This window comes from Clostridium sp. YIM B02551 (genome assembly GCF_022324735.1).
In the GTDB taxonomy this organism is placed as follows: domain Bacteria; phylum Bacillota; class Clostridia; order Clostridiales; family Clostridiaceae; genus Clostridium_T; species Clostridium_T paridis.
In genome coordinates this window covers 115,047-172,308 of the sequence record NZ_JAKGTF010000009.1, presented here as the reverse complement: position 1 = coordinate 172,308, position 57,262 = coordinate 115,047, and the positions used below count along the sequence as shown (strand labels likewise).

At 30.6% G+C, this 57,262-nt stretch carries 69 protein-coding genes (2 of these 69 only partly in view); 54 read left to right on the top strand and 15 right to left on the bottom strand.

The features are described from left to right. Positions 1–752 carry the end of a hypothetical protein gene (locus L1S47_RS12505; RefSeq protein ID WP_238883863.1) on the top strand. Its footprint begins 2,338 nt before the window's first position, so only the last 752 of its 3,090 coding nucleotides appear in the window; its start codon lies beyond the left edge, outside the window; it ends in the stop codon at positions 750–752. Positions 753–809: 57 nt separating this feature from the next. Here L1S47_RS12505 and dcm read toward each other — a convergent pair whose 3' ends face one another. Next, on the bottom strand, positions 810–2,867 hold the full coding sequence (dcm, locus tag L1S47_RS20765) for a DNA (cytosine-5-)-methyltransferase (RefSeq protein WP_373689074.1): 2,058 nt from the start codon (positions 2,865–2,867) through the stop codon (positions 810–812). Continuing rightward, positions 2,851–3,210: a helix-turn-helix domain-containing protein gene (locus L1S47_RS12490; protein ID WP_238883862.1), complete on the bottom strand. Its 360-nt coding sequence runs from the start codon at positions 3,208–3,210 to the stop codon at positions 2,851–2,853. The genes dcm and L1S47_RS12490 overlap by 17 nt, the downstream gene beginning before the upstream one ends. Before the next feature lie 697 nt (positions 3,211–3,907). Between L1S47_RS12490 and L1S47_RS12485 the strand changes: the two genes are divergently transcribed. From L1S47_RS12485 to L1S47_RS12465, 5 genes are all read left to right on the top strand, one after another. Then, positions 3,908–4,114 carry a hypothetical protein gene (locus tag L1S47_RS12485; RefSeq protein WP_238883861.1) on the top strand — a complete coding sequence of 69 codons (207 nt, stop codon included), beginning with the start codon at positions 3,908–3,910 and terminating at the stop codon, positions 4,112–4,114. A gap of 112 nt (positions 4,115–4,226) precedes the next feature. Further along, positions 4,227–4,802 (top strand): TetR/AcrR family transcriptional regulator, encoded by a 576-nt coding sequence (locus L1S47_RS12480; protein ID WP_238883860.1) that lies wholly within the window; start codon positions 4,227–4,229, stop codon positions 4,800–4,802. A 112-nt stretch (positions 4,803–4,914) separates the two neighbouring features. Continuing rightward, positions 4,915–5,706, top strand: a complete 792-nt coding sequence (locus L1S47_RS12475; protein WP_238883859.1) for an EFR1 family ferrodoxin — start codon at positions 4,915–4,917, stop codon at positions 5,704–5,706. A gap of 23 nt (positions 5,707–5,729) precedes the next feature. After that, on the top strand, positions 5,730–6,212 hold the full coding sequence (locus L1S47_RS12470) for a flavodoxin (RefSeq protein ID WP_238883858.1): 483 nt from the start codon (positions 5,730–5,732) through the stop codon (positions 6,210–6,212). 133 nt (positions 6,213–6,345) lie between these two features. Beyond that, positions 6,346–6,543, top strand: a complete 198-nt coding sequence (locus L1S47_RS12465; protein ID WP_238883857.1) for a hypothetical protein — start codon at positions 6,346–6,348, stop codon at positions 6,541–6,543. A 452-nt stretch (positions 6,544–6,995) separates the two neighbouring features. On the opposite strand, the gene L1S47_RS12460 is transcribed toward L1S47_RS12465, so the two are convergent. Together L1S47_RS12460 and L1S47_RS12455 are read right to left on the bottom strand one after the other, a co-directional pair. Next, positions 6,996–7,517, bottom strand: a complete 522-nt coding sequence (locus L1S47_RS12460) for a GNAT family N-acetyltransferase (RefSeq protein ID WP_238883856.1) — start codon at positions 7,515–7,517, stop codon at positions 6,996–6,998. 62 nt (positions 7,518–7,579) lie between these two features. Further along, positions 7,580–8,122, bottom strand: coding sequence for a Type 1 glutamine amidotransferase-like domain-containing protein (locus tag L1S47_RS12455; protein ID WP_373689078.1), 543 nt, complete (start codon positions 8,120–8,122; stop codon positions 7,580–7,582). Between the two features lie 255 nt (positions 8,123–8,377). Between L1S47_RS12455 and L1S47_RS12450 the strand changes: the two genes are divergently transcribed. From L1S47_RS12450 to L1S47_RS12365, 18 genes are all read left to right on the top strand, one after another. Continuing rightward, positions 8,378–8,605 (top strand): hypothetical protein, encoded by a 228-nt coding sequence (locus tag L1S47_RS12450; RefSeq protein ID WP_238883855.1) that lies wholly within the window; start codon positions 8,378–8,380, stop codon positions 8,603–8,605. Beyond that, positions 8,595–8,786, top strand: a complete 192-nt coding sequence (locus L1S47_RS12445) for a helix-turn-helix transcriptional regulator (RefSeq protein ID WP_238883854.1) — start codon at positions 8,595–8,597, stop codon at positions 8,784–8,786. Before L1S47_RS12450 ends, L1S47_RS12445 begins: the two co-directional genes overlap by 11 nt. Positions 8,787–9,062: 276 nt before the next feature. Next, a complete protein-coding gene (gene rpsU / locus L1S47_RS12440; protein ID WP_202768629.1) occupies positions 9,063–9,239 on the top strand; it encodes a 30S ribosomal protein S21 in 177 nt (58 codons plus the stop codon). Positions 9,240–9,416: 177 nt separating this feature from the next. Then, positions 9,417–10,193, top strand: a complete 777-nt coding sequence (locus L1S47_RS12435) for an EFR1 family ferrodoxin (RefSeq protein ID WP_238883853.1) — start codon at positions 9,417–9,419, stop codon at positions 10,191–10,193. Between the two features lie 20 nt (positions 10,194–10,213). Next, complete coding sequence (locus L1S47_RS12430; RefSeq protein ID WP_238883852.1) at positions 10,214–10,657, top strand: MarR family transcriptional regulator; 444 nt, start codon at positions 10,214–10,216, stop codon at positions 10,655–10,657. Between the two features lie 112 nt (positions 10,658–10,769). Continuing rightward, positions 10,770–11,729: an endonuclease/exonuclease/phosphatase family protein gene (locus L1S47_RS12425; RefSeq protein ID WP_238883851.1), complete on the top strand. Its 960-nt coding sequence runs from the start codon at positions 10,770–10,772 to the stop codon at positions 11,727–11,729. Between the two features lie 113 nt (positions 11,730–11,842). Further along, a complete protein-coding gene (locus L1S47_RS12420; protein WP_238883850.1) occupies positions 11,843–12,517 on the top strand; it encodes a response regulator transcription factor in 675 nt (224 codons plus the stop codon). Next, a complete protein-coding gene (locus L1S47_RS12415) occupies positions 12,514–13,548 on the top strand; it encodes a HAMP domain-containing sensor histidine kinase (protein WP_238883849.1) in 1,035 nt (344 codons plus the stop codon). Before L1S47_RS12420 ends, L1S47_RS12415 begins: the two co-directional genes overlap by 4 nt. Positions 13,549–13,605: 57 nt before the next feature. Next, a complete protein-coding gene (locus L1S47_RS12410; RefSeq protein WP_238883848.1) occupies positions 13,606–13,797 on the top strand; it encodes a hypothetical protein in 192 nt (63 codons plus the stop codon). 285 nt (positions 13,798–14,082) lie between these two features. Next, positions 14,083–14,844: an ABC transporter ATP-binding protein gene (locus L1S47_RS12405; protein WP_238883847.1), complete on the top strand. Its 762-nt coding sequence runs from the start codon at positions 14,083–14,085 to the stop codon at positions 14,842–14,844. 29 nt (positions 14,845–14,873) lie between these two features. Further along, positions 14,874–16,802, top strand: a complete 1,929-nt coding sequence (locus L1S47_RS12400; RefSeq protein ID WP_238883846.1) for an FtsX-like permease family protein — start codon at positions 14,874–14,876, stop codon at positions 16,800–16,802. A 219-nt stretch (positions 16,803–17,021) separates the two neighbouring features. Beyond that, positions 17,022–17,768, top strand: a complete 747-nt coding sequence (locus tag L1S47_RS12395; RefSeq protein ID WP_238883845.1) for a biosynthetic peptidoglycan transglycosylase — start codon at positions 17,022–17,024, stop codon at positions 17,766–17,768. Positions 17,769–17,930: 162 nt separating this feature from the next. Further along, positions 17,931–18,476: a DUF1259 domain-containing protein gene (locus tag L1S47_RS12390; RefSeq protein WP_306796796.1), complete on the top strand. Its 546-nt coding sequence runs from the start codon at positions 17,931–17,933 to the stop codon at positions 18,474–18,476. A gap of 122 nt (positions 18,477–18,598) precedes the next feature. Continuing rightward, on the top strand, positions 18,599–19,651 hold the full coding sequence (locus L1S47_RS12385; protein ID WP_238883844.1) for a sugar ABC transporter substrate-binding protein: 1,053 nt from the start codon (positions 18,599–18,601) through the stop codon (positions 19,649–19,651). A 183-nt stretch (positions 19,652–19,834) separates the two neighbouring features. Next, positions 19,835–21,769 carry a Cache 3/Cache 2 fusion domain-containing protein gene (locus tag L1S47_RS12380; protein ID WP_238883843.1) on the top strand — a complete coding sequence of 645 codons (1,935 nt, stop codon included), beginning with the start codon at positions 19,835–19,837 and terminating at the stop codon, positions 21,767–21,769. A 165-nt stretch (positions 21,770–21,934) separates the two neighbouring features. Further along, positions 21,935–22,702 (top strand): SDR family NAD(P)-dependent oxidoreductase, encoded by a 768-nt coding sequence (locus L1S47_RS12375; protein ID WP_202768653.1) that lies wholly within the window; start codon positions 21,935–21,937, stop codon positions 22,700–22,702. A gap of 165 nt (positions 22,703–22,867) precedes the next feature. After that, positions 22,868–23,563, top strand: coding sequence for a leucine-rich repeat protein (locus L1S47_RS12370; protein ID WP_238883842.1), 696 nt, complete (start codon positions 22,868–22,870; stop codon positions 23,561–23,563). A gap of 31 nt (positions 23,564–23,594) precedes the next feature. Beyond that, positions 23,595–24,386, top strand: a complete 792-nt coding sequence (locus L1S47_RS12365; protein ID WP_238883841.1) for a hypothetical protein — start codon at positions 23,595–23,597, stop codon at positions 24,384–24,386. A 39-nt stretch (positions 24,387–24,425) separates the two neighbouring features. Here the strand turns inward: L1S47_RS12365 and L1S47_RS12360 are convergent, their stop codons facing one another. The 3 genes from L1S47_RS12360 to L1S47_RS12350 form a co-directional block, all read right to left on the bottom strand. After that, positions 24,426–25,322: a DUF3344 domain-containing protein gene (locus tag L1S47_RS12360; protein WP_238883840.1), complete on the bottom strand. Its 897-nt coding sequence runs from the start codon at positions 25,320–25,322 to the stop codon at positions 24,426–24,428. A gap of 89 nt (positions 25,323–25,411) precedes the next feature. Then, positions 25,412–26,296 (bottom strand): DUF3344 domain-containing protein, encoded by an 885-nt coding sequence (locus L1S47_RS12355; protein ID WP_238883839.1) that lies wholly within the window; start codon positions 26,294–26,296, stop codon positions 25,412–25,414. 132 nt (positions 26,297–26,428) lie between these two features. After that, the gene (locus tag L1S47_RS12350) at positions 26,429–27,004 is read right to left on the bottom strand and encodes a TetR/AcrR family transcriptional regulator C-terminal domain-containing protein (RefSeq protein WP_238883838.1); all 576 of its coding nucleotides are present in this window, start codon (positions 27,002–27,004) and stop codon (positions 26,429–26,431) included. 151 nt (positions 27,005–27,155) lie between these two features. On the opposite strand from L1S47_RS12350, the gene L1S47_RS12345 reads away from it, so the two are divergent. The 11 genes from L1S47_RS12345 to L1S47_RS12295 all read left to right on the top strand — a co-directional run bounded on the left by L1S47_RS12345 (position 27,156) and on the right by L1S47_RS12295 (position 39,808). After that, positions 27,156–27,827 (top strand): class I SAM-dependent methyltransferase, encoded by a 672-nt coding sequence (locus L1S47_RS12345; protein WP_238883837.1) that lies wholly within the window; start codon positions 27,156–27,158, stop codon positions 27,825–27,827. A 184-nt stretch (positions 27,828–28,011) separates the two neighbouring features. After that, a complete protein-coding gene (locus L1S47_RS12340) occupies positions 28,012–28,599 on the top strand; it encodes a TetR/AcrR family transcriptional regulator (protein WP_238883836.1) in 588 nt (195 codons plus the stop codon). A gap of 15 nt (positions 28,600–28,614) precedes the next feature. After that, positions 28,615–28,851 (top strand): zinc ribbon domain-containing protein, encoded by a 237-nt coding sequence (locus L1S47_RS12335; protein WP_238883835.1) that lies wholly within the window; start codon positions 28,615–28,617, stop codon positions 28,849–28,851. Between the two features lie 228 nt (positions 28,852–29,079). After that, on the top strand, positions 29,080–29,652 hold the full coding sequence (locus L1S47_RS12330) for a TetR/AcrR family transcriptional regulator C-terminal domain-containing protein (RefSeq protein WP_238883834.1): 573 nt from the start codon (positions 29,080–29,082) through the stop codon (positions 29,650–29,652). 228 nt (positions 29,653–29,880) lie between these two features. After that, a complete protein-coding gene (locus L1S47_RS12325; RefSeq protein ID WP_238883833.1) occupies positions 29,881–30,861 on the top strand; it encodes a DUF5692 family protein in 981 nt (326 codons plus the stop codon). A 141-nt stretch (positions 30,862–31,002) separates the two neighbouring features. Then, positions 31,003–32,772, top strand: a complete 1,770-nt coding sequence (locus L1S47_RS12320; RefSeq protein ID WP_238883832.1) for an oleate hydratase — start codon at positions 31,003–31,005, stop codon at positions 32,770–32,772. A gap of 26 nt (positions 32,773–32,798) precedes the next feature. Next, complete coding sequence (gene hypB, locus L1S47_RS12315; RefSeq protein WP_238883831.1) at positions 32,799–33,470, top strand: hydrogenase nickel incorporation protein HypB; 672 nt, start codon at positions 32,799–32,801, stop codon at positions 33,468–33,470. 35 nt (positions 33,471–33,505) lie between these two features. Further along, positions 33,506–36,202: an FAD-dependent oxidoreductase gene (locus L1S47_RS12310; RefSeq protein WP_238883830.1), complete on the top strand. Its 2,697-nt coding sequence runs from the start codon at positions 33,506–33,508 to the stop codon at positions 36,200–36,202. Positions 36,203–36,220: 18 nt separating this feature from the next. Then, on the top strand, positions 36,221–36,562 hold the full coding sequence (gene hypA / locus L1S47_RS12305) for a hydrogenase maturation nickel metallochaperone HypA (protein WP_238883829.1): 342 nt from the start codon (positions 36,221–36,223) through the stop codon (positions 36,560–36,562). Positions 36,563–36,713: 151 nt separating this feature from the next. Next, positions 36,714–37,574: an aldo/keto reductase gene (locus tag L1S47_RS12300; protein WP_238883828.1), complete on the top strand. Its 861-nt coding sequence runs from the start codon at positions 36,714–36,716 to the stop codon at positions 37,572–37,574. A gap of 185 nt (positions 37,575–37,759) precedes the next feature. After that, positions 37,760–39,808 carry a methyl-accepting chemotaxis protein gene (locus tag L1S47_RS12295; RefSeq protein ID WP_238883827.1) on the top strand — a complete coding sequence of 683 codons (2,049 nt, stop codon included), beginning with the start codon at positions 37,760–37,762 and terminating at the stop codon, positions 39,806–39,808. Between the two features lie 64 nt (positions 39,809–39,872). Here the strand turns inward: L1S47_RS12295 and L1S47_RS12290 are convergent, their stop codons facing one another. Together L1S47_RS12290 and L1S47_RS12285 are read right to left on the bottom strand one after the other, a co-directional pair. After that, positions 39,873–40,505 (bottom strand): hypothetical protein, encoded by a 633-nt coding sequence (locus L1S47_RS12290; RefSeq protein ID WP_238883826.1) that lies wholly within the window; start codon positions 40,503–40,505, stop codon positions 39,873–39,875. Between the two features lie 158 nt (positions 40,506–40,663). Then, positions 40,664–40,981 (bottom strand): CGGC domain-containing protein, encoded by a 318-nt coding sequence (locus tag L1S47_RS12285; RefSeq protein ID WP_238883825.1) that lies wholly within the window; start codon positions 40,979–40,981, stop codon positions 40,664–40,666. A 173-nt stretch (positions 40,982–41,154) separates the two neighbouring features. On the opposite strand from L1S47_RS12285, the gene L1S47_RS12280 reads away from it, so the two are divergent. After that, a complete protein-coding gene (locus L1S47_RS12280; RefSeq protein WP_238883824.1) occupies positions 41,155–41,568 on the top strand; it encodes a thioesterase family protein in 414 nt (137 codons plus the stop codon). A gap of 31 nt (positions 41,569–41,599) precedes the next feature. Here L1S47_RS12280 and L1S47_RS12275 read toward each other — a convergent pair whose 3' ends face one another. From L1S47_RS12275 to L1S47_RS12270, 3 genes are read right to left on the bottom strand one after another with little or no spacing between them, the layout of a single operon-like run. Further along, positions 41,600–41,836, bottom strand: coding sequence for a hypothetical protein (locus L1S47_RS12275; protein ID WP_238883823.1), 237 nt, complete (start codon positions 41,834–41,836; stop codon positions 41,600–41,602). A 10-nt stretch (positions 41,837–41,846) separates the two neighbouring features. Next, positions 41,847–42,155: a TIGR04104 family putative zinc finger protein gene (locus L1S47_RS20760; RefSeq protein WP_373689072.1), complete on the bottom strand. Its 309-nt coding sequence runs from the start codon at positions 42,153–42,155 to the stop codon at positions 41,847–41,849. A 21-nt stretch (positions 42,156–42,176) separates the two neighbouring features. Then, positions 42,177–42,350, bottom strand: coding sequence for a hypothetical protein (locus tag L1S47_RS12270; protein ID WP_238883822.1), 174 nt, complete (start codon positions 42,348–42,350; stop codon positions 42,177–42,179). Between the two features lie 85 nt (positions 42,351–42,435). Between L1S47_RS12270 and L1S47_RS12265 the strand changes: the two genes are divergently transcribed. From L1S47_RS12265 to L1S47_RS12245, 5 genes are all read left to right on the top strand, one after another. Continuing rightward, positions 42,436–43,962 carry an NAD(P)/FAD-dependent oxidoreductase gene (locus tag L1S47_RS12265; protein WP_238883821.1) on the top strand — a complete coding sequence of 509 codons (1,527 nt, stop codon included), beginning with the start codon at positions 42,436–42,438 and terminating at the stop codon, positions 43,960–43,962. 111 nt (positions 43,963–44,073) lie between these two features. Further along, positions 44,074–44,724, top strand: coding sequence for an HAD family hydrolase (locus L1S47_RS12260; protein ID WP_238883820.1), 651 nt, complete (start codon positions 44,074–44,076; stop codon positions 44,722–44,724). A 45-nt stretch (positions 44,725–44,769) separates the two neighbouring features. Beyond that, complete coding sequence (locus L1S47_RS12255) at positions 44,770–45,066, top strand: DUF3784 domain-containing protein (RefSeq protein WP_238883819.1); 297 nt, start codon at positions 44,770–44,772, stop codon at positions 45,064–45,066. 20 nt (positions 45,067–45,086) lie between these two features. Continuing rightward, positions 45,087–45,812, top strand: coding sequence for an AAA family ATPase (locus tag L1S47_RS12250; protein WP_238883818.1), 726 nt, complete (start codon positions 45,087–45,089; stop codon positions 45,810–45,812). Between the two features lie 180 nt (positions 45,813–45,992). Beyond that, positions 45,993–46,811, top strand: a complete 819-nt coding sequence (locus L1S47_RS12245) for an aminoglycoside adenylyltransferase domain-containing protein (protein WP_238883817.1) — start codon at positions 45,993–45,995, stop codon at positions 46,809–46,811. A gap of 58 nt (positions 46,812–46,869) precedes the next feature. Here L1S47_RS12245 and L1S47_RS12240 read toward each other — a convergent pair whose 3' ends face one another. Continuing rightward, positions 46,870–47,316, bottom strand: coding sequence for a helix-turn-helix transcriptional regulator (locus tag L1S47_RS12240; protein ID WP_238883816.1), 447 nt, complete (start codon positions 47,314–47,316; stop codon positions 46,870–46,872). 240 nt (positions 47,317–47,556) lie between these two features. Here L1S47_RS12240 and L1S47_RS12235 point away from each other — a divergent pair, with 240 nt between their 5' ends. The 8 genes from L1S47_RS12235 (at position 47,557) to L1S47_RS12200 (ending at position 52,741) form a co-directional block, all read left to right on the top strand. Further along, positions 47,557–48,429 carry an AraC family transcriptional regulator gene (locus L1S47_RS12235; RefSeq protein ID WP_238883815.1) on the top strand — a complete coding sequence of 291 codons (873 nt, stop codon included), beginning with the start codon at positions 47,557–47,559 and terminating at the stop codon, positions 48,427–48,429. Positions 48,430–48,533: 104 nt separating this feature from the next. Then, a complete protein-coding gene (locus tag L1S47_RS12230; RefSeq protein ID WP_238883814.1) occupies positions 48,534–48,818 on the top strand; it encodes a hypothetical protein in 285 nt (94 codons plus the stop codon). Between the two features lie 20 nt (positions 48,819–48,838). Next, positions 48,839–49,384 (top strand): GNAT family N-acetyltransferase, encoded by a 546-nt coding sequence (locus L1S47_RS12225; protein ID WP_238883813.1) that lies wholly within the window; start codon positions 48,839–48,841, stop codon positions 49,382–49,384. A 149-nt stretch (positions 49,385–49,533) separates the two neighbouring features. Further along, a complete protein-coding gene (locus tag L1S47_RS12220; protein ID WP_238883812.1) occupies positions 49,534–50,019 on the top strand; it encodes a permease in 486 nt (161 codons plus the stop codon). Beyond that, entirely contained in the window at positions 50,016–50,546 is a 531-nt protein-coding gene (locus L1S47_RS12215; RefSeq protein WP_238883811.1) for a permease, read from the top strand. Before L1S47_RS12220 ends, L1S47_RS12215 begins: the two co-directional genes overlap by 4 nt. 226 nt (positions 50,547–50,772) lie before the next feature. Next, positions 50,773–51,108: a YnfA family protein gene (locus L1S47_RS12210; RefSeq protein WP_238883810.1), complete on the top strand. Its 336-nt coding sequence runs from the start codon at positions 50,773–50,775 to the stop codon at positions 51,106–51,108. Positions 51,109–51,208: 100 nt separating this feature from the next. After that, positions 51,209–52,294, top strand: coding sequence for a serine hydrolase (locus L1S47_RS12205; RefSeq protein WP_238883809.1), 1,086 nt, complete (start codon positions 51,209–51,211; stop codon positions 52,292–52,294). A gap of 66 nt (positions 52,295–52,360) precedes the next feature. After that, on the top strand, positions 52,361–52,741 hold the full coding sequence (locus L1S47_RS12200; RefSeq protein ID WP_238883808.1) for a VOC family protein: 381 nt from the start codon (positions 52,361–52,363) through the stop codon (positions 52,739–52,741). Positions 52,742–52,800: 59 nt separating this feature from the next. On the opposite strand, the gene L1S47_RS12195 is transcribed toward L1S47_RS12200, so the two are convergent. Beyond that, complete coding sequence (locus L1S47_RS12195) at positions 52,801–53,121, bottom strand: hypothetical protein (RefSeq protein ID WP_238883807.1); 321 nt, start codon at positions 53,119–53,121, stop codon at positions 52,801–52,803. Between the two features lie 80 nt (positions 53,122–53,201). Continuing rightward, positions 53,202–53,756 (bottom strand): DUF1697 domain-containing protein, encoded by a 555-nt coding sequence (locus L1S47_RS12190; protein ID WP_238883806.1) that lies wholly within the window; start codon positions 53,754–53,756, stop codon positions 53,202–53,204. A 159-nt stretch (positions 53,757–53,915) separates the two neighbouring features. Between L1S47_RS12190 and L1S47_RS12185 the strand changes: the two genes are divergently transcribed. The 5 genes from L1S47_RS12185 to L1S47_RS12165 form a co-directional block, all read left to right on the top strand. Then, a complete protein-coding gene (locus L1S47_RS12185) occupies positions 53,916–54,368 on the top strand; it encodes a hypothetical protein (RefSeq protein WP_238883805.1) in 453 nt (150 codons plus the stop codon). Between the two features lie 146 nt (positions 54,369–54,514). Further along, entirely contained in the window at positions 54,515–55,213 is a 699-nt protein-coding gene (locus tag L1S47_RS12180; RefSeq protein WP_238883804.1) for a hypothetical protein, read from the top strand. A 14-nt stretch (positions 55,214–55,227) separates the two neighbouring features. Next, positions 55,228–55,524: a hypothetical protein gene (locus L1S47_RS12175; protein ID WP_238883803.1), complete on the top strand. Its 297-nt coding sequence runs from the start codon at positions 55,228–55,230 to the stop codon at positions 55,522–55,524. Between the two features lie 66 nt (positions 55,525–55,590). Beyond that, entirely contained in the window at positions 55,591–56,424 is an 834-nt protein-coding gene (locus L1S47_RS12170) for a DUF6544 family protein (protein ID WP_238883802.1), read from the top strand. Positions 56,425–56,450: 26 nt separating this feature from the next. Then, positions 56,451–57,262, top strand: partial view of an alkaline phosphatase family protein gene (locus tag L1S47_RS12165; protein ID WP_238883801.1) — the 5' portion only. The gene runs 454 nt beyond the window's last position; the window shows 812 of its 1,266 coding nt (coding positions 1–812); the start codon lies at positions 56,451–56,453; its stop codon lies beyond the right edge, outside the window.

Here is a 57,262-nt window from a genome sequence, read left to right as displayed (position 1 = left end):
CGGTAAAAAGAAATATGCCGGATTTTATAGAAGAAAATTCTATAACATGTGCTGCAAATGTGTATTATATAGCAAATTATTATTTTTCAGATTATTACACATTTAGAAGACCACATATTGCTTTGCATGATATATTTGAAAATTGTAATACTAAAACTATTGCGTTGCAACTATTGCATATAGACGATTATTTTTCTCATGAAGATTATTTGAAATTGATTAAAGAGTTAAATTGGTCTGATGTTACTGCTGGTGTTGTTTTTTCTGATATAGAAAAAGATTTTGTTAGGGTTTCTAAAGATTTATATTTAAGAAATGATAGATTTTATTTATCTACAGAAAATATTATGAGTATTCAGAACCAATTGGATGAGTTGCTAAGTAGTGAGGATATAGTTTCTCTTGTTAATTTGTCTGATTGGGATATGTTCCCAGAAATAGGTTTGGAGTGGAATGAATTCTTATTAGCAACAATAGTAGAAAACTATGATATGGGATATATCATAGTTTCACCGCAAGTTAGAGATAGAAGATATCAAAAGGGAATACTTGTAAAAAAAGAATTTAAAGTTGCTTCTTATGCTGAATTGATTGCGAAAATGATGATTAAGCAGGGAATTAATCATGTATCTGAAAATCATTTTCTTGCATTTTTGATTATTTATGGACTTACAGTAAAGGTTATTCCTAAAGAATTATATTCTTCTGATTATATAAAGTATATTAATGATGAATTTGTTGTTTGCTCATGAGAATATAAAACACCTTTGTTTTCTAAAATGTTATAGGAAACAGAGGTGTTTTTTTAGCTAGTTTTCTATTTGGTTAGGCGAAAAATCCATGAAATAATGTTCATCATCAAGTTTATAAAAAGTCACATCGGTTCGGCCGTATGTTAATAGATCCTCTTTCGAAATTGGTTTTTCAGAATCTACTCCTAGACGATTTCTAAAATATAATCCTAGAACAGAATTGTCTTCTGGTGTAGTAATTGCTTTATTGTTAGCCTGTTCCACTCTGAGTATCATACTAACATCGTCATCAGTAATAATCGTAAAATGTCTTTTGTTTAATGGAAAAAATCCGGTTTTAGCTATTCTGATAGGTAATGGGATATACGCCTGATTATGATTTCTTTTGTCACGTTGTCCCCAATTTAGACCAGAAGATTTTCCTACTAGACCATTATTTGAGAGTAAGGATAGCGTTACACCATTTGAGAAAGTATCGTTGATATGATCAATACTCTCATAATTATAAATAGGTTTTTCTTTGTAAATTCTAATATAATTTTCAACTTCATTGCTTGTACAGTATATACTACGTCCTTCAATCGTATTAAAATAGTTATATGCCTGTTGTGCATCACATTCCAACATAAGTTCACCACACCCTTGACTAAAAGCTTTCAGCGTATAGTTTGCAGAACCAGAAAAAGCTTTAAATGGCTTACCATTTTTTAACCATACAAATAATTTTGAGTGAACAGGAGGGCTTTGATATACATACTGACATTGGATAGTTGAGTAATCTGGTAAATCGGTGTAAGCACCACTAATGTGTTGAAAACCTTTATGCATTACTAGACTGAGTCCGTCAAAAGGACACATTCCAACAATTAATCTAATCTTTATAGGAGTTAATTCTAAATCTTTTAATTTTTGAATGTGCCAGGCAACCATACTTGGAGTTGCATATGCTGATACAATACAAAGTTCATTTGCTCCTTCTTTTGCTGGAATGGTTAGAACATTTTCTTCTAAATCGTTATCTAGTTGCCATTTTAGATCGTGATCACTGTTAAATATATATTCCATTGCATTGCAATCGATTCCTTCGTATTCTATGCCAGCAAATGTTTTTAAGATAGCTTCAAATATTATTTTTGCACCTTGGCAAGGTACAGCCATCCCAATTTGCCTTCTTACATTTTCTTTTGAACCAATGAATTCATAATCATCTGGAAATGTCTGTAAACGTGCTCTTTCACGATTGGTAAGTGCACGTGGTTCTTCCCAATGGTAAATGTGTGTTCCACCACCACCACTTCCTGTAACTGTATATGCAGGTTTGTTTGGATCGAGACGTTTATATATTTGACTTATTTTTGCACCAACAACGTTGAGTCTCAAATCTTCTGGTAAATCTGCTGTGAATGCATTTTCACCTGGTTTTATATGGGCAAGACGTTGTATGACTGCTTGCGACTGACGTGTATGCTCGTTGTTAAATGCATTTTCAGGAATGCTTGGTTGCTCGATTGCAGTACGACACGTATTATCGATATTTGAATATGGAGCGGGTGATGGAACTTTAAATTCTACATTCTGGTCGTTGCGTATGCCAACAATAATAATTCTATGACGTGCTTGTGGTATGCCATATTCCTCAAATTTGTAAAGATGAGGATATAGGGTATAACCTGCTTCTTGCATTTCGGTGAGAATTTTTGAAAAAGCGTTACCTTCGTTTGCATTTCTTAAACCACCAACATTTTCAGCAAGGAACCATTTAGGCTGAAATCTAGTTAATGCTTTTACTCCATATGAATATAAAGGCCCATAAGTACCATCCATACCTTTTTGTTCACCTACAATGCTATAGTCATTACAAGGAAAACCAAATGCTAAGGCATCTATAGGGGATAATGAAGATAAATCAAATTCACGTATATCTCCTTGATATACACTTTCGGGTTTGTTAGGACAAATATTATGTCGATATGTTTCGCAGGTATAATGATCGTAGTCATTAGCCCATTCATGTTCTATTTTAAAATTATTATCACCAATATCTGCATGTGTAGCACCCCAAGCTATCCCCCCGGGACCACAGAATAATTCTCCAAGTTTAAATATCATTGTCATTCAACCTTTCTGATGATTTTTCAAATCTTTCTCGTTTGATAAATTTTATAAATCTGCAAACCTGTAATATTTCTTGCTCAGTTAAGTCGGAACATTCTAGAAATATGGACTTTATACTGGCAGGTAGGTCAGATATATAATTGGCTTTAATTAATAAATCAAGTTGAGGCAACTGAAGAGCCTTAGCTATTAATTTTAAATTTTTAGCGGAAGGTTTTTGTCGTGTACCATTTTCGATTTTGTTTATTTCAGTATGGCTGATGCCAGCCTTCTTAGCCAACTCTCTAATAGACATATTTTGTTTGTTACGATTAGTTTCAATATAATTTCCTATTCCACACATTATATCACCACCATATATTAATGTTACAATATGTGCAGCCAAAAAGCAACAAATATGATGCAAAAAAAAACAATATGCAGCCATTTGACTACAATTTGAAATGATCATAAGTAAATATAAGATATGATTATGATAATAAATAAAAATTAGTTGGATGATTAGTTATGTAATGTTTAAAAGAAAAGTTAATATACAAAGATCAGGTTATTATAAATATTTAAACCATAAACCGCCAAGGATCGTTATCTAAAATAAGTTGCAAAGTAGAGAAATAAAGCAAATTTTTGAAGAAAATAAGAGTAAATAAGAGTAAATATGAATTACTAAGGTATTGGCCTAGAAAGGAATTCATGATAGTAGGAAAAGAGAGCACTGAAAAAGAGTTAATTATCCATACTATCAAAGATCACAGTTTGATGGTGGGGTATTATAGATATTGTTAAAGAAGTATAACTTTAGTCATAGCAAAATAGAAAAGGTAATCCATAGGAATATAAGAGAATTGAATCACTGTATAGAAAAATAAGAGCTTATTCAGGAAGCCAATTATAAGTCTCATGAACAAGATCAAAAAGAAATCTTTAAATATATTTAAATGTAGTACTTTATTAATAGTATGCATTTTTAATTGGGGCATCTCTCCATATGAATTTGAAGAAGTAAATTCATAAGTTGCCTAACTAGTGTCAAATAAATTGTGAGAACCCCAGTCTCCCATGAAACCAAGACTCCCTCTAAAAAAATCATCTCAACCCTTTTAATCTTTGATGGTGCGTTTATACTAACATCAGTATTGCTTAAACGCTCATTTGATGGCATTCAGTGGGAACTAATGTTAGTTGGTAGTGTAGCATATTTTTTAGGTGCTATGTTTTTAAATTTCAAGGATTCAATAAATAGATAAATTGAATAACTATATTACTTACAAAGGAGCCTTTACGTGACTCCTTTTAATTTTACAATTTTATCATAAAATTGAGTTTGACAATAATCGAATGAACGTTTATTATAGAATCATGAGATATAAAGATGAAAACAAAAGTGAATCAATTTTCCAAGCAACAATCCAACTTCTTAATGAAATTGGATTCTCAGAAATATCTATGTCTAAAATTGCAAAGAGAGCAGGGGTATCACCATCAACTATCTACGTTTACTTTGAGAACAAGGAGGATATGTTAAAAAAGATTTATCTTAATGTTAAAGAAAAACTAAGTTACGGAATGATAGGGGATATTGATACAGAAGCAGATCCAACAAAGGAAACCTTTGAAGCTATAATGAGGAATTTGATGGATTTTATTAAGAACAACAAGGAAGAATTTCTGTTTATTGAACAGTTCTCAAATTCACCTTTAGTTGAGAAGCTATGCTCAGAGGCAAGTTTAAAGTTTTTTAAACCTTTTTATGACATGGTAGAGAGAGGTAAAAAGCAAAATTTATTAAAGAATGCACACCCAGATATACTATTAACTTTTTGTTATTTCCCAGTTACTCAATTAGCAAAAGAGAATTTTAAAGGTACTTTTGAGTTTAGCGAAGAAGTTTTTAGTCAGATTATAGAAATAAGTTGGGATGCAATAAAAAAATAAAAATTTTTTTAGGGTAAAATTAAACGAACATTCGATTAAAGGGAAAATATGGACACTGGTTTTCTTAAAATAAATAAAACAATAAAGATAAAAATTTTGGAGGATGATTTAGATGAAAGGTGCAATTTTATATTTTTCATTAACTGGCAATACAAAACTTGCTTGTGAGTACATAAAGGGAAAGGTTCAAAATGTAGACTTTGATTTATTAGATATGAGAGGGGGAGTTTATGATTTAAATAAGTATGACATAGTAGGCTTTGCAAGCTTTGCTGATGAATATAGTATCGCTAGATTTGTAAGGAGCTATATTGAACATATGTCCTTCGTAAATAAACCAGCTTTTGTGTTTAGTACTTTCGGACAAGAAAATGGAGCTACTACAAAGAATATGGCTGAAGAAATAAGCAAGAAAGGCTTTAAAGTGGTTATAGACCATGCTTTACATACTCCAGAAAACTATCCCCCTGTAATTAAACATTCACATGGATTTATAAATCATCCAAATACCATAGAAATAGATGAATTTAATATGTTTATTAACGATTTAACTGATATTTGTGAGAAGATTAAAAATAAAGAAACAGTAAATGAGAAAAAGGTAGAAGCAAGTTTTAAATATAATATTTTAACTAAGCTTTCTGGTCCTAAGATGATGAGAACTATAATGGGACGTAAAAAGGTTAATGATGAGCGTTGTATTCAATGTAAGAAATGCGTTAGTAATTGCCCATATAATGCAGTAAAGATGGACAGTTTCCCAGTATTTGATGAATCTAAATGTCATGGATGCTTTGCTTGCTACAATTTATGCCCTACAAAAGCTATTTATGCAAAGGGTTATAATCAAAACTTCCATTATCCCAAGCCAAATAAAGCAATAATTCAAAAACTAAAATTATAAAGATATATGAGAGGAGCTTAAAAATGAATAAAAAAGTATTAGTTATTTATTATTCCTTACAAGGACATACTAAAGAAGTTTCAAATTTGATAAAAGATGCTATAGGAGCAGATACCTTTGAACTAGAACTTGAAAAGCCTTATAATTTAGTAACTGCAACCACCCTTGGATCAAGACATACAAAAAAAGACTTTACTCCTACATTAAAAAAACATGTAGATAATATAGAAGACTATGATGTAATTTTTGTAGGTTCGCCAATATGGTGGTATACACTTACCCCACCTGTTTTAACCTTCCTTAAAGAGCACAACTTAGAAAATAAAACAGTGGTACCATTTTGCACTCATGCAGGAAATCATGGAAGTTTCTTTGAGAAATTTAAAAATAATTGTAAGGGTACAAATATTAAAGAATCAAAAGATTTTCATAGTTCTAAGCTAAAAGATAAAGAGTCTTTAAAAAGTGAAGTAGAAGAGTGGGTACAAACTATCCTTAAAATCTAATAATAAATTATAAAATAACAGACAACATATTTATGTGCTGTTATTTTTGTTTCTCAATCAGCTTTAATGAAGTATAATAGTTATTATTAAGTAAATACAAATTAAATAAGTATTATTAAGTAAGGAGATTCACATGAACCCAAAAGAGAAAATCCCTTTCAAGAAAATCATCACAAATCTTATATTTTTTGACGTAACATTTCTATTTACATCATTAATACTTAGAAAATCATTAGCAAACGTTGATTGGAGCATAATGTTATTTGGAAGTGCAGCATATGTTTTGACTGCTTTATATTTAAACTCCAAAGCGCCCAAAAGAGAGGAATAAGGATAAGAAATTCTTAAAAACTAATAATAAATTATAAAATAACAGACCTACATGTATTTTGTACTCTGTTATTTTTTGTTTCTATATAAGTTTTAATAAAGTATAATTATATTATAAAATATATACAGATATAATAAATATTGTTAGCTTATTAAGTGGGGAGAGGCTATGAAATCCAAAAATAAAATCCCAATTAAAAAAACTTTAATATGCCTTATTAGCATGAATTTAACTTATATAATTTTCACAGTTATACGCAAAGGCTCATTTGCAAGTATCGAATGGGATATTATGCTGGTTATGAGCTTAAGCTTTTTAGTATGTTCGATGTTTATAAATTATATAGATTCATAAAAAGAATAAATTATAGCCTTAAAATTACTGCAGTAATCCTAAGGCTATAATGCTCAATATATGAAGAATGCTTTTCAACAGTTTCTCACAGCATATATTTAATCAAGTATTCTCTCAAAATAAATGCTATCGCACCATTCTCCAGTTTTATAAATATATTTATTATAACGTCCAACAAATTGAAAGCCATTCTTAATTAATACTATTTGGGAACCTATGTTATTAGGTGATGTGCCTGCTTCTAATCTATGTAGTCCATGGTTATTGACTGCTTCATCTAAAATAAGTTTTACTGCACTTGTTACATATCCCTTACCTTGATGTTCCTCACCAACTCTGTAACCCAGTTCAGCCTTATTAAAACATCCTCTTTCTATCGATAATAAATTTATTCTTCCAAGAATCATTCCATCATGATTCTTTATTAAATACATATATACTAATCCTTTCTCTTGTTCCTGAACTAACTCCTTTATTGTTGTATTAAAACTATTTAATTTATAATAGTTATCTCCTCTAGGGAAACCAACTCTCTCAAAAAAAGCTCTATTTTTAAGTTCAAATTTAAAAAGTTCTTGTGTATCTGATTCCTTAAGTAAATCAATTATAATATCTGACATAAAAAATCTCCTTAATATCCTAGTATTTTACTATTATTCAATACATTATAGTTCTTGTAAAATTATTCAATAATCTCTGCCCCATCATCAGTCAACAGAATAGCTTGGTTATTTGTAAGCTTAATCTTAGGGCAATTACTTGTATCTATTTCTCCTATCTTTGAGCCTTCTTCACAGTGAACAGAAAGCAAACAATTAATAAATCCTAAATTATTAGGAAGATTTTGTGCTGCTATCATACTTCCTGCACTGACACCAACAAAAACCCCTCCCCTTTGAACATATTCCTTTAGGAGAATATTGAATTTTATTTCATTGATCCTGTCTAGCAAATAACTAGTACTCCCTCCGCAAAAGTAAATAACATCATATTTCACAAGTTCTTCAAGTGACATCTCTTTATGCAAATCATACACATGTACATTTTCTTTTGGAATCTTTGAATTAAGTAAATCACTCATACATTTAGGTAGCATGGCAATAGCATCAGCATTATTTGCAGCCGTAGGAATAAATAAAGCCATAATTTCATTACTAGGTTTATTAACAAGTTCTAAAAATTTATCCTTAATTTTTGCATTTTCAAATCCAGCTGAGGTTAATATTATTTTTTGCTTTTTCTAAATACCCCTTCACATACAAAATTTTAGGCATTATTCTGCCAAATTCATCTGAAAGTAGTTGTTTTATATAATATATATTATACTATTTTGTTTCCAGTTCTTACAATGAATCATGGTGAGAATAGGGTATATTAAGCTAAGAAATGTAAAAACATCTTGACACTTTCAAGAAAAGTTTGGTATTATTAATATATACAAATGTAAAATGTATTTTACATTTTGGAAGAGGTATGAATTATGAGTTTTTTTAGACAAGAAGATGAAATGGATAAATTTATTGCCCTAAAGAGCTTGAAAATTGCATATTGGTTTACAGTGTCATTTTTATTGGTATGGGCTATTATTGACCTTGCAAGAGGTAATAGACATAGTGTAGCATTAGCATTGTTTTGTATTCAAAACACGTTACTTATATTCTTTGACAGATATTATAGAAGGAAACTAAGCGAGGGAAATGAAGAATAGAGTTAGAGAGTATAGAAAGCAACTAAAATTAACTCAAGATCAATTAGCACAAGAACTTGGAGTAACGAGACAAACAATTAATGCGATAGAAAACAACAAATATAACCCTACACTTGAATTGGCAATTAAGACAGGAAGATTTTTAGGTATACCAGTGGAACAATTATTTATACTTGATTAATAATATAGTAATGTTTTAAAATAAACTTAATTTTATTTTTATGACTAAGATTTCCTATTATAGGTTATATTATCTAATATGGAATCTCAATTTTGTATATATCATTGATATTTAGACAAACTATTATTATAATGATATTATCAGATAAATTAGCTTAAAATAAAAAAATATATAAAAAATATAGATAAAGTAAAATATTTCATTGTCGTTTTGACAAATTCGATATATAATATATTTCGGTAGTATTATGATTTGAACTGAAGGGAGGCGGGAATTATGTCAGAAATCAGAGTGAGAGAAAATGAATCATTAGAGCAAGCGTTATCAAGATTTAAACGTAGCTGTGCTAAATCTGGAGTCCTTTCAGAGGTTAGAAAAAGAGAACACTATGAAAAACCTAGCGTAAAGAGAAAGAAAAAGTCAGAAGCAGCTAGAAAAAGAAAGTTTAAATAACCGATTATGATATTATTTAATAAAATCCTTAGGAATTAATCATTCCTAAGGATTTTTTAATTCTACTATTTTTTGTTCTTATATTGACTCCAGAATAATATAATAGTATTGTTTAATAATGAACAGTTCCAAATGGAACGATTTAAACGGAATTATTAATAATTTATGGAGGAAAGTATGAGTACTACAATTTATTATTTCAGTGGAACAGGTAATTCTTTAAAGGTTTCAAAGGCCGTAAAAGAAGGATTAGGAGATGCAACCCTTATACAGATAACTAAGGAAAACCTTTCAATTACTAAGGATATTTCATCTGATAAGATTGGATTTGTATTCCCTGTATATTTTACTGGAGTACCTTTAATGGTTAAAAAGTTTATAGAAAATCTTGAAGTAAATAAATCAGCATATATTTTTGCCATTGCAACCTTTGGTGGAACGACAACAATATCATTAAATCAAATTGAAGATATACTAAGTAAAAAAGGAGCTTCTCTCGCAGCTGGCTTTACAGTAAGAATGCCAGGAAATTATCAAGTTATGTATGATGCATACTCAAAAGAAGTTCAAGAAGAGCGGTTTAAAGCAGCTAATGAACAAGTATTAAAGATAGTAGACAGTATAAAGAAAAATCAACATATTAAAGTAAAGATTAGTGGAGTAAAGATAGCTTTTGGAAGATTAGCATATAAGACTTTTAAGCCTAATAATATGGATAAAAACTTTTGGATAACAGAACAATGTAATGGATGCAGTACTTGCTCAAAGGTGTGTCCTGCAAGTAATATTAAAATGGTAGAAGGAAAACCAGAGTGGCAGCATAATTGTGAAGTATGCCTAGCATGCATGCAATGGTGTCCACAAAAATCTATTCAATATAAGAAAAATACTTTGAAAAGAGGAAGATATCATCATCCAGATATAAAGGTAAATGAATTATTTCAAAACCGTTAGATAAAAAGGGTGTGTACTTAATGTGTAAAGGAACTAATTGTATTCATAAAATAATGAACTTACTTAGAGTAATTCAGGGAAGCTTAAACTGTCATATTGAATCAAGTGCAGAAAACTTAGGAATAACAACTTCTCAATTTATGGTTATGTTTGAGATATATAATAATAAGGATATCTCTTTAATAGAACTAAGCGAAAAGCTTGATTTGCCAAAAAGCTCAGTTTCTAGGTTAGTGGATCAACTTGTTAATAAAGAAATTGTAATAAGGGAGATACCTAAAGAGAATAGGAGAACTGTTAAGCTCAGAATTTCATCTGAATTTTTAAAAAGTACCGATGTATGTAGTATTACGAACGAACTTAATGAGTCTATAATTGGGGACTTAGAGCCTCAAAAAACAGAAGCAATTATTTCAGCTTTAGAAGATCTTATTTTAGTATTAAAAAAGAAAAGTACAAATTAATATATTTAAATAAAAAGGACTTAATTGTCCTTTTTTATTTTTCCTAATTTAATTCACATAATAAAAAGCTAGCGCATATATAGGTAATAAAGGGAGTAAAGGGGGTATAACTATGTATCCAAGGAGAAATATAGGACTTTCAGTTATGACTTGGTATATTTATGATGGCACTGACTTAACCCGTTTATTTTCGACTACACCTCAAGAGGTGCCACAAAGAGTTACAGAAGTTTATCGTCAGTTCCTTGCTACTAATATTCATGAAAGAGCAAAGGCAATAGCTCGCCAAATTGCTCTAAAGAAACCAGATATAGTTGGTTTACAGGAGGCAGTTATTGTAGAGTTTATTCCTCCAAATGCGCATAAGATTGTTTATAATTTTGTAGATATTCTTCTATGTGAATTAGCTAGGCATGGCATAAGGTATAGATTGGTAGCACAAAACTTCAACTCTGATATTACACTTCCTGCAAGCACTGGAAATTTGGTACGTTTAATAGATAGAAATGCAATTTTAGTTCGAAGGGAAAGCGATGTAGAGATTATTAGTACCCAGGCAGCTAATTATGGAACGAATTATCAAGCTCAAATAGGTGGACAATCCTTTACAATCTTGAGAGGATGGGTAGCAGTTGATGCATTAATAAGAGGCAAAAAGTTTAGATTGGTTAATACCCAACTAGAACGTCTTTCAGCCCAAGTACAAGCTGCTCAAGCTAGTGAGTTAATATCAGCGCAAGCCAATACAAATCTTCCACTTATCCTTTTAGGTGATTTTAATGCTAATGCAAGCGTTCCAGTATCTCCAATCTACACGCTTTTTGTAACATTAGGCTTTAAAGATACTTGGGTAGTAGGTGGCGTAGGTGATGGCTTTACAGCTTTCCAAGACGACGATGTTTTAAATGCTATATCTAGCTTAAGTAGAAGAATTGATTTGATATTTACAAGGAATGGCTTTGATGCATTAAATGATGAATTAGTTGGAGAAGCCCAAGAAGACAGAACTTGCACTAGGTTGTGGCCATCAACTCATGCAGGAGTATTTTCTAGGTTGCAATTAAATTGTTAGGGTTAATTTAATAATGAGGAGTGCAAAGGCAACTTGCCAATGCACTCTTTTGTGCTTTATTTTTTATTAGTATATAATATTGTTGTGAGTCTAGGAAAGAAAGAGGTTTTCTCATGTTTAAAATAATGATTGTAGAAGATGACAAAAAAATGAGTGAAATAATCTTAGAAAATATAGTAAGATGGGGATTTGAAGGACATAGAGTTGAAAACTTTAACGATACCTTTAATGATTTTGTAAAATACGATCCTCAGCTTGTTTTAATGGATATAAATCTTCCCTCTCATGATGGCTTTTATTGGTGCGGCAAGATTAGAGAAGTATCAAAGGTTCCAATAATCTTTATATCCTCTAGAAATACTAATATGGATATAATAATGGCTGTAAACATGGGTGGAGATGACTTTATTCAAAAGCCTTTTTCGTTAGATGTGCTTATGGCAAAGGTAAATGCCCTTTTAAGAAGGACTTATGATTATATAAATGCTTTTTCTAGTGTAATTGAACATCAGGGAGTAGTCCTTAACCTAAAGGACAGTTCGGTTATATATAATGATAAAAAATTAGAGCTTACTAAGAATGAATTTAAAATCCTTTATACTCTTATGCAGGATAAGGGGGAAATAGTAAGTAGAGATGAAATAATGAGAGCCCTATGGGAAGATGAAAGCTTTGTTGATGATAATACCTTAACAGTAAATATTAATAGGCTTAGAAAGAAGCTTGAGGATATAGGACTTAAGAATTATATTCAAACTAAGAAAGGCCAAGGGTATGTAATTCTATGAAATTCACTAAATATTTAGCAGATAGAAAATTTACATTGCTTTTTTATGTTCTGCTTATGTTATTTATATCACTAGTAATTTTCTTAGATGGCTCTAAGAAAGTAAATATTGAAAATGTACTATATATTAATTTAGTTTCCTTAACCTTCTTTATCATTTATTTAATTGCTGGATATCTAAGACTTAAAGATTATTATAAAAATTTAAATAGCATTGTTGAGAATAACAGTGATGAAATTATGGATAGAATAATGACTCCTATAACTCATGAACAAATTCTTCATCATGATGTGCTTAAAGCTTTATTTAATGAACAAAGTTCAAAGATATTAAGTCTTCAAGAACATAAAAAAGATTATGAAGAGTTTATAACTTCTTGGGTGCATCAAGTAAAAACGCCTATATCTGCAAGCAGATTATTAATTGAAAATAATGCTAAGAATCCTAGTAAAGAAATTTTATATAGTCTTGAAGAAGAATTAGATAAAATTGAAAACTACATAGAGCAGGCACTTTATTATTCAAAAATAGATGACTTTTCAAAAGACTATCTAATAAATGAGCTTGAGCTTGATAGGCTAGTTAAAGAAGGGGTTAAAAAACAGGCAAAGACCTTTATTAATAAGAAGATAAATATAGAGATTGATAATACAGAACTAATAGTTACAACAGATAAAAAATGGCTAGCTTTTATTGTAGACCAAATAATAGCTAACTCCCTAAAGTATACGTCAATTGGTGGAAAGATTAAGATATATGGATTAGTAGAAGAAAAGGCTCAAAAACTAGTTATTGAGGATAATGGAATTGGAATAAAAGAAGAAGACCTTCATAGAGTCTTTGATAAAGGCTTTACAGGCTATAATGGAAGAGAGAACTATAAGTCTACGGGGATGGGACTTTACCTCTCTAAAAAGCTTGCAAGAAAGCTTGGACACGATATAACAATTGAATCAAAGTATGGAGAGTATACTAGGGTTACGATTGTGTTTCCTAGATTATTTGACTATTATGAGGTTTCGGATAAGTAAGTTATGACATAATGGTATTACTTGGTAATAATGGTATATAAAAGGGGATTTGTTAGTATGGAAGGTATATTTAAATTAGTTGTATTGATAGGGATAGGAACAATTTTTATAACTCCATTAACTCTAATTGTTGGAATAGTTAATGCAATAAAAAGGCCAGAAGGTGAGTCTAAATCATATATGATAATGGCAATAATAAGTGCATACTTGATTATTATGCCGATATTTGGTGCGATTATGCTTTTTTAAATAGTTCAAAATTTTTTATATGGATTAGTAACAGGTAGTTCGATTGAACTACCTGTTTTAGTGTATTACCCCACGCTCTGAAAAAAGTCATTCTATAATTTCGTTACACCCCACGCAGTCACTGCGAGGGGCCCACGAAAAAGAATGACTAATTTTTCAGAGCTTCCGTATGTGACAAAATCGTAAGGTTAAAATAATGTTTTGTAAGGAAGAGAAATGGATTGAATATGCTATACTTTGTACAATAATAGTGTAGTTCGAAACAAAAAATAAAGGAGAATAGATATGAATGATGTTTTAACAGCTAAAAGCTTAAAAAAAGTTTATGGATCAAGGGGCAATGTATACACTGCACTTCATGATATAGATCTAAATATTAAAGAAGGTGAATTTGTAGGGATTATGGGTCCTTCTGGTGCAGGTAAGACAACACTTTTAAATATTATATCTACCATTGATAAACCAAGCAGCGGAACAGTTACTATAGGCGGAGAAGATATTGTAAAGATGAATGAAGAAAAGCTATCTGTATTTAGAAGAAACAAATTAGGTTTTATTTTTCAAGACTTTAATCTTTTAGATACCTTAACAGTAAAGGAGAATATAGTTCTTCCACTTGCACTTTCCAAGGTTAATTTAAAGGAAATAGAAAATAGACTTAGGGAAGTAGCTAGAAGCTTAGGGATAGATAATATTTTAAATAAGTATCCTTATGAAATCTCAGGCGGACAAAAGCAAAGAACTGCAGCTGCTAGAGCGATTATAAATAAGCCAGCTTTAATCTTAGCTGATGAACCTACTGGTGCATTAGATTCTAAGTCATCAACTGAGCTTCTTCAAGCCTTAAGTGATTTAAATGAAAATAATAAAGCTACTATTATGATGGTAACGCATGATGCCTTTGCAGCTAGTTATTGCAAGAGAATAATCTTTATCAAGGATGGTTTATTATTCACAGAGATCGCAAGGGGAGGATCTAGAAAAGAATTCTTCCAAAAGATCTTAGATGTACTTAAGACCTTAGGCGGCGGATTAACAGATATGTAATAAACATACTTAAAAGGAGTGAGAAATTGATGGGCTTATTTGATATTGCCTTTAAAAATATAAAAAGAAATTTTTACAACTACTTTTTATACTTTGTATCTATGATATTTAGTATAATGATTTACTTTACTTTTACATCAATTCAATATAACACGAAGGTTCAAGAGGCTGTAGGATCTTCAGTGAATTTTTCAGCAGTATTTAAAGCTGCAGCTATAGTTGTTGCAGTATTTGTTTCCATATTCATTTGGTATTCTAATTCTTTCTTCATTAGAAAAAGAAAGAAGGAAGTTGCGCTTTATTCTTTACTTGGAATTAGAAAAAAAGAAATAGGAAGAATGCTTTTCTATGAAAATATTGTAATGGGTATACTTGCCCTTGTTGCTGGTATTCTTGTTGGAGGGTTACTTTCTAAGCTATTTATAATGTTACTTATTAAACTTATGGGCTTTTCTGCAAGTATTTCATTTATGATACCTATTAAGGCTGTTATAAATACTGCTATAATATTTTCAATATTGTTCCTCCTAACTTCAATTAACGGCTATAGACTTATATATAAATTTAAGCTTATAGAACTTTTCAAGGCTGAAAATGAAGGTGAAAGGGAACCAAAGGCATCCTTAATTAGATCAGTATTAGCTATTTTATTTATAGCTGCAGGTTATTTATTATATACAAAAGGACCACTAACTTTAAGTGTCATTGCTATACCTGTAACCTTAATACTTACAGTAATAGGAACCTTCTTACTTTTTTCTTCCTTAACACTCTTAGTTATTAAGCTATCAAAGAAAAATAAGAGAAGATACTATAGTGGCATAAACATGGTAGGAACATCTCAGCTTTTATATAGAATTAAAGGAAGTGCTAGAACCTTAGCAATAATTGCAGTATTAAGTGCAGCAACCTTAACTGCTATGGAGGTATCTTCAAGTTTCTATTATGACCTTACAGTAAACTTACAAAAAAATCATGCCTTTACTTATGCATTTGCAAGCAATAACACATCTTTAGATAAAAATGTAGAAGATATAATTTCAAAGTATCCTAAAAATAAAATACTTTCATCTGTAGATATGAATTTTGCTAAAGTCCATGGTCTATGGGTAGATGCAGATCAGGCTTCTAACTTTTATTTAATATCAGAAAGTAACTATAATAAAGTTGCAAGTGTCCGTGGATTAAAGGATAAGGTAGAGCTAAATAGTGATGATGAAGTTGTAATTTACGATGAAATCTTAAATTTTACTACAAAAAATAATTATGCAGGTAAGACAATTAATATAGACACTAATAATCAAAAGCAGACTCTAAAGGTTAAAGACTATAAAGATTATTCTCTTGTAAACACAGGAATGATTAGGAGAGTAGTTGTTGTAAAAGACGGGGTTTATAATAAGTATTACGCAAAAGACAATCTATATAGAATAAAGGGATATATTACTGATAATAAAAAAGATAGCGAAGAACTTACTAATGAGTTTATAAGCTTAATCAATAATAAACTTCCTAAATCAGATGGAAGCTATTATAATTATTCTGCATATTATGAGGATTATAGAGCAGGACTTACTTATTCAGGGCTTATAATTTTTATCGGAGCATTTCTAGGTCTTGTATTCTTAGTTGCTACTGGAAGCATAATCTTCTTTAAACAATTATCAGAGGCTAATGATGATAAAAATAGATATGAAATTCTTAAAAAGATAGGAGTTACAAGCAAAGAAATTAAAGCATCTATAAGTAAACAAATCTTTATGATTTTTGCCCTTCCATTAGGAGTGGGAATAATTCATAGCTTAGTGGCATCAACTCTTTTATCAAAGATTACAAGAATGAATTTAACATTACCTATAATCATAACAATAGGTGCCTACACAATTATTTACATGATTTATTATTTCTTAACTGTAAATTCTTACTATGATATTATTAACTCAAAAAGATATGCATAAGATAAGAAAATTGGTAAAATTACGATAATAAAGTAAGGGGTTTGTGGAATGTAAGATGGCTTATAGGGCTTTTTATAGGAAGCTTAACTTATACTTGTTTGAAAAGAAAATGTCGGTATCTGGACATTAAAAAGTTGCGGTTTCTGGCAACTTTGATTCAGGCATGAATAAGCTAATAGTTGAACTTAAAACCCTATAATAATGACGGGGGGAAGACTTATGGCAAAGGATAAAAAGAGACGTAAAAAAAGAGGCTGCCTGCTAACTTTATTTAAATTCCTTATTTTTATACTTGTAGTTTTATGCATAGGATGGTTTGGACTGAAGTTTTATTTTACTAACATAAACAAGATTGATGATAAGATACGTACTAATGTAAGTACTAGCTTGGAAGAAAATAATAGTAAGTATTTAAGCTATAATGAAATACCTGAAATGTATAAGAAAGCATTAATAGCTACTGAAGATAGAAGTTTCTTAACGAATCCAGGTGTTGACCCAAAAGGGATAGCTAGAGCAATATATGTGGATGTAAAAAGTGGTGAACTTGTTCAAGGGGGCTCTACAATAACTCAGCAGTTAGTTCATAATACTCTTTTAAGTAGCAGAACAAAGCAATTACAGTGGAAACTACTTGAGGGAATTTATGCAATTGGAGTGTATGACACAATAAACAAGGAAGAAACCTTAGCATTATATTCCAATGTAGTTTATTTTGGACATGGAGCTTATGGATTATATATGGCTTCAGAGAACTACTTTGGTAGGGAACCGTCACAATTAAATTCAGGAGAACTTACTATGCTTGCAGGACTTCCTAATGCTCCGAGCAATTATGATCCATATAATAACTATATACTGGCTAGAGAAAGGCAAAAGCAAGTAATACAAAGTATGGTGGATAGCAAGGTAATAAGTGAGTCAGAAGGAAATGAAATTTATAATAAACAGATAAGATTAAAATAGTAATAGAGACGTTTTGAATCCAAAACGTCTCTTTGCATATAATATAAATTATTTTAAAAGATAGCACATATTAAATCATTATGAATATTATGTAGTAAACACTCTCTTGTTACATAGAGACAAGAAATTGTCTCTATAAATTATAAACAAGGAGATGGGTGTATGGATAACTATTTTAATTTTGGAGAAGATCCAGGTATTAATGATAGTGCAAATATCACTAACAATATAGAAAGCAATAACAACAGTTTAAACAATAACAATTTTAGTAGTAACTGTAACTCATGCAATAGAGATCCTGACCCTTGCAATAAAAGATGCAGCATGTGTGTAGGATTTGCATCAATATTAGGTTCTAATATTTTAGTAAACCAAAATGGAGTATGTGTAGTAGGCTTTATAAGGAACCTAAATGTTGAAATACTTGGAAGAAGAACTCGTTCACCATTAGCAATCGGCTCAAGATTTTCATATGAGAATCCAGATAGAAATGGAAGAACCTTAAATCTAGGTGAAGTGGTTTTACTACAAAACGAAGTTAATGATTTTGTTAGTGCTCTTAGAAGATGTGGTATAATCGTTACTTCAATTAATAGCCGTTGGTTATTTGATGATCCTAGACTTGTATATGTTAATTTTGAATCAATAGACTGTCCATTAGATTTTGCAAGAAAAGTAGCTCAAGCTCTAAAAACAATTAGATGTTAGATTAGTATTAACCGTGCTAGATAAACTAGCACGGTTTTTATAGTTAACCTGTAGGAATAAGTTCCAATTTGCTTATTAGTTGAATATGATAATTATTGAGTAATTGAAAAAAGGTGGTAGGTTTGTATTTATCTATACCGAAGAATTTAAATATTTTAGTTAGGTATGTTAGTAAAGAGAGCTTAAACATAGAGCATTTAGAGATATTATATGAGTGTAAGTACAGAGAACATGAAGAGATAGGTGTAACCATGCCTAATCAAAGAGAGGCTAGATGGGTTAGAGATAAGGAAGGGATGGAGGAAGAAGCTAAGTTAGATTATGTTACCTTAAAGATAGTATATTCTGAATTTAATTTAAAGAAACAAGATGAGCTAGTAGAAGATTTAATAAAAGAAGGAGTGGATTTATTAATAATAACGCCAGTTGATCCGGAAGAGGAAGCAGAATTAGTTAAAGATGCTCATAATAAGCTGATTAAAGTAATCTCTTATGAAGAACTTATAAAAAATGCTGATGTAGATTTATATGTAGCTTTTGATAATTTAACTATTGGAGAGCTTCAAGGAAAGTATTTAACCAAAAAGGTTCCAAGGGGTAATTATATTATTCTTTCTGGTGACTCTGGAGGAAATACTTTTAAGAGGGGAGCAATGGAATATATACAGCCTTTAGTTAGTAGAGGGGAGATAAGAATAGTTACAGATGAGGTTGTAGATGATTGGGATCCAAAGAACGCCTATGATATAGTAAAAGATTCATTAATTAAAAATAATAATAAAGTAAATGCAATATTAGCTCCAAATGATGCTATTGCAGGAGCTGCAATTGAAGCATTAAAGGAAAAAGGTTTAGCAGGAAGGGTTGCGGTAACAGGGCAAGATGCAGATATAGATGCAATTAGAAGAATAATTGAAGGGACTCAATCAATGACTGTATTTAAAGATTCAAGGCAACTAGGCAAGACAGCAATAAATGCAGCAGTAAAATTAATGAGAGGAGAAGCAATAGAAACAACAAACACAATAAATAACGGTAAGGTAGATGTACCTTCTATATTACTATCACCAATAAGTGTAGATAGTTCTAATGTAAACACAGCAGTTTTTGGAACTGGATTTTATAAATTTGAAGATGTTTATAAAAGAATGTATAGTAACTACTTAAATGTATAGAATGGGGACGTTTTGTTTGTAAAAAGGGTACAAACAAAACGCCCCTATATCTATTTAGTAAGGATTAAATTCATGTTTGATAAATTATATACGAAAAAGTTAATAGTGTGATATAATTATGCGGGCATTTTGATTTTAATTTAGATTTTTTATAATTCGTAAACAAAGGAGAAGGTTTTCTTTATGAAAATTAAGTATAAACTTATTATTAGCTATTTAGGGTTAATTATATTTGCTGTAAGTGTATTAGGATTTCTTATTGCAGAAAGATCCCAAAAGGCAGTATTAACAGAAGTAAATGAAAAAAGTCAGCGCTTAACAGAATCAATATGTACAACTCTTAGTGTAAGAAATGATTTGCTAACAGAGAAATCCTATGGGGATTTAAACTTTGCCATGTCTATTTTAAATGATTTAGATGGTATGAGAGTAGATTATAATGAAACTGTAAAAGTTGGGGAATTTAATTTGCCAGTTTTATATGCAGGAAAGCAGAGATTATCCTTAGACAATACTATAGTTGACAAGCTTAAACAGTCTACTGGTACAGTTGGATCTATATTTCTACTTCATGATAATAAATTAATTAGAGTTTCAAGCACAATTTCCGTAGAAGATAAAAGTATAATAGGCACTTATATACCTAGTGATTCCCTAGCTTATAAAAAAATACTTAATAAAGAAGAATATATCGGTGATATATCTATACAAAATAATTCATATATAACAAGAATGAAGCCATTAATTGATAAAGATAACAAGGTTATAGGGGCAATAGGTATTGGAAATAAAGTTCTAAATGATTATCTAGAGGAAACCTTAAGCAATATAAAATTAGGACAAACTGGTTATGTATATATATTAGATTCAGAAGGAAATGTAATTGTTCACCCTTATGATAAAGGTAAAAATGTGAAAAGTTATGATTTCGTACAAAATATGCATACAAATAGTAGTGGGAAAATTGAGTATACATATAATGGAATAAAAAAAGTAGGATATTATAAATATTTTGAGCCGTGGCATTGGTATATAGTCACTTCAGCTAATTATGATGAACTTAATTCTTCAGCAATATCAATTTATGAGACCACACTATTAACTGGATTAGGGATAGTTATATTAGGCGGAATTATAGCATTAATTATAGCTCATAATTTAGTGAAGCCTATAAATAAACTAAAAGACTGCGTAGAGATAGCTGGAAAAGGAGATCTATCAGTAAGATGTGATATAAATAGTAAAAATGAAATAGGAATTCTTTCGAATAGCTTTAATAATATGTTGGTAGAAAATAATAGACTACTTGAGGAAACAGTTCAGTATGACAAGTTAAAAACTGAATTTATAGCAAATATGTCTCATGAATTAAGAACTCCACTTAATATTATATTTTCAACAGCACAATTATTTGATGTATTCATTAAAAGTGGTGAAGATGTAGATATTAAAAAGATAAAAGGTTACACAGGAAGCATAAAACAAAATTGTTATAGGTTATTAAGATTAGTAAACAATCTTATAGATGTTACTAAAATTGATTCTGGTTTTGTAAGTTTAGAATTAATGAATGCAAATATCGTACAAGTTGTTGAGGACATAACTCAATCAACTGCAGAGTATGTACAAAATATGTCAAGAACAATAATATTTGATACTGATGTAGAAGAAAAAATTATGGCCTTTGACCCAGCAAAGCTTGAGAGAATATTACTTAATTTAATTTCCAATGCAACTAAATTTACTAATCCAGGTGATAGTATTGAAGTATCACTATTTGATAAGGGTGATCATGTAATTATTTCAGTTAAGGATACAGGAGTAGGTATCCCTGAAGAAAGAATTCCTGAACTTTTCCAAAGATTTAAGCAGATAGATCCACTTTTAAGCAGAAGTCATGAAGGAAGTGGAATCGGATTATCTATAGTAAGAGCATTAGTTGAAATGCATGGAGGAACAATAGGAGTAAAAAGCAAATTTGGAGAAGGAACAGAGTTTAATATATACATTCCAGCGAAAGTTATTAAAGAGGAACCAAAAACAAAGGTTAATAATGATTTAAACAACCAATCAAATGTTGAAAAAATTAAAATAGAATTCTCAGATATTTATAAATAAATTATAGGGATGTAATGTTTGTAGAAAGTGCAATCATTACATCCTTTTATTTAGACATAATAAAATTTAATGATGAATTAATAGAATAATATTTATATTTTGGAAAGGGAATATATATAATATATAGTTCACAAAAATTTGAAATAACTTTACGGAGGTATAGATATGTTTGAATTAAAGGGTAAAATAGCTGTAGTTACTGGAGCCTCAAGTGGACTCGGAAAAGATGCAGCCTTAGCTTATGCAAAGGAAGGTGCTAACCTATGTCTTTTAGCGAGGAGAATAGAAAAACTTGAAGAGCTTGAAAAGGAAATAAAAGCTTTAGGAGTTAAAGCAATCTCAATTAAGTGTGATGTAACTAAGGAAGATGAAGTTAAAGCAGCAATAGAAACTGCGGTTATTGAATTTGGCAGAATAGATATCTTACTTAATAACGCTGGAATAGCAGTTCGTGGTGGAGTTGACACCCTAAGCGAAGAGGATTGGAATAGAAGCATGGATACTAATGTTAAGGGAATTTACCTAGTTAGTAAATATGTAATTCCAATTATGAAAAGGCAAAACTATGGTAAGGTAATTAATATTAGCTCTATTAATGCAATACTTGCTGATAAAAATGATATATTTATAAGACATTCTTATAATGCATCTAAAGCAGCAGTAATAGGGCTTTCAAGAGGAATGGCAGCATCTTATTCTCAATTTGGAATTACTGTTAATTCTGTATGTCCAGGATTATTTGAATCTGAAATGACAGAAAATACTTTATTTAAATCCAAAGAGTTCTTAACAAAATATAATATGCTTTGCCCAGCAAATAGACCAGCTAAACGAGGAGAATTAAATGGAACCATACTTTATTTCTCTTCTGATGCATCAAGCTATGTAACAGGTCAGCATATTGTAGTAGATGGCGGATTATCAATAGTGTAGAATAATAAATATGTAAAAGAAAAGAGGTGCTAACCCAATTAGAGGGTTAGCATTTCTTTTCTTTTTTTATGGGCTTAAGTACACTGGCCGTAACATATTATGTAGCAGGGGAATATGATGTATTGTACGGACAGAAGAAAAATAAGTATTCAAAGGAGAAATATTATGGAAGACTTTAGCCGAAAACTAATGAAATTGATCGAAGATAATATAAGTAAGGGCAAATATGTACAAAAAAACATTGAGGTTTCAGCTGCCACAGGAGATCAATATTTCGTCTTTCAGGTAAGGAGTGATGGTAGCTATTCAATATTTGCAAAAGCTGATACTGAATTGCCTAAAGATTTAGTAATTCCTAGTGAATATAGTAATAAACCTGTAGTTTCAATAGGCAGAAATGCATTTAGTAATAGTGAAAATAGGGTGGTAAAGAATCAAAAAATAGAGAGTATAACTATACCAGAATCAATAATGAATATCTCAGATGAAGCAATGAAAGATTGTATAAGTCTTAGAAAAGTTTATATTTTTGGAAATAGAGTACCAACCCTAGGCAAGAATGTTTTCTTGAATACACCTAAAGAATTGGCAATATACGTCCCTGTAGGAATGGTTGATGTTTACAAAAATGATCCAAGCTGGAGTGTATATAAGGATAAAATTCAGGCAACAGATATGCCTTCACCAGAAGAAACACCAAATCAAGAGGGTTTAGTTAATACTGTAGTCACAACAGTAGTAGATAGTAAAGATGTTTCGATAGCTTATAATTTCTATTTTCTAAATATCACCAACTCTAATGTTAATAATGGTGAAGATGAAAATTATGATGTTAAAAATTTCGATGATATAGATAAGTAAGTAAAATTTACTAAACAAAGGAGTAAAAGATATGGTTAGAAAAACAATAGAGACTAATGTCATTATTGCAGAGAAGGAAGAACTATTTTTTAAAGAAGTAGTATTTGATTTTGATGCATTACCACCACAAATAGGAACTAACGGGCTTCTTCCTAATGTAGCTTCAAGACTATTTAAGATACAAAATATTGATGAAAGCGTTGAAGTTAAGGCATATCCTACAAGAGATTGTGCTATTATGTTTAATGCGTGGATAACAAAAAATATATCTTATAAAATTGCAGCTCAAGTTCCAAAGGAAAATACTCCTATTCCACCAACACCTTTCCCAGGAGATAATCCTATACCTCCAACCCCACCAGCAAGTCCAATTGAAATGGTAGGTGTAGGAATTGAAGATGCAGCTGGATATCCAACAGTTTATGGACCACTTCATCACATGACAAAGGTAATCGACTTTGGTGGATTTGTAAAATTAGATCTTCCATTTGGAGAAAAATTAAGAGAAACAGACACTGTAGAAGTAGTATGCGCAGAAATAGTAGGAACACATGATGAATTATTAAATCCAGAGCCAATTCAAAACCAACATTCATCAACTTCAGTGACTTATCAAGAAGTGGAGATACCATTGCCTCCAAATCCACTAGATCCTGATGCGCCACCACAAACTATGAAGATTATAGTACCAGTACCAGTGGCTACTACAAGTTTTAAACCTTTTGATCCACCACTAACTCAATACGCAAGATTAAGAGAAAAAATGTGTATAAAAATTAAAGTTAGAGTGATAAGAAAAGAGTGCGTTGATATAAATTCTTAAGCATAATAAATAAAAGATACATTTTATATGTATCTTTTTTTATTTGCAAAAATCAATACCTCTAACTTCAGTAGCTGGTTTTGGAGAAGGAGTATTTACAGAAAAAGCTTGTGCTACCCAAATGAGAATACCACTTAGTGGAACATGTACTTCTGCTGTAGCAGAAGTATCACCTGAATTTACAAGATTGCTTACATCTACTGTTACATTGCTCCACAGGGGGCCAGAGGAATTGTTAAACACATTTGTTCCAACCAAAGTGTCATTAAAATAAGCATTATCTCTTCCATTAGAAGTTTGTCCAACTATATATGTTGTTTTGGCAGTTATAGGTGAATTGCCTACAATGAAATCCTGAAAGGTAGTGTTAATGGTATCATCATAAAATGCAACTAAACCTTTATTTATTACGACAGTCTTAAAAGGTTTGTCAAAATTAGAATATACAACTACTAGAGAAGCACCATCAGTTTGAAGTACATAATATCCACCTCGAGGGAATCCCTCTAGTGTATTTAAGCCATCTTTTGCAATAGATGAAACATCCGCATAAAATCCATCAATATAATCTCCTCCAAAATCTATGGTACTAATTAAAGTTCCAGTTATATTTATGTTATTTAATTTACCATCTGGTAATATTGGACCTACATAAGAAGCAAATCTTATAACATCCCAAAATAGAAAAGCTGCTACAATAGATGATCCCGGAGGTAAGGTTATATTTACTGTAGCAGATCCAGTAGCTGTAAGACCTACACCTACCGCTTCATAATCTCCATACAAAGTTCTGTTGTAAAATTCAGTTAATGGAACCGGAGATGGCGCATATAATATGTCATATAGATTATTTTGATTTTGATCTATATTGTAATTAATTGATACACCATCGGATGGTTTTAGAAAAGGATGACTTTCAGTTTTTTTGGTTTCCATTAAAATTACCTCGAAAAAGTATTATCTTTAATAGTATAAGATATTCAGTTAGGTTACTTACGGTTATATATTTAAGTGATTTAAAATTTTTATTTGTAAAAATCAATACCTCTAACTTCAGTAGATGGTTGAATAGCTGCATTCACAGAAAATGCTTGAGCTACCCATATGAGAATGTTGTTTTGAGCATTTAGTATTCCTGCTATAGCAGTTGTATCCCCAGGATTAACTTGGTTACTTACATCCAAAGTTACATTACTCCAGAAAAAACCTGATGAGAAATTAAAAACATTAGTTGCAATCGTTGATCCATTAAAATAAGCAGCGTCATTGCCATTAGTAGTCTGACCGACCATATATGTTGTTTTAGCTATTATTGGCGAATTTGCAGCTTTAAAATTATTAATGGTAGTGTAAGCTGTTTCTCTAAAAAAGTAAAATATACCTTTATTTAATACTATTGTTTTATAAGGAAGGACATAATTATAATAAATAACCACTAAAGAGGCACCATCAGTTTGATATCTTCCTGGAATTCTTGGAAAGCCAGAAAGTTCATTATCCCCAATCTTTACTAAGTTGGTTACATCTGCATAAAATCCATCAACATCAGAAGCAAAACCAGTTGAACCAATTAAAGTTCCAGTTATAGGGTTACCATTTAGTATACCACTTGGTAATACTGGAAGCGTACCTATGGATTTAGATACATCCCAAAAAAGAAAAGCAGCAACAATAGTTGATCCATTAGGAAGGGATATGTTTATAGTGCCTGCTCCATTGATAGCCAAACCAATACCATTAGCCACATAATCACCATATAAAGTTATGTTGTAGAATTCAGTTAATGGAATTGGATTTGGGGCTATGCCCATTACAGAGACATCACTTTGATTCTGATTTAAAGCATATTTAATTTGTTTTCCATCAGATAATGCTGTAAAAGTAGGTGATTGTATATTTTTAACATCCATTAAAATTACCTCGAATAACTATTATATTTAATAGTATAAAATATTCAGAGATGTTATTTCTGGATATCTATATTTAAGAACTTAAATTTATCTCAAAAATCAATTTCTCTATCTTCAGTAGAATCTTTCTTCTTAATCAGCAAGTAGCCCTGATAATATAACTTCTAATCCATATAAAAATTGTGCCTTAAAGTCTATACTCATTTCATATTGTTCTCCAAAAATTAATCCAAACTGTTTAGCAGCATCAGGTGAAATATCTTTTCCGCGAATTTCATCAGCTACAAAGGATAAAACATAATTATTTAAAATATTAGCAGCAGTTAGACAATTTTTATTAGAAACTCCGTAGCTAGTTAAGGTAGCTAAAATAAATTTTATACCTTCTATTCTGCTTGGAGTACGTGGAAAAGATGATGCTAAAACTTCTACAGCATCTCTAGTGTTTAATAAAACTCTACGTATTTCTAAAGAAAGAGCTATCAAGGTTTCTTTTGGATCCTCTAAGTTTATAGGTAATACTATTTCTTTGTTAATGTGTTCTGCAATCAAATCATATAAATCTTGTTTATCTTTGATATGCCAATATAATGAGGCAGCTTTGATATCTAATTCTTTAGCTAAAGCCCGCATTGATAAATTGTTTATTCCATCACGATTTAGTATATCAAGTGATGCTTTTATAATTGATTCTTTTGTTATAGCCATAAAATCACTCCAAAAAATTTATAAAAAATATTGACACTAACACTGTTAGATGATACACTAACGGTGTTAGATACCTAACTGTGTTAGGTGCTTATAATTATAGGTAATAATTTTAATAAAATCAATATGTTTTATAAGGAGAAGGTTAATTATGATTAAAGATATGAAAAATATGAGAAAAAGTAAGGATATTGGTATTTATGGTTTAACAGCAAAATGGTATGATAAGAATTCTCGCAAAAGTAGAATTGCAGAAATGAAAAGATATGCTGATGAAGTTGCTTCTCATGTTAATAAAAATGCAAATATATTAGAAGTAGCACCTGGCCCAGGCTATTTGTCAATTGAACTTGCTAAGAAGGGGTTCAATTTAACAGGAGTGGAGATAAGTTCCGATTTTGTGGAGATTGAAAAAAATAATGCCAAGGAAGCAAATGTTTCCGTTAATTTTAAAGAAGGCAATGCCTCAAACCTCCCTTGTGAAGATAATTCTTTCGATTTTATAGTATGCAGTGCTGCATTTAAAAATTTTAAAGATCCCGTAAAATCACTAAATGAAATGTATAGAGTTCTTAAAGAAGGTGGAACATCTTTAATAATTGACATGAATTATAAGGCTACTGCTGAAGACATAAATAATGAAGTAGTAAGATCAGGAATGAAGGGGTTTGACAAGTATTTTGTGAAATTTTCCTTTAAAACTTTCTTGAAACAAGGAGCATACACTAAAGAAGATTTTGAGAGGTTTTTAAAAGAAACACCTTTTAATAGATATGAGATAAAACAAGAAGGCATCTGTTTATATGTTTATCTATATAAATAAATGAAAACCTATTTAATGTGAGAAGAGTTATACTTAGTTGTTAATTAAGTATAACTCTATTTTTTATATTATTTTGAGGTTGAAATAATAGTAGTGGAATTATATGGTTGACAACCTTTGGTATATATGATAAAATGAGTACATACTCAATGAGTAAACACTCAATGAAATAGAGGGGAATTATATGGCAGGAACACAAAGACAAGATCAGAAACTTAAAACTAGAAATCATATTATTGAGATAGCTTTAAAGCAATTTGCAAAGGATGGACTGACTTTAGCTCGTACAGCCGATATTGCAAGTGCTGCAAATGTATCACATGGTACAATTTTTTCTCATTTTAAAACAAGAGAAATTCTTTTGGATGAGGTTATTGAGGAGTTTGGTAGACGTATTACAACCAGGCTTCATGAACTTGTAAGTAGTGATTGTGAGATGAGAGATGTCCTTGAAGCTCACTTAAGGGGTATTAGTGAATATGAAACTTTTTATACTAGATTGATTTTGGAAAGTCGTTTACTAAATGAAAGTTCTCGTAATTCAATAATTATGATTCAATCAGCAATATCTTTTCACATAATTCAAGTTGCTGAAAGAGATATAAAGGAATGCAAAATACGAGAAATACCTCTTGATTTAATTTTTAATACTTGGATAGGTTTAGTACATCATTATTTAATAAATAGTGATTTATATACAAAAGAGGGCACTCTTTTTGATGCGCACGGAAAGAGATTAATTGATCACTTTTTAAATTTATTAAACAAATAGAAAGGAGAAAATAAAATGAAAACATGTATAGCTTGTGGAATGCCAATGAAAACTCAAAGTGAATTTGCAATGGGGGATGAAAGTAAGGATTATTGCGTTTATTGTGCAAGACCAGATGGAACAATGCAATCTTATGAGGAAAAGCTTGAATCTATGACTGGATTTATTATTAAAACTCAAGGGTTAGAGGAAGAAGCAGCAAAAAGTGCAGCAAAAGGAATGTTAGAAAAACTTCCAGCTTGGAAGAAATAAAATTACTTTTGAGGGAAGTGTGCAGATTTGTACACTTCCTTTTTAGTTGGGAATGCTTTTACAGATTAGTTGATGTAAAAGAATAGAAAAGTTGCCATTTAATTAATATTCAATTAATGTTATAATTTTAACAGATAACGTTTTCTGAAAGAGACTTCTTATGTGGCTGGCACCATGAGGTTCAAATTTTTATTAGTAAATTAATACTTTTGGATTAAAGGAGAAGTTATGAAACAGAAGGCTAAAGCTGCAATAATTGAATCATTTAAAGAATTATTAAATAAGAAATCTATAGACAAGATTACAGTAAAGGAAATTTGTGAACACTGCAATGTAAACAGACAGACTTTTTATAATCATTTTACAGATATTATGGACATTTTCAAATACATATTTTTTAAGGAACTATCAATGGACATCGCTCAAAACAGAACTTTTGAAACCTGGAGTGGTGGATTCTTAGCTACAATGAATTATCTGAAGAAAAATTCAAAAATGATTCTTCATGTATATAATTCTTCTTATTTGACTGAAGCAAATACCTTCTTTATAAGTCTATCAAATAGATTACTAGATGATGTGGTTGAAGAATGTGTTAAAAAAATGGGAGTAAAATTAAATGATAAAGATCGAAGTTTCATAGTTAATTTTTATAGACATGTGTTTAATGGATTAATGACAGACTGGGTAAATGAGGGGATGGAGGAAGAACCAGAAATTATCCTAAAAAAGCTTTTGGTTATGATAACAGGAAGCATTCCTCGCTCTGTTAGTGCTTTTGTAAAAGAAGAAATAAGATAATATTCTCTAAATTAGGAAAGTGTTCAAAATTGGACACTTTCTTTTATTTGTCTATTGAACCTTGTTTGTGAAAAAATGTAAAATAAAGTTAATGGGAGAACCAGCTTAAAATACTAATTTAGACTAGAGGATTTATAATTAAACTTCATAAAAATCAACAAGTTTAAATAAGGTTTAAGTAAAGGAACCCTATAGAACATTAATTGTTTATATTAAGGAGGTTATATTATGTTTGTTTTCAACTACTCTGATGGTGCATCAGCAATCAGTGTGTGGGGTGTTTGGATAATAGTATTTATCGCACTCTTTGGATTTAATGAAGTAGCCAGAAGATGGAAGTATGTTGGATTTTTCAGTTTTGTTATTTTACCAATTACACTTTCAATATTATGGTTTACAGTATTAAAAGACACCACTTATACTGACTGGTTCCATTTAGCTAAGGTGTATTCGTCTACAGCAGGATGTATAGGTTTCTGGTGTATTAGGCATGTAAAATGGACAAGTAAACGTACTGGAAGGGTGTGGAGATTAGCTGATAAGAAATGGGCATTATGCTTTCCACCACTTATTCTAGCTATAAATATCATGGAGGCAGTTTTCCGTGATTTCGAAGTTGGACTTAATTATGCAGGTGGAGGAATTTTAAAAGATGAAGCCATGTATGTACTTGGTGGTTCTTGGAATTTTATGAATGGTATAGCAGGTATTTTAAACATTATAACCATAACTGGTTGGCTTGGAATTTGTATAAAAAAACAAACAGCTAAAGATTGCAGCAAAGATATGCTATGGCCAGATATGTTGTGGTTTTGGATAATAGCATATGACTTATGGAATTTTGCTTATACTTATAACTGTTTACCAGGCCATTCTTGGTACTGTGGTTTTGCATTACTTCTAGCACCAACTCTTTGTGCATTTACAGTGGGAAAAGGAGCATGGCTTCAGCACCGTGCACAAACTTTAGCAATATGGTGTATGTTTGCTCAGACATTCCCAGCATTTATTGATAAAGGAGCTTTTGCTGTTTCATCATCCTATAATAAAACACCACTTTTTGCATTTAGTTTTGCAGCATTAGCTGCCAATATACTAGTATTCCTTTATATGATTTATAAAGTATCTAAGACAAAAAGAAATCCTTACCTTGGAGAACTTTATACCGATTTGAGAGAACACAAGGAAATAGGAGCACTTGCAGAATAGACACCTTCAAGGCTAATAGAGTTTTTTAAGTTTATGGAATTTAAACTTTTAAATTAGACAGATTGAGCATTTTGTCTATTGTTATGTGTGAAATAATTAACTACAATTTGGTTATAAAGTTAAAAGATGGAGGTACTTTAAATGTATTATAGTAATGGAAATTATGAAGCGTTTGCCAGACCTTTAAAACCAGTGGATGTGGATAAAAAATCAGCATATTTAGTTGGAGCAGGTTTAGCATCATTAGCAGCTGCATGCTTTTTAGTACGTGATGGACAAATGAAGGGTGAGAATATTCATATTTTGGAAGAACTTAATCTCCCTGGAGGAGCTTGCGATGGCATTAATGACATTCAAAAGGGATTTATAATCCGCGGTGGGCGTGAAATGGAAAATCATTTTGAATGTTTGTGGGATTTGTTCCGTTCTATTCCTTCTATCGAGACAGAAGGAGTTTCAGTTTTAGATGAGTTTTATTGGCTAAATAAAAAAGATCCAAATTATTCACTAATGAGGGCAACCATAAATAGAGGTGAAGATGCTCATACAGATGGAAAATTTGGACTTAGTGATAAAGCTTCAATGGAACTAGTAAAACTATTTATGACTCGTGATGAAGATTTATATGATAAGAGAATTTGTGATGTGTTTTCAGATGAATTAATTAATTCTAACTTTTGGCTTTATTGGAGAACTATGTTTGCATTTAGAGATTGGCATAGTGCACTCGAAATGAAGTTATACCTTCAAAGATTTATCCATCACATCGAAGGGTTACCAGATTTATCTGCTTTGAAATTTACAAAGTATAATCAATATGAATCATTAATTCTTCCCATGGTAAAATACCTTGAATCCCATGGGGTTAAGTTTCAATATAATACCATGGTAACAAATGTTGTTTTTGATATTCAAAATGGTAAAAAACTTGCTAAAAAAATTGTTTGTAAGCATGATGGAAAAGAAGAAAACATTGAACTTACTAAAAATGATTTAGTCTTTGTTACCAATGGAAGTTGTACAGAAAATTCTACTCTTGGTGACCAAAATCATGCACCAGTTTTTAACGATTCTACAGGCGGATGCTGGGAGCTTTGGAGAAACATCGCGAAGCAAGATCCATCCTTTGGTAGACCAGATAAATTCTGTACCAATACAAAAGAAACTTATTGGGAATCTGCTACAATTACAACTCTTGATGATAGAATCCCTCCATATATAGAGAAGATTTGCAAACGTGACCCATTTAGTGGAAAAGTTGTAACTGGTGGAATTATAACAGTAAAAGACTCAAATTGGCTTTTAAGCTATACATTGAATAGACAACCTCACTTTAAAGAACAACCAAAAGACCAGCTTGTAGTTTGGGTATATGGTTTATTCTCAGAAGTTCCAGGGAACTATATCAAGAAGCCAATGAAAGAGTGTACAGGTATAGAAATTACAGAAGAATGGCTTTATCATATGGGAGTGCCAGAATCAGAGATTCATGAACTAGCTACAAAATCTGCTAACAGCATACCTTGTATGATGCCATATATTACTGCATTCTTTATGCCAAGAAGAGAAGGGGACAGACCTAAGGTTGTACCTACTGGATGTGAAAACTTTGCCTTCCTAGGTCAGTTTTCAGATACAGTAAGGGATACAGTATTTACAACAGAGTACTCAGTTAGAACAGCTATGGAAGCAGTTTATACACTACTAGACATAGATCGTGGAGTACCTGAAGTATTTGGTTCCGTTTATGATATTAGAGTTTTACTGGATTCTACAGTTAAGATGATGGATGGTAAAAAGCCAATTGATATGAAATTACCATTCCCACTAAGCTTTGTTAAGAAAAGAGTATTAAAGAAGATTTCAGGAACAGTCATTGAAGAAGTATTAAAGAGATATAATGTAATCTAACGATGATATAGGGAAGGGGAACTTATATGGATGAATATAAAGTTATTGAGATAAAGCGAAGTGTTTTCGAAGACAACGATAGGCAAGCAGACTTGCTTAGGGAAGAACTCAAAAATGACAAAACATTTTTACTTAATTTGATGTCGTCACCAGGTTCAGGTAAAACCACAACTGTTTTAAGAACAATTGAGGCGCTTAAAGATGAAATGAAAATTGGTGTCCTAGAAGCTGACATTGACTCAGATGTTGATGCCAATACTGTTTCTAAGACTGGAGCAAAAGTAATACAACTCCACACAGGTGGAATGTGCCATCTTGATGCTGACATGACAAAGCAAGGACTATTAGGGCTAGGGACAGAGGATATAGAACTAGCAATTTTAGAAAATGTGGGGAATTTGGTATGTCCAGCAGAATTTGATACTGGTTCATCAAAAAATGCAATGATTTTAAGTGTACCAGAGGGAGATGACAAGCCTTTAAAATATCCTTTAATGTTCTCCATTGTTGATGTTTTATTAATTAATAAGATTGATGCAATAGATTATTTTGACTTTGATATAGAGGCAGTAAAAGAACGTGTTAAAAAGTTAAATCCTAACATTAAGGTTATTCCAATCTCTGCAAAAACAGGAGAAGGTATTAATGAGTGGGTAGATTGGATACGTACTGAAGTTACAAGTTGGAACGTAAAATAGCATCTTAATGATATTTTAGTTGGGAGGAAATAAATATGGTCAAGCAAAAAGTACTTCAACTGGCAAATAAAATTGCAGCTGGGATTACTGGCGGGATAATAAAGGTAAAGCCAACGGATCCAGAATATAGAATTTTAGAGCCTGTTACCTCAGATGAAGAGGCAGAAGTAGCACTTCATCTAGAAATTCGTAAACCTATGACCGTAAAGGAAGTTGCGAAGCTCTGCAAAAAGCCTGAGGATGAAGTAGAAAAGATCTTATATAAAATGGCAGTGGATGGCTCAATTAAACTAGATGAGGAAGATGGAGTAGATAAATACTGTCTTGAGCTATATGTACCCGGTGTTATGGAATACATGATTGACAATAAGGAGAACGTGGAGAAGTATCCAGTTATAGCAGAATGTTTTGAAGAGTATACAAGAAAATTAGGTATTATAATGGCAGGAAATATTCCAATTGGCCTGGGGGTAATGAGAGTTATTCCAATAGAAAGTGCTATAGATGGAGATACCAGAAGAGCTTCTTATGAGGAAATCTCATATCTACTTAATAAAAATGAGGTTTTTGCTGTTACAGATTGTGCTTGTCGTGTATCCATGAGAGTAAAAGGGGAAGGCTGCGGTCACACAGTTGAAGATATATGCATTCGTCTTGGCCCAGCGGCTGAATACTATATTCGTACAGGAAAAGGCAGAAGTATTACAAGGGAAGAGGCAATAGCTATTTGTGAGAAGGCTGAAAAAGAAGGGTTAATGCATCAAATACCTAATTTATCAGGACCAGGAAATGCTCTTGCTATATGTAATTGCTGCGGATGTTCTTGTTTTGGTTTAAGAAATGCTAACCTATATAAAAATCCTGATTGGTCAAGGTCAAATTATGTTTCCCAAATAGATCAAGATAAGTGTGTTGCTTGTGGAGAATGTGTTGAAAATTGCCCATCAAATGCCTTAACTTTAGGGTTAAGCTTATGTACTAAAGAAAAACCTGTAGAACCTGCAGAAAAGGACACCCCATATGATACTCCTTGGGGAAAGGATAAATGGGATTTAGATTATCGTCATAGAAAAGTTGTTGGGGACAGAGGCACAAGTCCTTGTAAATCAGAGTGTCCGGCACATATAGCTGTACAAGGATATATTAAAATGGCGTCTCAAGGAAGATATAGAGAAGCATTAGAGCTTATTAAGAAGGAAAATCCATTCCCAGCAGTTTGTGGTCGTATATGTCCAAGAAAATGTGAGTCTGCATGTACAAGATCAGGCTTGGATGAACCACTTGCTATTGATGAAATTAAGAAGTTTATAGCAGATCAAGATTTAAAGGGAGAATACCGATATGTACCTGAAAAAAGAGGGGACAGAGCAGAAAAAATAGCTATTATTGGTGGGGGACCAGCTGGACTATCATGTGCGTATTTCTTAGCAGTTGAAGGGTATAAGATTACGGTTTTTGAAAAGCAAAAAGTACTTGGTGGTATGTTAACACTTGGAATTCCAGCCTTTAGATTAGAAAAGGAAATAGTAAATTCAGAGATTGAAGTTTTAAAAGAACTAGGGGTAGAATTTAAAACTGGAGTTGAAGTGGGAAAAGATGTTACGCTTCAGGAACTTAGAAATAGTGGGTATAAAGCATTTTATGTAGCTATTGGAGCTCAAGCTGGTAGAAACCTAGGCTTAGACGGGGAAGAAGCTGAAGGGGTTATAACTGGTGTGGATTTCTTAAGAAAAGTAAATCTAGGGGAAGATACAAAACTAGAAGGAGCAGCTATCATAATTGGAGGCGGAAATGTTGCTATTGATGTGGCAAGAACTGCTGAAAGAGTGGGAGCCTCAAATATAGAAATGTTTTGCTTAGAAAGTAGAGAAGAGATGCCAGCCCTCGAAGAAGAAATAGATGAAGCATTAGCTGAAGGAATCAATATCAATAATTCCTGGGGTCCAAAAGCAATTCTTCATGAAGATGGCAAAGTTATCGGGGTAGAATTTAAAAAATGTATTTCTGTTTTTGATGAGAATAAAAGGTTTAATCCTAAGTTTGACGAAAAGACAACTAAAGTAGTTAAAGCAAATAATGTCTTGATTTCAGTAGGACAAGGGATTGATTTAGGAAGCCTATTAAAAAATACTAAAGTAGTATTAAATCCAAATAAAACCATAAAGGTTCAACCTCTTTCTTCTCAAACTGAGGAGCGGGATATATTTGCAGGGGGAGATGTAGTAACAGGACCTAAGTTTGCGATAGATGCCATTGCATTAGGCAAGCAAGGTGCAACCTCTATCCATCGTTATCTTCATGGAGATAATCTAGAGTTAGGACGTGAGAGAGAATATCGTGCTTTTGATAGAGAAAATCTAGATAAGGATGGTTATGATAGACTTCCAAGACAAAGGGCAGTTCATGTGGATGGAAGTAAGTCAAAATTAACCTTTAAAGACCTACGTTCTACATTTACAGAAGAGCAGGTGAAGAAGGAAACTGAGCGTTGTCTAGGCTGTGGTGCTACAGTTGTAGATCAATATCAATGCGTAGGTTGTGGAATGTGTACTATTAAATGTAAGTTCGACGCTATTAAGTTAGTAAGAAAATATAATAGCGCTGGGGTAGAGTTTAAAGATATGAAATCTACTGTAATTAAACACGTATTAAAGCGTCAGGGAAGAATTGCAGCAAAAAAGGTAAGAAAATCATTTAAAGCAATTATCCCAAAGAAAAAGCAAGAGGTTTAATATTGAGAGGTGAGTCCATTGCATGAAATTGGAGTTATGATGGAAGTTGTAAAAACAGTAGAAAACTTCGCTAAGAAAAATTCTATATCTAAAATTGAAACCTTAGTTTTGCAAATTGGTGAGTTATCCTCAATGATACCTAGATATATAGAAGCTTGCTTTCCAGCTGCAGTGGATGGGACTTTGCTTAAGGATACCAAACTGAAAATTGAAGTATTGCCAGGCAATGCTATGTGTAAAAAGTGTAATAAGGTTTTTAATCTTATAGAAAATAACAATAAATGCCCACACTGCGAAAGTAGGGAATGGGAAATATTAAGCGGCAGAGAATTTATGATTAAAGAAATTGTTGCATGTTAAAAGGTTTGAAAGCACTAATCCATAAAGGAGTAGTGCTTTTATCTTTATTAAATATCCATATTGGGTTACTTTTAATTATTGATAAGAGGCTTAGACATTGATATTATGGATTAAAAGAATGATTAAGTTAAATATCTAAGGAGATATAAAGATGGATGATTTAGAAAATAGAGAAGTAAAAGCAGTAAATGGGATTAGGGTTCCTAAGTTAGGCTTTGGTGTACATAATTTAGGTGAGGAAGAAGATATTGAAGGTGTGGTTAGTAAAGCTATAAGGGCTGGATATCGTCATTTTGATATTTCAGAAGAATACGCAAGTAAAATAAATTTTGGAGAAATCATTCAAAAAAGCAGTATACCACGAGAAGAATTCTTTATATCCTCAAAAGTTTGTAATTGGGACAATAGGTATGAAGATATAAATCAAGCATTTATAAAAGTATGTAAAGACCTGAATTTAGATTATATAGATATGTGTTTATTGCAATCTGAGGCTACTAATTATATAGAGGCATGGAAGGCTTTAGAAGAGTTATATTCAGAAGGGAAAATTAAAGTCATTGGTGTCTCTAATTTTGAGATTAAAGAATTAGAAGAATTAATAGAGAACTCAAAGATTTCACCTATGTTAAATCAAATAGAAACACATCCTAAATTACCTCAAAGCGAATTATACAATTATCATATTGAACATAAAATATTACATGAAGCATTGAATCCATTAGGAGAAGAAAGTGAAAGCTTACTTGAAAATCCAATACTAAAATTAATATCAAATAAATATGGCAAAAATGCTACTGAAGTGATTTTAAAATGGCATTTAGAGCGTGGAAGTATAGTGATTTTAGATCTACAAACTACAGAAAGAATAAAAGAAGATTTTAGCTTACTTGATTTTGAATTAACTAATGGTGAAATGGATGCAATAAGTAAATTAAACCTAGATATAAAACAAACAAACCCAAAGAAGAATTGGCTTTTTAAAAGTTTTATAAAAATATTTGACAAATAATAATTCGAATTATGTGAAATGATTTTTAGTCATTAAAGGTTATTATGAATAGAAAAAAACCTTTACGCTAAGAATTTCTGTAAAATACAGCCATAGCTTACACTTGACACTAAATATTCCTCTAGATTACTAAAAACTTACCGATAATATAAGTGGCGGAAAATTAAATCTTGGAGGGAGAACATATGAAAATCAAAACTATTAAGAACAAACTTATATTGACATTTATCTTAGTTATCTTAGTACCTATGTGTACTACAGGCATCATTTCTAATGTCGTGCTGACAAAAAGTCTTGAATCTTCTTATTCTAGTTCTATAGAGAAGTCTATAACTGGATTAAATAAAGTAGTAGATGAGTCTTATAATGGGTATGAAGCATCATTAGCTCAGATTACAGAAAATTCTATATCAAAAAATTCATTAGCTAATCCTAATGCAGCTATAGTAAAAAAAGAGCTTAATGGAATAATAAAAAGTAATCCTAAGATATTAAATGCTTATATTGCAACTGAAGATAAAAGCATGTACATATTTCCTGAGACAGAGCTTCCAAAGGGGTATAATCCTACTGTAAAGTCTTGGTATAAAGATACAATCTCTAATGATAAGATACTTTGGCAAGATGCGTATAAGGATGTAGCAACTGGAAAGATGGTAGTAACTGCTACAAAGAAAATAGTAGATGAATCTGGAAAAGCAATAGGGGTTGCTGGAATAGATATTGATATCACAAATATAGCAGATTTAGTTAATAAGACTCAAATTGAAAACTCAGGTGAAGTACTTCTTATGGATAAAACGGGAGTAGTAATTGCCTCTAAGAATAAAGACATATTACAGAAAAATTTAAATCCTGATAGAGTAAATACTAATGCAGATACACAAGATCAAAAGATGGAGAATGCATTTAAGGATAAATCAGAAGTATCCTGGATGAAACCAGTAATTGAAGGTAAATCAGGTGCTGATCAAACAAAGATTCTTGGAAAAGATAAATTAATTTATTATACAAGTAATGATAAATCTGGTTGGAAGCTTGTTGGAATGCTAGATACAAGTGAAGTATACGCTAAAGTTCTTTCTACAATTCGAATAACAGGTGGACTATTCGTACTATTTATAATAGCTGCACTTTGGGTTGGATTTAGAATATCTAAGAGCTTAACTAGTCCAATTAATCAATTAAAAGAAGCTATGAAAAAAGGTGAATCAGGTGACTTAACAGTTATTACTAACATAAAAAGTTCTGATGAGCTTGGAGAACTAGGTGGAAGATTCTCAAACATGATTGATAGTGTTAAGAATTTAGTTTTATCAGTTAAGAATTCAGCTGATGATGTACTCAAATTTTCAGAAACTCTAACAAGACAAGCAGATGAAGTTTCAACATCTTCAGAAGAAATATCTAGAGTTATGGATGATATTGCAAGAGGCGTACAAGAGCAGGCTACAGAAGTAGACAAGGCTGCAGGAATTGCAAATGATTTTAATAATAGCTTAACTATTATAAAAGAATACAATAGTAAGATGAATAAAGAAAGCCAAGAGATGGAGTCAAGCAGTGAAAAAACAATGGCTGCCTTCAAAGAACTTAAAACTAAAAATGAAAGCACAATAAATGGTGTTTCAGAAACAGCTAAGAGTATTGGAGTTTTAGTAAAAGAAACTGAAGATGTAGGTCAAATACTAAGCACAATACTAGAGATTTCTGAGCAAACTAACCTTTTAGCATTAAATGCAGCGATAGAAGCTGCAAGAGCAGGAGAATCTGGAAGAGGTTTTGCTGTAGTTGCAGAAGAAGTTAGACAACTTGCAGAACAATCAGGTACATCAGCAGAGAACATAAGAAATATAATTACTAGAGTTATTGAAACAACTAAGGTTGCAGCAGCAAATATGGATAACATTAGAGCTGATGTAGAAAATCAAAACTCAGCAGTTACTTATACAGAACAAAACTTTGTAAGTTTAAATAAGTCAATTGAAAGTATTGTAGAAAAAATAGAAGCAATGAATAAAAACATAGAATTGATGCTATCTAATAGCGAACTACTTACTTCAAATATTCATAATATATCAGCTGTTTCAGAAGAATCAGCAGCTGCAACAGAAGAGGTTAATGCAGGTGTTGCTAACCAATTAAATGATATACAAAATGTAAAAACACAAGCAGATGAACTTCATAGATTAGCACAAACACTAGAAAACTTAATAGAAAAATTCCAAGTTTAATATTAATAAAAAATGACGTATTGCAATCCATGATGGAGAGCAATACGTCTTCTTTACTTATAAGCTATTTAATTGATTTAACGAAACATGTAACTCCATTTTCAGATGCTTCTGTAAAGTTCATTTTCTTAAGGTATTTAATATGAGAAGCATTTGATGAATAACAGATGAATTTATTATATCCCTTATCTAAGAAATACTCTTTACTATTTTCATAAATAAATGTTCCAATTTTAAAATCCCTATATTCAGGTATAACAAAATCAAGATCTACAGTTAGGGTACCGCTTTCTTTTTCTGATGCAATAAAAATTCCAGCAGGTACTAAGTTTCTTAAAATATAAAAGCCAACAGGTGTATTTTTAGAATCATATTTAAGATTGCTAGAATAATTTTTAATATCTTCTTGATAGAAATCTAGAAAATTCTTAAAGTATTTAGAATCACTTTCAATTGGCATTATTTTAAAATATTCTTTTGTACCATAAATTTTTATAAGATAGTAAACATTAATTATGCAGATACATAGGTTCATAAAACCTACAGGGAAAGCGCCTATTAAAAATCCATATAAAGAAAATATTGCGGATCCTAATAGGTTAATCCACCTTAATTTTATTATAGAGCTCATTAATAAAGAAATTAAAACGATGAATGAGGCGATATACCCCAAAGCTTCTAAAAAATTATTACTCATTTTGTAGTCTCCCATAGCTATTATTTTCTGTATTCTAGTATAGCTTAAGAGTAAATAAAAGCAAAATCAGAAAAAAGCTCAAAAAAATAAGTAAGCGCTACCATATTATTATTTTCAAACTGTTTCTCCTGTTTTTATAGTTTTAACTTGTCCACAATTTAATCATGAGTATATCCAATAATATTAAATTCTTTAGATAAGATTTCAATAAAATCATCATACATTTTACAATTCATTTTTATACATGTAGATATGTGTATAGAGTCTACCCCTCTATTTTTCATTTGATTAGCTCTATGTAACATTTGTTCTAGTGAATTATCAGAGCATCCATTGCAATGAGTAAAACATATTATTTCAGAATTTAAATCATAATCCTTAAAGGAAGCATTTCTGTCATTAAAAGCCTTAAAGCATCCATAACTTGAACAAATTTTACTTTCGTTAAAACATGTAATAATACCAATTTTATTCATAAAAACAACTCCTTATATAAACTTTGTGTATATTAAGAAGTATAAATTAATATAGATTAGCAATCCTCCTATATTTCATTTTCTAATTTTGCAGTATTATTACATTCCTTTATTATTTGTTACAATTGCTATATAATATGTACATAGAAATTTTAAAATAAGGGGCGATTTAAGTGTACGTAAGCGAAACAAAAATTGTTGTTAGATATGCAGAAACTGATCAGATGGGAATAGTACATCATTCTAATTATTATATTTGGTTTGAGCAAGGTAGAACTGATTACATAAAAGGCAGTAATATGAGTTATAGTGATATGGAGAATAGGGGAATATTAATGCCACTAGCTGAAAGTAGTTGTAAATATATTCAAGGTGCAAAGTATGAAGATGAATTAATAATAAAGACTTGGGTAAGCCATTTATCGCCAGTGAAAGTGGTATTTAATTATTCTGTGATTAGAGAAAAGGATCAAAAGGAAATTTCTAAAGGAAGTACAGTACATGCTTTTGTAAATAAAGACCTTAAGATAATGAATATTAAAAAGACTCATTCAGATATTTATGAGAAATTACAAACATTGATGTAGTAAATAAAGAAAAGATCACTTTAGTGTAATGCTAAAAGTGGTCTTTTTTATCTATCTCATCAAGTTTTGATAATATTAAGTATGTGCTGGTTACCATTATAGAACCAAGTAAGCATACACCAGTTAGTATTGCAAATATAAATGAATCATTAGGAGATGTGTAATCTGATCCAATAAAAAAAGAAGCAAATTTAATTAAAAAGTAAGTACCAAAAAATAAAACAATTGAAGTTAAAACTTTATTAATCTTATGAGTTTTATCAGTCATAAAAACCTCTCTATTCTTTAACATAAAATCTTATGAAAAAAGGTGATAAAAGAATTAATAAAATCATCCAAGCTGGGTAAGCCCAGAATATATAAGCATTTAATCCTAATGCCTTAAATAGTTCAAATACATGGTTCTCAAATAATAATGGAATAAGAGCAAGTACAATTATAATTATACGGTAAATGGGCTTTATTAAATGTGTAGTTTTGCAACTTTCACATTTAATGGGCTTAAATCCACCCCAGCTCCAAATAGCTTTAATAATAGTAGACCACTTAAAACTATTAGAGCAGTTTATACATTTCTGAATTAACATACAATTCACCTTTCCTGAGTTTTATGATTTAGTATTATGTTTTCTCATGGATTTTAAAATATAGTTATATATATCTGTAAACCTAAAGATTTTTGAACCTATAAATCCAGCTAATCTAGATATAAGCATTCCTATAACTAAAGGTATTGAAATTACTAATAGTATTTGAAATATAGTACTAAAAAATGAATACATGTAAACACCTCTTATTATTCTTATTAACTTATTATAACTCAAAATCAAATTTATGGTAAAATATTTTTATGAGGGGGAGATTAGGATGACGCTTGATATTAAGTATGATGCAATAATAGTTGGGGCAGGTATGGGAGGCTTAAGTACTGCAGCTTTTCTAGCTAAAGAAGGGAAGAAAGTTTTAGTTATAGAAAAACACGATAAACCTGGTGGATTTATTACTTCATTTCAGAGAAAAGGATGTCATTTTGACATTGGTTTAGAAGGCTTAATGGAGCTTAGTGAAAATGGAGATATAACTGGATTTCTAAAATACTTTGGGGTGTCAGTGGAAACTGTTAAAAGAACTGAAAAATTAAGAGTTTTTACAGGATATAAAGATTATGTATTTAATTCAGCTACATTAAAAAGTGATTTTATAAAACAGTTTCCCCATGAAGAGGAAGCCATTAATAACTTTTTTAACTTAAATGAAAAGATATTAAGTGAAATGTATGGTGGAGGTGCTCCAAAACCTCCTTATGAAATGGGATTAATTGAAAAGCTTAAATTTGGAATTGATTCTATGATAAAAAGACCAACCTTAATGAAATATGGAATGAAAAATGCATATCCAATACTAAAAAAGAAATTTAAGGATAGAGACTTAATTAACGTTATAATTTCAAAAGGTATATGTAATATGGTGTATTTAGGTTATGTCTATAGATGGGATGTAGTAAATAGAGATGTTGTTTACTACCCAGTAGGTGGAATGCAGGCAATTCCTAATGCTGTAGTGAAGAATATAAACGATAATAATGGACAAGTGTTATTAAATACTGAGGTTAAAGAAATTCTTATAGAAAATGGAGTTGCAAATGGCGTAGAGTGTACTAATGGAAGTAGGTATTATGGGGATATTGTAGTTTCTAATTCTTCTGTACATTATACAATTAACAAGCTTGCTAAGCATGCACAAGAATTAGAACCATTAAGAAAGAGTATAGAAAAACGTGAAATATATCCTGGTGCTATGATTAATTTCATGGGAGTAAGTAGAGAATATGATTTTGGTGGAGTAAATTATATAGCAATAATGGATAAAGATACTATAGATTTGGATTTTGATGATTATACTCCATATAATTGTCCAATATGGTTAATTGTAAGTGAAAAACCAAAGGAACAGTTAGATCATTCAGTTACAATCTTAGCATACCTTCCATATAAATACCATAATAATTGGGATACTGGAATAGTCGGTACTAGAGGAGAAGAATACAGGAAATTAAAGAGTGAAGTAGAAACTATTATAACTAATAGAATTTGCGAAAAAATGGGCGAAGATTTTAGAAAGTCAATATTATTTTGTGTAGCATCTACCCCTGTATCTTCAGAAAGATATACTTATAGCACTGAGGGCGCATTTATGGGATGGATGATGAATGAAGGAAATTACGGTAAATTTATTCCTCAAGAAACTAAAGTAAATAATCTTTATTTAGTTGGGCAGTGGGTTTTCCCTGGTGGAGGGGTAGCAGGTGTTATGGCAAGTGCTTATTACTTATCTAAAAAGATTTTGGCTTTAGACAACATAGATTTAGAGAAGAAGTATAAAAAAAGTATATAGATATAGTGTTTCGTAACTAGGAGAGAAGTTTTTAAGGCTTCTCTTTTTTATATGCTATAATTAATTTACAAGAACGAGACATGCTAATTATATCTTAAGGGGGAATTATATATGGAAAAGTGCAATACAATTATTTTTGATTTAGATGGAACATTACTTGATACTCTTGATGATCTAACAGATAGCGTAAATTACTCATTAGCACGTCATGGATTCCCATGCAGGGAAAAAGATGAGGTTAGAAGATTTGTTGGAAATGGAGTTGCGCGTTTAATAGAACTAGCTATTCCAGAAGGACGTAGCAATCGAAAGTATGATATATGCTTAGCAGATTTTAAAGAGCATTATTCTAAAAATAAACAAAATAAAACCAATGCTTATAATGGAATAATGGAGCTTTTAGAAAAGTTATCTAAAGAAAACTATAAGCTTGCAATTGTATCAAATAAGTTTGATAAGGCTGTAAAAGAACTTAATCAAATTTATTTTGGGGAATATATAAAAGTAGCAATTGGACAATCAGAGCACATAGCTAAAAAGCCTGCACCAGATACTGTTTATATGGCATTAGAAGAATTAGGTTCAAATACTGATAATTCAATATATGTAGGAGATTCTGAAGTAGATGTAAAGACTGCTAAGAATTCTGGGATTAAATGTGTAGGTGTTACCTGGGGCTTTAGAGGAAGAGAAGTTTTAGAAGATAAGGGTGCAGATTATATTATAGACAAGCCGTCAGAATTACTGGAAATAATTGCATAACATGTTGTATAATTAAGGTGTGAATTATTTAAGAGGGGAATCTTTATGTTAATTGGGGTGGCTATTTTATTCTTAATAATAGCTTTATTAATCTTTTCAGGAAAAGGAAGCTTTCTTATAATTGGATACAATATAGCATCAAAAGAAGAAAAAGAAGAGTATAATGAGAAAAAACTTTGTAGGGCAGTAGGAACACTATGCATATATATTTCCATAATAACTGCCTTAGCTAATTTCTTTAAGTACAATGATATATATGGAACTTTTTATTTGGTTTCAATATTTGCAATGATTATATCTACAATTATCTATATAAATACTAAGTGTAAAAAAACAAACTAAAACTGCTGGAGGTAAAGTAATTGAATTTTGATCAATACTTAAGACATGTTGAATTGCGCCATGAAAGAATAGAATCTTTTTCTGAATTTCCATATTGTCTGCCATCAGTAAGAAACTTAGATAGAATGGAGTTTCACCCAAAGGTTACATTTTTAGTAGGTGAAAATGGAACTGGTAAATCAACAATACTTGAAGCAATTGCCATTGCATTTGGTTTTAATCCAGAAGGCGGAACTAGAAATTTTAACTTTTTAACAAAGGATACTCATTCAGAACTACACGATGCAATTAAACTTGTTAAAGGAGTTAAGAGACCACGTGATGGATTTTTCTTAAGAGCAGAGAGCTTTTATAATGTAGCTACAAATGTAGATGAACTTGATGCAGCGGAATTCTATGGAGGAAAATCTCTTCACTCACAATCTCATGGGGAGTCTTTTTTATCACTTATAAGAAATAGATTCAGTGGGAATGGCTTATATATTTTAGATGAGCCTGAAGCCGCACTTTCACCAGCAAGACAAATGTCCATGATAGCTATAATGCATGAGCTTATAAGTAATAACTCTCAGTTTATTATAGCAACTCATTCGCCAATAATAATGTCTTATCCTAATTCTTTTATCTATGAATTAAATGATGGAATTAAAAAGGTTAACTATAAGGAAACAGAACATTATAAAATTACAAGAGCATATCTTGAAAATCCTGAAAGAATGCTTAAGATACTCTTAGAAAATGAGTAGAATAAATAGTGTTGGAAGTCACAAGACTTCCTTTTATTTTTTATAAATTAAAATATTTAATAAAATTGTAATAGAATTTTAAAGATTATTAAGTAAATATTTACATTTTACATAGTATAATAAAGTAAATTGACTTTAATACTTTAAAGAATAAAAATTAATTTTAAAAGGGGAATAACCATGGGCTATATACCTAAAAAAGTTAAGTTCATTATAGACAAGCATATAGAAATGATAGAAGAAAGACTTCCTGATTTGCTTGAAGGCTATTATATTTATGGATCGTTATCTCTAGGAAAATTTCATTATGGTTTTAGTGATATCGATTTTATTGCAGTAGTTAATAGAGAAGTTAGTGAAGAAGAATTAGAAGTTTTAAAATATATTCATAATAGTATTAATAAAAAGTATCGTAAGACAACACTAGATGGAATGTATGTTATGGAAGAAGATATAGAATCCTTAAATAAAGAGGGAGATAGATGTATTAGGTTTAATGACGGAAAATTTGAAGGATATATAAAGTTTAATAGAAATTCAATAGATGCATATCAATTAAAAAAATGTGGAATCGTCATAAAGGGGAAAGATATTGAGGATTATAAACTAGAAGTCAATTTTGATATTTTAATTAATGAAATGAGGAATAATCTGAATAGTTATTGGGTCAACTGGATGAATGGCTGTAAGAAATTTATGTCATCAAAATACATTGGTTCCTTTGTTAGTCTAAAGAATATTGAGTGGGGAGTTTTAGGTGTTTCTCGTCTATATTATACATTAAATGAAAAGGATATAACCTCAAAAGTTGGAGCAGGAGAGTATGCTTTAAGCAAAGTGCCTGCCAAATGGCATAATATAATAAAAGAATCCATGAAGCTTAGAAAGGATAGCAAGGAATCTTATTATAAATCTTTCTCTAAGAGAAGAGATGATGCTTTAGAATATATGGATTACATAATAAAAGAAAGCAATAGACTATTAGATGGGAAGAAATAAGCTATTTTAAAAAAAGAACAGAATACTAAGTTAGTATTACTGTTCTTTTATAGTTATTTTACTTACTTTTTTTTTTTGCCCTTTTATATTTTTGATAAAGAATATCTTTTAAAACCAAAACTGTGTCAGAATCATCAAAACCAAACTCACTTTGAAAGGCATCATATAGCTCAGAAATTTTTTTGCTATATTTATCTATCCCTTTCATACCTTGATATGAAGCTAATATTGGATACTTTTTACTCCAAGCACTAGTCCAATCAATTTCATCAACTATTAATTCAATACTAGTAAGGTCACCTCCAATAGGGGTTCCACTTATAAGATAATCATAGCTTACATTATAAAGTTCACTTAGTAATTTAGCTTTAATAAGTTCAGGAACAGTCTGATCAGTTTCCCACTTACTCACAGTTTGTCTAGATACACCTAATTTCTCAGCTACATCTTCTTGAGATAAAGCAGCCTTTTTACGTAAATCTAATAATTTTTCGCCGAAGGACATAATTATCACCAACCTTTTTTCTACTTCAATACGTATTGATTAGTTATAGTATACTAAAGGATAAATATCATTTCTATCAAGTAAAACTGGAATTTTGTCAACTAAACTTAACATTTTAAAGTATAATGAATATATATTTGCTTACACTACGAGAATAAGTAATCCTACTTAATTGTGCAGGAAAAGTCGGATGTGTATTTTAAAATTTTGATATCCTGTTAATGAAAGGAGGTCATATAAATGGATTCGCTAGGAAGAATGAATGAAGCATTAAACTATATTGAAGAAAATCTAGATGGTGATATTGATTTAAAGATAGTGGCTAAAATAGCATATTGCTCAGAATATCATTTTCAAAGAATGTTTTCATTCCTTGCAGGTATTACTTTGTCTGAGTATATTCGCCGCAGGCGTCTCACTCTTGCAGCATTTGAGCTTAGTAATAGTAATTTTAAGGTGATTGATATAGCAATAAAATATGGATATAACTCACCAGATTCATTTACTAGAGCATTTCAGAATTTACATGGCATAACACCATCAGAAGCTAAGAATAATGGTAAAGCGCTTAAAGCATATCCAAGAATGACTTTCCAAATTACAATTAAGGGAGGAAATGAAATGAAGTATAGAATTGAAGAAAAAGAGGGATTTTCCATAGTTGGTATTATGAAGAGAGTACCAATAGTATTTAACGGAGCAAATCCTGAAATCACATCTATGTGGCAAAGCCTAACTCCAGAGATTATTAAAGAACTTAAGGAACTTTCAAATATTGAGCCAAGAGGAATTATTAGTGCTTCCACGAACTTTTCAGAAAATAGAATGGAAGAAAAAGGTGGACTTGATCACTATATTGGTGTAGCGACAAATAAGGAATGTTCTGATAAATTTAAGAAACTAGAAGTGGCACCTTCAACCTGGGCTGTATTCGAAGCAAAGGGACCATTCCCAGAGACTCTTCAAAATATATGGGGACGTATATACTCAGAATGGCTGCCAGCTTCAAATTATGAAGTAGTAGAAGGACCAGAGATACTTTGGAATGAAAGTAAGGACACAACAGCACCAGACTATAGAAGTGAAATTTGGATTCCAGTTATGAAGAAGTAAGAACTAAAACACCGTAAATTAATACGGTGTTTTTTATGTTTAATATCTATAATAACTCAAATATGGTATAATTTTCATATAAAAATTAAAGGCAGGTTATATTGATGAGAAAAAAACTCATTATATTAATCATTAGCATAATTATGACATTTATGATAGTTATGCATTTGAATCCTTATTATGCACTAAGAATACACTTGTTTATAACAGGTTATAGAAAGGCTGCATTAGAATCTCGTATTATTGAAAGTTCTCATGATAGTAATCAAGATAACGTAAAATACTATTATTTTGATAAAAGACCTATTGATATGTTTGGTTCTGAACAAGGAGACTATAAAGTAACTAAAATTGGGCCTTTGTATTTTGTAAAATACCAAGGAACTTAATAACGTAATTGGAGGTTCTAATGATTATAAATAAGAAACAGATAGAAGGCAAAAGGCTCACTTGGGTACTTAGATGTCCAACAAAAGAGGATTCAGAAGAACTTTCAGCATTGAGAATTAAAATTGATGGGGAAACAGAATATCTTGATAGAGAAGCAGGTGAAGGGATATTATCGTCAGAGGATTTTGAGAAGCTAATTTATGAAGATTCAATTTCAGAAAAAAACTTATTTTTAGTAGCAAAAGTAGAAGGAAAGTTAGTTGGTTTTGCACGATTACAAGGAAATGAACTAAGTAGATATAGACATAAAGCAGAGTTTGGTATTTGCATTTTAAAAGAATATTGGGGGTATGGTATTGGGAAAGTACTTCTTGATAATATTTTAGGATATGCAGATAATGTGGGAATAAAAAAAGTATGCCTATATGTAGTTGAAACCAACACAAAAGCCATTGAGCTTTATAAAAGCTTTGGATTTGTTCAAGAGGGACTATTAATTAATGATAGAATTCATAAGGATGGAAATTATTATAATACAGTTGTTATGGGAAGAATTATAAATTAAATAAGAGGAAAGCGTTGTAGGAACTCTAATAATCAATAATCAGTATATAAAAGTATAATGGCTCATAATTAAGTTAGCTTATTGGAACTCACATTAATCTTTTTAGATAATATAATAATATTAATAATAAGTTATAGGAGTAGAATAATATGAGCAGTCTTTTTCTTTATTCAGCTGCAATTATACTGTTCTTATTGTCTTATAGAAAAGATAAGGCAAAAACTAAAAAAGCACTATTAAGAGGGTGGAAATCCCTAGAGAATATGCTGCCTCAGTTTTTAGGAATAATAATAGTTGTTGGGTTAACACTTGCAATACTTAAACCTGAAACAATATCAAGTATATTAGGAAGTAATTCTGGTATTTTTGGAGTGTTTTTAGCAGCTTTATTAGGAAGTATAGCTATGATGCCTACCTTTGTAGCTTTTTCTACTGGAAATATGCTTCTTAATAATGGAGCAGGTCTAGCTCAAGTTGCAGCACTTATATCAACACTAACTCTTATTGGAATAATCACTATTCCTTTGGAAGCTAAATATATAGGAAAAAGAGGCACCTTTTATAGAAACTTTATAGCTTTTATCTTTTCAATTATAGTAGCATTCTTTGTTGAAAAGGTGGTGCCAATAATATGATAAAAACTCTAGCAAAAAGGTATTCTTTTTTTATTGTAGCTCTTTTGGTATTAATAGTAATCACAATTTTCAATAAAGATCTGGGTTTAAAATCCTTTGGTATAGCTTTTTCAAGTTTTGAACAGATGATTTTAGTAGTGCCTCCAATTATGTTACTGCTAGGATTAATGGATGTTTGGATTCCAAGAGAAACCATGATGAAGTACATGGGAGATAATTCAGGTATAACAGGAATCTTTCTTGCTATACTTATAGGCTCATTAGCTGCAGGGCCTATGTATGCAGCATTTCCTTTTACAATAGTATTACTTAAAAAGGGTGTTAAATTTAGCAATATAATAATTTTTATGAATGCTTGGTGCGTAACCAAAGTATCTACCCTTATGTTTGAATTTGCAGCACTGGGCTATAAATTTACAATAGCAAGGCTATTAATTGATCTGCCAGGGGTAATACTAATGGGGTATTTAGTTCAGGCGTTAATGCCAAAGGAGGAACTAAAGAGGCTATATAAAGGTAGTTCATAATAAAGATAAAAGATAACTAAGACAAACTACTTTGTACGGAAATCTTAGTTATTTTTATTAAATAAAGTATTCTTCCATGATAAAATATGAGGTAATTATTATAGAAAAACCTAGAGGAGGTTTTTAAGTTCAACTAATAATTTACTCATGCCTGAAAATGTCCAGTAACCGACATTTTCAAACAAGAATAAATTAAGTTTCTTACAAAAACCTAGAGGAGGACAACATGGAATTTTTAAAGTCTATATTTTACTTTATATTAGCTGGAATATTTGAAATTGGCGGAGGCTACTTAGTTTGGCTATGGATACGTGAGGGAAAGAGTATCATTTATGGAATAATGGGAGCAATAGTTTTAATATTATATGGAATTATTCCTACTTTACAACCTCCTAACTCTAATTTTGGCAGAGTGTATGCAACCTACGGTGGAATTTTTATTGTTTTATCAATATTATGGGGATGGAAGGTTGATAATATAATACCTGATAAGTTTGACTTAATTGGAGGAGCAATTGCATTAATTGGGGCAATTATTATTATGTATGCGCCTAGAGGATAGCCATAAATATAAAGTTAGAAAAGTAATAGTTACATAAGATTTTGAATAAATATTTAAGACATATGGTATTGGTAAATAATTATGTATAAAGGAGAGTTTTATGAAAAAGGTAATCGCAAGTATAATTAGTTCTATATTTGTATTTACACTATTTTTAACTGGATGCTCAAATAATAAATCAGACACAATAGAAACAGCTAGTAAAGATAAGGATGAAACATATTTAAAACTTGAGAAGTACATGAATAAGTATAGTAATTTTAATGGTACAGTCCTTGTAGCTAAAAATGAAAAGATTTTATTTGAAAATGGATATGGTATGGCAGATGCTGAAAATAAGAGGCAAAACACTCCGAAAACTGTTTTTAAAATAGCCTCGATAACAAAACAATTTACTGCAACAGCAATACTAATGCTTCAGGAAAAAGGGCTATTAAATGTTCAAGATACAATTGACAAATATATTGAAAATTATCCTAATGGGAATAAGATAAAAATTTTTAATCTTTTAAATCACACTTCAGGTATTCCTGATTACCTTAAGCTCATCAGTGCGAATAGTGGATATACTCCTGAGAAGCTTGTTGGGCTGTTCAAGGATAAAAAACTAAATTTTGCACCTGGAACTAACTATGAATATAGTAACTCTAACTACGTTTTATTAGGATATATAATTGAGAAAGTATCAGGTATGAGTTATGAAGATTATATGCAAGAGAATATATTTAAACCTTTAAAACTTGAGTCTACTGGAACTTTAAATAATATGGATAGAGCAACTGAAAAGGCAGAAGGGTACTCATATATAAATCATAAATCAAATCAATATCAAAAAGACATAGATATGGATCCTTCATTAGCTTTTGCTGCAGGAAACTTATATTCAAATGTAGAAGATTTGCTTGTATGGAATAATAACTTATGCTCAGGCAAACTTATAAATGAAAATTCATTAAAGGAAATGTTAACTCCGTATCTAAATGGTTATGGCTTTGGCTGGTTTATAATCAACAAAGATAATCAAAAACTTATTGAACATGAAGGGGATATACTTGGATTTACAACACTAATAAGAAGAGATATGAATACAGGATATGTAGTTATTCTTTTAAGTAATAAACTTGGTGAGGGTGCAAGTTTAAAGGAGATGTGTGACGGATTATTTGCAACTGTAAGTAATAAGTAAAATCTTCTATAAAATATGTAATATAGGGTATATAATGTAATTATAACCACTAAGGAGGAGTAGAGAATGATCAACAAAATAGGAAAGATTACGTTATATGTGAATAACCAAGAGGACGCAAAAAAATTCTGGACAGAAAAAATGAACTTCGTAGTTAAGTTTGAGCAAGCAATGGGACCAAATATGAAATGGATAGAAGTTGGACCAAGTGAAGATGAGTTTACAACTTTCGTTTTATATGACAAGAATGCTATGAAGGCTCAAAATCCATCAACTAGTGTTGAACATCCTTCAGTGTTATTAAGTACAACTGATATAGAAGCTACATACAACGAAATGAAAGAAAATGGAGTTGAGGTAGCAGAATTAATGAATATGCCATATGGAAAGATGTTTTCATTTAAGGACCAAGACGGAAATCAATTTATAGTTAGAGAAGATAATTGATACATTGAAAAAAACACCGATAAATTTCATGTTACATTGAATTTTTCGGTGTTTTTTATTTAGGAAATAAATATGTCCCCTTTACCAAATATCACAAGATTATAAGTTGGTTTAATAGGTAATAAATTTTGTTTTCCAGTGTTAGGTTCAAGTCTTAAATATTCTAGAATTACTTGATGATCATCATATACTGTTACATGCATAGTGAACTCTCTAGAAGTGTTTTGAACGGAATAAATTTTATTAGGCTCAAGATTTAAAACAGATGCACTATAAATACCTTCTCTAAGGGTATTAGTGATAGGTTGTGCGTGTGGAGCTATCCCCAAAAGATTAAATGATAAACATAAGAAAACTAAAAAAGTAACTATTTTTTTCACTATAATACCACCTTTCAATTAATATGATGGATTATAAATTTCTTTTTATACATAAGAGAGCTTTTTATTGTTTACGCTCTTTACTTATTCATTTCTTTTGATAAAGCAACTAATTTATTAATGGTTTTCCAGTTGCGAACAGTTACAGGTACATCTAATTTATGTAGATTATTAGCAAGTTTTGAATTTCTAATACTGTTTTTAAATAGTAGATATACATCCTTTCCTATAACGCTATATTCATCATTCTCACTTTTATAAGAACTTAATTTTTCCACATTTTCTTGTAATGGTGAACTAAGTAATAGAGCAACATATAAGCATTCTGTATCTGATTGAGATTCAGCATCTTTTATTTGTTCATCAGAAAAAGGACAATTATTAATTATATCTTCAAGTTCTGAAGAAGTTCTTAAAACAACTGTTAAGGAAATTTTAAAAGCTTTCTCAATCTCACGTTCTAATTTCTCTTTTATAATATTTTCATTTGATTTAAAAAGCACATTTCCACTTTGGATATATGTTTTTACCTCCAAAAAACCAATAGATTCAAATACTTTTTTTAGTTCTGCCATCTTTATAATATTTTTGCCACCTACGTTAATGCCACGTAGCAGCGCAATAAATGTAGTCATTATTAAAAACTCTCCTTTGTAAATAATTTGTTTGTTTTATTATACGGTATAGAATTTGTGAATACAATTATATATATATTAAAAGATGGATAAGTTGGTATAGAAAGGATGGCACGATATTTATATAAAAGAAGAAATTTATTAAGAAGGTGCATATAAATGGAAGAAAAGCAGAAAGCAGGGGTTTTTAGTTATTATTTATTTATATTTTTTGTAGCTTTTATTATGGATAGATTTTATTCTAATGTAGCTATGGTGGTATATGGATTTTTAGCAGTTCTATTACTTATTAATATCATTAGTTTAATAAGAAAGAAAAGTAAGAAATCAGATTGGCTGTTTGTTTTAATTTTCTTTGTAATTATAGCTAATAGAGCAATAAACTCATGGTTTTATTCACAGGATCATCTTATTATTGATACAGGTTATAAGGATATATTTGTTGCATTAATATTACTGTTTGCATTTATATTCTATATTCTTTGTGGGTACAAGGAAATTGATTCAAAAGAAAGTAGATTTAAGTTTATAGCATTTTTGATACTAGCCATCATTGGGACAGGCTTATTCTTTGTGAATGATATAGTAGTGCCTATAATACAAGGATATTAATTTAATAGTATGAAATATTAGACACTATATTTTCTGAAATAGATTTATAGTGTTTTTCATTTGGATTAAATATATATTTAGTGAAAATAATGGTAAAAAGGTGATACAATATTCATAATACATTTAATTACGAAAGAGGTATTCATGTGAACTATTACTTTGGATTTTCATTCTATGGACTAATAATCTTTTTATTACCTATGATACCTAACTTATTTTACTTTATTAAACCTGTTCCTTATACCTTAGGGAATAATGAAAATAAACATGTGTTGCTAGATATTATTGAAAATATATTTAGAGTAGTATTTTTTATAATGCTTATATTAGTTGTAAGTGAGCAAGCAATTAAAATTCATAGTACTCATATTATTTGGATAGTAATAATACTACTTTTATATTATGTGTTTTGGGGATTCTTCTTTATAGGAAAGGTTAATTTAATTATTATTTTAGGACTGGCTATTTTCCCAGTGACCTATTTTATATTATCTGAAATATGGCTTCACAATTATATTGCAATTATTCCGACTGGATTATTTGGTATAGTTCATGTAATTATTAGCTATAGAGATTATGAGTTTAATAAAAAGGAGGTAAAAATTATGAATAAAATAGGATATATTTTTTCATGGGTACTAGCGATGCTTGGAATTGTTTTTTTGTATATTACATTTATAATTTATACATCACTTCGTTCATTCATTCCAGCATATAATGAAGCACTTATGCCTGGGAAAACATATATACTAGATTATACTATTCCTAGTTTAATGTCAGTATTATGCATTATAGCTGGTATAGTAATGGGTGTTTATTTTTACAGAAAAGAAAATCATACTTAAGGGGGAAAAGAAAGATGGTTACATTTTTGGCGAAAGTTATAATTTTTTGTGCAGTTGTAAGACTAATAGCTAGTTTTTTTGGTAAGGGAGATGGCGAGTATAATCGAAGGAGGAATAGTCGCAATTGGTATGCTGATGAAATGAACAGGCAACAATTCCAAGAGTTTCAGGAGGAAATGAACAGACAACATCTCCAAGATTTTGAGAGAGAATCATTAAAACAAATAACACCTTTCGAGCATGGTGGTTATGATATGACACAAGGAAATAGTTTCAATGATAATAACCATAATGGAATGAATGGATTGTAGAAAATTTATAGATATATAGAAAAGTATTGAACTTATTCTTATAAATATAATAAGGGGGACGAGAGTATGATTTGGATTTTAGTTATCATTACAGTAATAATTATACTTATTTTAGTATGGTTTAATATTTCTTATTCACCAGTTAAAGCTGAGTTTAAGAAATATATTCATGAAGAATTAAAAAATTCTACGACTTTAAATAAGAATTTTACAGAAGAAGATATTTCAAGTTTACCATTACCTGTACAGAAATATTTTCGTTATTGTGGGTATATTGGCAAGCCTAAAATGGCAAATATGAAGATATACTTTAAAGATGTAGATTTTGTGCAGGCTTCAAGAAAGCTTAAAATAGAATATACATTATATAGCTTTATTAATAAGCCAACTAGGTTCGCCCTTATAAATACAAGTTTAATGGGAATTCCTTTTGAAGGTATTGACTCATATAAAGATGGAGTTGGAGGAATGAAGGGGCAAATAGCTAAGCTTATAACACTATTTGATGAAAGAGGAAAAGCTATGGATAAAGCATGCCTTGCAACATATTTATCTGAAGGTTTAATAATACCTAATGTTGCTTTGCAGGATTTTGTTAATTGGGAAAGTATAGATGAAAATCATGCAAAAGCTAATATAACTTATTATGGAATTGAAGCTAGTGGAATTTTCACCTTTGATGATAATGGATGCATGATAAGTTTTACTACAGAAGATAGAGAATATAATGATGGAAAAGGTAATTCAAGAATTGAAAAATGGTCAGCTGTTTGTAGAGGCTATAAAGATGTAAATGGAATAAAATATCCTACAGTTTTACAAGGTGTTTGGCACTTAGCTGCTGGGGATCTCGTATACTTTGATGGTAAGGATATGAAAATAGAATATAATCTGCAGTGATTTATAAGAAAGTTTGAGGTGTTTATATGAGAAATATGAAATCCTTACAGGAAGTTGATAAAAGCACATATAATAAATTCACAGTTCCACTATATGAAAGCTATTGTTTTTCTAATATTTTTGGAACTATAAAGGATTTATTTGGTATTGATGCAGATAAGAAGTTACCCATTGATACTTTACAAGGGTTACAGTCATCGCCAAATAAAGTTGTATTTTTCTTAGTAGATGCCTTTGGATGGAGCTTTTATGATAAATATAAAAGTAAATCAAAATTTTTAGGGGAAATTGAAGAAGGTGGAGTAGTATCGAAGTTAACCTCCCAGTTTCCTTCAACTACAACTGTACATGTAACAACAGCTTTAACTGGAGAATCTATAAATGAACATGGACTTTACGAATGGTTTTATTATGAGCCAGTAGTAGAGGATGTAATAGTTCCATTTTTATTTAAAGAAGCTAGAAAAGATGGAATGCAGACCTTAAAGGACAGAAATATAGATCCATCTAGCTTTTTGCCTAAAGAGAGTTTATTTAAGAAATTAAAAGAGCATGGAGTAAAGAGTACAGTTTATCAGCCTAAGAGAATAAATCAAGGTACATTTACAGAGACAATGTGTAAACATGCTGAATTAAAGGGGTATGAGAGTTATAAGGAGCTGTTTGAAGGGTTATCTAAGGATTTAGATAAGAATAATGAAAAAGAATATTTCTATGTTTATATACCTGAACTGGATACTGTAGCTCATAAAGAAGGAGACTCTTCTAAAGAATTTGAGGGAGCAGTAAAAAAGTTGTTTAAATATCTAGATTCCTTTTATGATAATGGAAAAAGTAA

Excerpts from the sequence above, each read along its gene's own strand:
- dcm (WP_373689074.1), bottom strand. The coding sequence starts at position 2,867 with ATGACAATGATATTTAAACTTGGAGAATTATTCTGTGGTCCCGGGGGG.
- L1S47_RS12490 (WP_238883862.1), bottom strand. The coding sequence starts at position 3,210 with ATGTGTGGAATAGGAAATTATATTGAAACTAATCGTAACAAACAAAAT.
- L1S47_RS12480 (WP_238883860.1), top strand. The coding sequence starts at position 4,227 with ATGAGATATAAAGATGAAAACAAAAGTGAATCAATTTTCCAAGCAACA.
- L1S47_RS12475 (WP_238883859.1), top strand. The coding sequence starts at position 4,915 with ATGAAAGGTGCAATTTTATATTTTTCATTAACTGGCAATACAAAACTT.
- L1S47_RS12470 (WP_238883858.1), top strand. The coding sequence starts at position 5,730 with ATGAATAAAAAAGTATTAGTTATTTATTATTCCTTACAAGGACATACT.
- L1S47_RS12465 (WP_238883857.1), top strand. The coding sequence starts at position 6,346 with ATGAACCCAAAAGAGAAAATCCCTTTCAAGAAAATCATCACAAATCTT.
- L1S47_RS12460 (WP_238883856.1), bottom strand. The coding sequence starts at position 7,517 with ATGTCAGATATTATAATTGATTTACTTAAGGAATCAGATACACAAGAA.
- L1S47_RS12450 (WP_238883855.1), top strand. The coding sequence starts at position 8,378 with ATGAGTTTTTTTAGACAAGAAGATGAAATGGATAAATTTATTGCCCTA.
- L1S47_RS12445 (WP_238883854.1), top strand. The coding sequence starts at position 8,595 with ATGAAGAATAGAGTTAGAGAGTATAGAAAGCAACTAAAATTAACTCAA.
- rpsU (WP_202768629.1), top strand. The coding sequence starts at position 9,063 with ATGTCAGAAATCAGAGTGAGAGAAAATGAATCATTAGAGCAAGCGTTA.
- L1S47_RS12435 (WP_238883853.1), top strand. The coding sequence starts at position 9,417 with ATGAGTACTACAATTTATTATTTCAGTGGAACAGGTAATTCTTTAAAG.
- L1S47_RS12430 (WP_238883852.1), top strand. The coding sequence starts at position 10,214 with ATGTGTAAAGGAACTAATTGTATTCATAAAATAATGAACTTACTTAGA.
- L1S47_RS12425 (WP_238883851.1), top strand. The coding sequence starts at position 10,770 with ATGTATCCAAGGAGAAATATAGGACTTTCAGTTATGACTTGGTATATT.
- L1S47_RS12420 (WP_238883850.1), top strand. The coding sequence starts at position 11,843 with ATGTTTAAAATAATGATTGTAGAAGATGACAAAAAAATGAGTGAAATA.
- L1S47_RS12415 (WP_238883849.1), top strand. The coding sequence starts at position 12,514 with ATGAAATTCACTAAATATTTAGCAGATAGAAAATTTACATTGCTTTTT.
- L1S47_RS12410 (WP_238883848.1), top strand. The coding sequence starts at position 13,606 with ATGGAAGGTATATTTAAATTAGTTGTATTGATAGGGATAGGAACAATT.
- L1S47_RS12405 (WP_238883847.1), top strand. The coding sequence starts at position 14,083 with ATGAATGATGTTTTAACAGCTAAAAGCTTAAAAAAAGTTTATGGATCA.
- L1S47_RS12400 (WP_238883846.1), top strand. The coding sequence starts at position 14,874 with ATGGGCTTATTTGATATTGCCTTTAAAAATATAAAAAGAAATTTTTAC.
- L1S47_RS12395 (WP_238883845.1), top strand. The coding sequence starts at position 17,022 with ATGGCAAAGGATAAAAAGAGACGTAAAAAAAGAGGCTGCCTGCTAACT.
- L1S47_RS12390 (WP_306796796.1), top strand. The coding sequence starts at position 17,931 with ATGGATAACTATTTTAATTTTGGAGAAGATCCAGGTATTAATGATAGT.
- L1S47_RS12380 (WP_238883843.1), top strand. The coding sequence starts at position 19,835 with ATGAAAATTAAGTATAAACTTATTATTAGCTATTTAGGGTTAATTATA.
- L1S47_RS12375 (WP_202768653.1), top strand. The coding sequence starts at position 21,935 with ATGTTTGAATTAAAGGGTAAAATAGCTGTAGTTACTGGAGCCTCAAGT.
- L1S47_RS12370 (WP_238883842.1), top strand. The coding sequence starts at position 22,868 with ATGGAAGACTTTAGCCGAAAACTAATGAAATTGATCGAAGATAATATA.
- L1S47_RS12365 (WP_238883841.1), top strand. The coding sequence starts at position 23,595 with ATGGTTAGAAAAACAATAGAGACTAATGTCATTATTGCAGAGAAGGAA.
- L1S47_RS12360 (WP_238883840.1), bottom strand. The coding sequence starts at position 25,322 with ATGGAAACCAAAAAAACTGAAAGTCATCCTTTTCTAAAACCATCCGAT.
- L1S47_RS12355 (WP_238883839.1), bottom strand. The coding sequence starts at position 26,296 with ATGGATGTTAAAAATATACAATCACCTACTTTTACAGCATTATCTGAT.
- L1S47_RS12350 (WP_238883838.1), bottom strand. The coding sequence starts at position 27,004 with ATGGCTATAACAAAAGAATCAATTATAAAAGCATCACTTGATATACTA.
- L1S47_RS12345 (WP_238883837.1), top strand. The coding sequence starts at position 27,156 with ATGATTAAAGATATGAAAAATATGAGAAAAAGTAAGGATATTGGTATT.
- L1S47_RS12340 (WP_238883836.1), top strand. The coding sequence starts at position 28,012 with ATGGCAGGAACACAAAGACAAGATCAGAAACTTAAAACTAGAAATCAT.
- L1S47_RS12335 (WP_238883835.1), top strand. The coding sequence starts at position 28,615 with ATGAAAACATGTATAGCTTGTGGAATGCCAATGAAAACTCAAAGTGAA.
- L1S47_RS12330 (WP_238883834.1), top strand. The coding sequence starts at position 29,080 with ATGAAACAGAAGGCTAAAGCTGCAATAATTGAATCATTTAAAGAATTA.
- L1S47_RS12325 (WP_238883833.1), top strand. The coding sequence starts at position 29,881 with ATGTTTGTTTTCAACTACTCTGATGGTGCATCAGCAATCAGTGTGTGG.
- L1S47_RS12320 (WP_238883832.1), top strand. The coding sequence starts at position 31,003 with ATGTATTATAGTAATGGAAATTATGAAGCGTTTGCCAGACCTTTAAAA.
- hypB (WP_238883831.1), top strand. The coding sequence starts at position 32,799 with ATGGATGAATATAAAGTTATTGAGATAAAGCGAAGTGTTTTCGAAGAC.
- L1S47_RS12310 (WP_238883830.1), top strand. The coding sequence starts at position 33,506 with ATGGTCAAGCAAAAAGTACTTCAACTGGCAAATAAAATTGCAGCTGGG.
- L1S47_RS12300 (WP_238883828.1), top strand. The coding sequence starts at position 36,714 with ATGGATGATTTAGAAAATAGAGAAGTAAAAGCAGTAAATGGGATTAGG.
- L1S47_RS12295 (WP_238883827.1), top strand. The coding sequence starts at position 37,760 with ATGAAAATCAAAACTATTAAGAACAAACTTATATTGACATTTATCTTA.
- L1S47_RS12290 (WP_238883826.1), bottom strand. The coding sequence starts at position 40,505 with ATGAGTAATAATTTTTTAGAAGCTTTGGGGTATATCGCCTCATTCATC.
- L1S47_RS12285 (WP_238883825.1), bottom strand. The coding sequence starts at position 40,981 with ATGAATAAAATTGGTATTATTACATGTTTTAACGAAAGTAAAATTTGT.
- L1S47_RS12275 (WP_238883823.1), bottom strand. The coding sequence starts at position 41,836 with ATGACTGATAAAACTCATAAGATTAATAAAGTTTTAACTTCAATTGTT.
- L1S47_RS20760 (WP_373689072.1), bottom strand. The coding sequence starts at position 42,155 with ATGTTAATTCAGAAATGTATAAACTGCTCTAATAGTTTTAAGTGGTCT.
- L1S47_RS12270 (WP_238883822.1), bottom strand. The coding sequence starts at position 42,350 with ATGTATTCATTTTTTAGTACTATATTTCAAATACTATTAGTAATTTCA.
- L1S47_RS12265 (WP_238883821.1), top strand. The coding sequence starts at position 42,436 with ATGACGCTTGATATTAAGTATGATGCAATAATAGTTGGGGCAGGTATG.
- L1S47_RS12260 (WP_238883820.1), top strand. The coding sequence starts at position 44,074 with ATGGAAAAGTGCAATACAATTATTTTTGATTTAGATGGAACATTACTT.
- L1S47_RS12255 (WP_238883819.1), top strand. The coding sequence starts at position 44,770 with ATGTTAATTGGGGTGGCTATTTTATTCTTAATAATAGCTTTATTAATC.
- L1S47_RS12245 (WP_238883817.1), top strand. The coding sequence starts at position 45,993 with ATGGGCTATATACCTAAAAAAGTTAAGTTCATTATAGACAAGCATATA.
- L1S47_RS12240 (WP_238883816.1), bottom strand. The coding sequence starts at position 47,316 with ATGTCCTTCGGCGAAAAATTATTAGATTTACGTAAAAAGGCTGCTTTA.
- L1S47_RS12235 (WP_238883815.1), top strand. The coding sequence starts at position 47,557 with ATGGATTCGCTAGGAAGAATGAATGAAGCATTAAACTATATTGAAGAA.
- L1S47_RS12230 (WP_238883814.1), top strand. The coding sequence starts at position 48,534 with ATGAGAAAAAAACTCATTATATTAATCATTAGCATAATTATGACATTT.
- L1S47_RS12225 (WP_238883813.1), top strand. The coding sequence starts at position 48,839 with ATGATTATAAATAAGAAACAGATAGAAGGCAAAAGGCTCACTTGGGTA.
- L1S47_RS12220 (WP_238883812.1), top strand. The coding sequence starts at position 49,534 with ATGAGCAGTCTTTTTCTTTATTCAGCTGCAATTATACTGTTCTTATTG.
- L1S47_RS12215 (WP_238883811.1), top strand. The coding sequence starts at position 50,016 with ATGATAAAAACTCTAGCAAAAAGGTATTCTTTTTTTATTGTAGCTCTT.
- L1S47_RS12210 (WP_238883810.1), top strand. The coding sequence starts at position 50,773 with ATGGAATTTTTAAAGTCTATATTTTACTTTATATTAGCTGGAATATTT.
- L1S47_RS12205 (WP_238883809.1), top strand. The coding sequence starts at position 51,209 with ATGAAAAAGGTAATCGCAAGTATAATTAGTTCTATATTTGTATTTACA.
- L1S47_RS12200 (WP_238883808.1), top strand. The coding sequence starts at position 52,361 with ATGATCAACAAAATAGGAAAGATTACGTTATATGTGAATAACCAAGAG.
- L1S47_RS12190 (WP_238883806.1), bottom strand. The coding sequence starts at position 53,756 with ATGACTACATTTATTGCGCTGCTACGTGGCATTAACGTAGGTGGCAAA.
- L1S47_RS12185 (WP_238883805.1), top strand. The coding sequence starts at position 53,916 with ATGGAAGAAAAGCAGAAAGCAGGGGTTTTTAGTTATTATTTATTTATA.
- L1S47_RS12175 (WP_238883803.1), top strand. The coding sequence starts at position 55,228 with ATGGTTACATTTTTGGCGAAAGTTATAATTTTTTGTGCAGTTGTAAGA.
- L1S47_RS12170 (WP_238883802.1), top strand. The coding sequence starts at position 55,591 with ATGATTTGGATTTTAGTTATCATTACAGTAATAATTATACTTATTTTA.